The sequence below is a fragment of the Metabacillus sp. KH_069 genome, from assembly GCF_057838075.1.
Window position 1 is genome coordinate 57,672 of record NZ_JBYQOB010000002.1, and the last position, 57,671, is coordinate 115,342.

The window sequence follows — 57,671 nt, forward strand, 5'->3', positions numbered from 1 at the left end:
ATACTTGCCATGGTACGGAAGAAAAAACGACCCATTGCATTTGATGTATCAATGTTGTCTCTTATAGAAACAAAATTCACTTTTCTTTCCTCAAAGGTTTCTGCTAGTTCAATTAAGTGCTTAGTAGATCTTGAGATACGATCTAGTTTATAGACAACCACTGTATCTCCTTCACTTATTGCTTTTAAGAGTTGCTCTAATTCTGAACGCTCTTTTTTTGTTCCGGTTATTTTTTCTTTGTAGATGACAGCTGCCCCTGCCTTTTGTAATGCATCCATTTGTAATTCTAAATTTTGATCTTGAGTAGAAACTCGGGCATATCCAAAAATTTTCCCCATTCTATTCCCCTCCTAAAAGTAATTATTCCCTAATACGGGAGTGCCGTCAATTTTAGGGAAAAAGTTAAAGGGAATAGTTTAGGGAACGGTAAACATTCAAAAACTATGTAAATATAAGCACACGAAAAAACTCCCTAAAACGTTCGTTTTAGGGAAAAGGTTATTTATTGAACTTTATCCTAAACGTGGAAAATGGTTGAGCTATTCCTTTATATAGGGGGACACCTAAGTTCAATATTACATAAATATATATACTATGTGTGGTTATTTTATGGAGGTGAGTGTATGCACCAATGCCGTTGTTGTCACGGTGGAGGACGTTGTCGTTATTGTGATGGGGCTGGTATGTGCTGTTGTTGTAGTGGGCGTGGATGTCACCATTGTCAGGGAAGTGGATGTTGCCCTTGTTGTCACGGCGGAAAAAGATGTAGTTGTTGTGGTGGATCAGGTGTTCAACCAATGTAAAGCTTACAAATTCTATTAAGACGAGAGCTTGTTATCTAAGCTCTCGTTTTTTATGTTTATAGTGTTAAAAATCTAGTGAGTGTTAAGTTAGCGCAGTGTAGTATAATATCATTGGACACATCAATCATTTTTACATAAGGGGGAAAAGGGATGAGAAAAGTAATATTTTCTTTAGCATTTTTAGTAGTGATGGCATTTAGTGGTTCTGTTTATGCAGCACAATCGGAAGAGATGGATTGTTGTCAATCAAAAAAAGAATGTATGGAAATGTGTGAGGAAATGAACTGTCAAATGGATTGTTGTGAAATGACGAAAAATGGAAAAATGAAAATGAAAGATTGTAAGAAAATGATGAAAAAGTCAAATATAGATTGCTGTTAATTTAGTATAATGGATCTTCCAGTCGAAACCACCCATTGATTTTACTACATTTTAAACATGGTACACTCAGAATAAACACAAAAAATAAAAAACCCTAATTTGGATTAGGGTCTTAGGCTGTCGACAAAGTCGGCAGCCATTTTCTTTATCTTGATAATGTTCAATATATAGTATGTTGATCTAAGTTTTTTTCAAGAGTAATTAGGGAAAAGTTACAAAGAATAAAAACATCACTAATGAAAATGGAGATGAATGATATGGCAGATACAAATCAAATGCCTTGGGAAGAGGGCATAGATCATAGCTTAAGCCTTATGAGAGAAGGATACATGTACATTTTGAACAGACGTAAAAGTTTTAATTCTAATGTTTTTGAGACCCGATTACTTGGAAAGAAAGCGATCTGCATGGTAGGAAAGGAAGCTGCGAAAGTTTTTTATGACACTGAGAAATTCAAAAGGAAAGATGCAGCACCGAACCGGGCGGTTCAAACATTGTTCGGGAAGAATGGTGTGCAGGCATTGGATGGACAAGATCACAAACATCGGAAAGAAATGTTTATGTCCATCATGTCTCCTAAAGGACTTCAAAACTTAACAAACATTACAAAAATACAGTGGAAGAAAGCACTAGATAAATGGGAACAGATGGATGAAGTTATTCTTTATGAAGAAGTAAAAGAAGTCCTATGCAGAACAGCCTGCCAGTGGGCAGGTGTCCCGTTGGAAGAAGACGATGTTAAGGAAATGACAAAAGACTTGGCGGCGATGTTCGAGTCTGCAGCTGCAGTTGGTCCAAACCATTGGCTAGGGAGAAATGCAAGGAATAAAGTAGAAAATTGGATTGGTGAGTTGGTTGATAAGGTGCGTAATGGGGAAATTAATCCTCCAGAAGATACTGCTTTACATAGATTTGCTTGGCATCGAGATTTAGAAGGAAATCTTCTGGTTACCGAGACTGCTGCTGTGGAAGTGATCAATATCTTGAGACCTATTGTGGCAATCGCTATATTCATCAATTTCACTGCGCTGGCATTGTATCATTATCCGGAAGAAAGGGAGAAACTTGAATCCCGTGATGAAAAATATGCTCAAATGTTTGTACAGGAAGTTCGCCGTTTTTATCCGTTTTTTCCGTTTGTCGTAGCATTGGTAAAAAAAGATTTCACCTGGAACGGCTATAAATTTGAAGAAGGCACATTAACTTTACTGGATCTTTATGGCACAAATCATGACCCTGAAATTTGGGGGAATCCAGATATGTTCAGTCCTGATCGGTTTACTAAATGGGAGGGAAGCCCATTTGGCTTCATTCCGCAGGGTGGTGGTGATTACTTTATGGGTCATCGCTGTGCTGGAGAGTGGGTCACCGTTGAAGTCATGAAAGTAAGTCTTGATTATCTAGCCAACCAAATGGAATATGAAGTTCCTAACCAGGATTTAAGTTACAGCATGGTGAGCATGCCAAGTATTCCTCATAGCAAAGTAGTGCTAAAGAATGTTAAACGAAAGTTATAATTACAGATAATTAGCTTATTAAGTTCGCTTTTAGCTGAACAAGATAAATTGACAATGTTAATTCCTTAATCACGGAAGTAGGTTTTATAAGTAGATCCCCTAATATTAATGGAGAGTCGAAAAAGCAAAGCCCGTTTTTCTCTAACAAAGAGAGAAATCGGGCTTTTTATAGTGAAAAACTCTTTGTTTTAAAACTGCATCCTGACGATATTCCCCCTAGTGTATCCAACATAAAAAGGAAATTAAATTCAGTTATAAGAATAATTAATTACTGTAAACTAAAGAAAACCTGCTTTTTATGTAAGTTATATTCAAACATATATTTGACTATTTGTTTTTGTTAAATTATAATAATATTCAAATGAATATTTGATTGATATGAGGTGGAAAATTTGCAAAATGATGCATGTGAAGTTACGTGTATAGATGAAGAAAAAGTCAAAAGAGGTAAAAATGAACTACTCCAACAAAATCCTTTGGAAGTAGCCAAAATTTTTAAAGCTTTATCGGATGATACTAGGATTAAGATTGCGTATGCTCTCTCTTTAGAAGATGAATTGTGTGTATGTGATGTAGCGAATATTGTGGGTGCTACAACTGCCACAACATCTCATCATTTGAGGTTACTAAAAAATCTTGGATTAGCTAAATATCGAAAAGAAGGTAAGTTAGTTTACTATTCATTAGATGATGATCATGTAAAGCAACTAATACAGGTTGCATTTGCACACCAGAAGGAGGTTGTTAAAATTGTCTGAAGCAAAAGCATTAGAGGCTGAAAAAAATGTTTACCGCGTTCAGGGATTTACATGTGCAAATTGTGCTGGGAAGTTTGAAAATAATGTTAAAAAACTCCCAGGAGTTCAGGATGCAAAAGTAAATTTTGGTGCATCTAAGATATCTGTTTATGGTGATGCAACGGTTGAAGAACTAGAAAAAGCCGGTGCATTCGAGAATCTTAAAGTGGCTCCTGAAAAACCAAGGCGGGAAGCTAAACAAAAGGTTGAAGAGGACAAAAACGTATACCGTGTTGAAGGATTTACATGCGCAAACTGTGCAGGGAAATTTGAAACTAACGTAAAACAGATCCCAGGAGTTCAGGATGCAAAAGTAAATTTTGGCGCATCTAAAATTGCTGTTTACGGCAATGCAACAATTGAAGAACTAGAAAAAGCCGGTGCATTCGAGAATCTTAAAGTGACTCCTGAAAAATCTGCTCGCCAAGTTTCACAAGAGGGAAAAGAAGATATGAAAGAAGATAAAGTGCCGTTTTATAAAAAGCATAGTACGCTACTTTATGCTTCCTTATTGATCGCCTTCGGTTACCTTTCCTCGTCTGTGAATGGAGAAGAGAACATTGTTACTACCTTATTGTTTTTAGCGTCCATGTTAATCGGAGGATTATCACTTTTTAAAGTCGGTTTGAAAAACTTACTACGCTTTGAGTTTGACATGAAAACCCTTATGACAGTAGCTGTTATAGGTGGTGCTATTATTGGAGAATGGGCAGAAGTTGCCATTGTTGTTATTCTCTTTGCGATTAGTGAAGCACTTGAGCGATTCTCTATGGACAGAGCAAGACAATCGATTCGTTCATTAATGGATATCGCTCCTAAAGAGGCACTCGTTAGACGTAATGGACAAGAAATAATGATTCATGTCGATGATATTGCTGTTGGGGATATTATGATTGTAAAACCAGGTCAAAAGATTGCGATGGATGGTGTAGTCGTAAGTGGCTACTCTGCAGTCAACCAAGCAGCTATTACCGGTGAATCAGTCCCCGTTGAGAAAACAGTTGATGATGAAGTATTTGCAGGTACATTAAATGAAGAAGGATTACTTGAAGTAAAAATAACGAAACTTGTAGAAGATACAACGATTTCTAAAATTATTCATCTTGTAGAGGAAGCACAAGGAGAACGTGCTCCTTCGCAAGCATTTGTCGATAAATTTGCAAAATATTACACACCGATCATTATGATCATTGCAGCATTAGTTGCTATAGTCCCTCCTTTATTATTTAATGGCAGTTGGGAAACATGGGTTTATCAAGGATTAGCTGTTCTTGTTGTTGGTTGTCCCTGTGCGTTGGTCATATCGACTCCGATTTCAATTGTTTCAGCGATTGGGAATGCTGCGAAAAAAGGTGTTCTTGTAAAAGGCGGAGTGTATTTAGAAGAAATGGGTGCCTTAAAGGCTATAGCATTTGATAAAACAGGTACCTTAACAAAAGGGGTCCCAGCTGTAACTGATTATAATGTGTTGAATAAACAGATGAATGAAAAAGAATTATTATCCATCATTACTGCATTAGAGTATCGTTCTCAGCATCCACTTGCATCTGCGATTATGAAAAAAGCAGAAGAGGAGAACATTACTTATTCTGACGTACAGGTAGAGGACTTCTCTTCTATTACAGGTAAGGGTATAAAAGGTATTGTAAACGGGACGACTTATTATATCGGTAGCCCGAAACTCTTTAAGGAATTATTGACTACTGATTTCGATAAAGAATTAGAACAAAATGTTACTACTCTTCAAAATCAAGGTAAAACAGCCATGATTATTGGAACCGAAAAAGAAATACTTGCAGTTATTGCAGTTGCTGACGAAGTTCGTGAATCAAGTAAGGAAATTATTCAAAAGTTACATCAACTTGGAATCAAAAAAACAATTATGCTTACAGGTGATAACAAAGGTACTGCGAATGCAATAGGTGGCCATGTCGGAGTATCAGATATTCAAGCTGAACTTATGCCACAGGACAAATTAGACTTTATTAAACAGTTGAAATCTGAGTATGGCAACGTAGCTATGGTAGGAGATGGTGTCAATGATGCACCTGCATTGGCGGCCTCAACAGTTGGTATTGCAATGGGTGGAGCTGGTACAGATACAGCCCTGGAAACGGCAGACGTCGCTCTAATGGGTGACGATCTAAGAAAACTTCCATTCACTGTAAAACTTAGCCGAAAAACTCTAAATATAATCAAAGCTAACATTACTTTTGCAATTGCTATTAAATTAATTGCCTTACTATTGGTTATCCCAGGCTGGTTAACGCTCTGGATTGCCATACTTTCAGATATGGGTGCAACCCTTCTGGTAGCATTAAATAGTTTACGACTTATGAAAGTGAAAGAATAAAGGGAAAAGGGCTTTCCAGATAGATTGGAAAGCCCTTTTCTAAAAATGATTACCATTTTGTGTAAATTCTAAATATTCTATCTAATTAATAATGAAAAGAATTGGGTATAAGTAAAACATCAGATTTTATATTACATATAAGTCTCCAAATGGAACAATAACAATTTTAATCATAATCATAATCAAAAATGAATAATTCTCTTCATTCAATATGAAATCATCGAAGGAGGAATCTGAAATGTCTGTAGAAGTAAAAAAGGATGTTGATTTATTAGTTATAGGCGCAGGATCAGGAGGTTATGTGGCGGCCATACGTGCTGCACAGTTGGGAAAAAAAGTGGTTTTGGTGGATAAAGCGGAATTAGGTGGGGTTTGCCTTAACCGTGGTTGTATTCCGTCAAAGGCCCTTATTAGTGCATCTGAACGAGTAAAACATATTAAACATGCAAACTCAATGGGAATCAAGGTTTCTGGTGAAGTTGAAGTAGAGATGCCAGAAGTAGTGAAGTGGAAGGACGGTATAGTAAATAAACTAACGAATGGAGTTCGGACTTTGCTGAAAGGCAATGGAGTGGAAGTCATTAGTGGGGAAGCTTTTCTTACTGAACCCTATGTTGCCAAAATCAAAATTGGTAACGAAGAACAACTCTTTTCATACAAAGATTTAATCCTTGCGATAGGATCATTACCTACTGAGTTAAAAAGTATGCCATTTGATAGAAAAAGAATCATCTCTTCAACTGAAGCATTGATGCTTCAAGAAGTACCAAAACATTTAGTTGTAGTAGGTGGTGGTTATATTGGTTTGGAGCTAGGCACTGCTTATGCCAAGTTTGGGGCAAAAGTGACGATTCTAGAGGGTTCCGATACGATTCTACCTGGTACAGACTCCATGCTAACAAATGTGGTCAAAAAGCATTTAAAAGAGCTTGGTATGACAGTCATAACAAATGCTTTGGTCCAAGGGGGAGAAAATACCGGTGATGAAGTAAATGTCCGGGTTGAAGTGAATGGCAATGAAGAAACCGTAAAAGGTGATTACTGTTTAGTATCCATAGGAAGAAAGCCTAATACCGGGCGAATTGGACTGGATAATATCGGAGTTGAAATAGACGAACGAGGATTTATTAAGATCAATGATAAATGTCAAACAAACGTTGATCATGTATATGCAATCGGAGACTGTGCTGGTGGTTACCTACTTGCTCATAAAGCGAGTTACGAAGGGAAGATAGCTGCAGAAGTGATTGGTGGACTAAACAGCGTAATTGATTTTCAGGCCATGCCGTTTGTTATTTTCAGCGATCCTGAAGTAGCCTATACAGGTTTAACAGAGAAGGAAGCAAAAGAACAAGGATACGAAATAGTTTCTAGTCGTTTTCCATTCCAAGCCAACGGCAGAGCATTATCTGTATCGGATGCCGATGGTTTTGTACAAGTTGTAGCGGATAAGGAGTCAAATCGGTTGTTAGGTGTTCAAATGGTAGGGCCAGATGTATCTTCGCTCATTGCTGAAGCTGTTTTTGCAATAGAGGCTGGAGCAACAGCAGAGGATCTTAGTCTTACGATCCATGCCCATCCAACTCTACCTGAGCCTCTAATGGAAGCAGCTGAAGGTGTTATGGGACATGCGATTCATATGTTGAATAAAAAGTAATTCGTACAGTTTATATCACATGAATTTTAGATTGACCTGCATCGAACATTTGTGCAGGTCAATTTATTTTATGCATAGCTTTAAATGATTTAATACCTGATGTAAATTGTTGAATTAAGTATATAGGAAAAGATGTGAATGGTTTTTTGAAGAATTCATTTCTTAATTAGAAAATTAAGTAGAAACAAAAAAGAAAGAGCTGGAACTTTTGTCCATGCTCTTTCTTTTTTGTTTTCATTATTCCATTAACAATCGTCATACATAGAATGGTTTTGGTTCTGGTGGTTATTCATGGGACTTTGCGTACTATCATTTGAATCTGTCTGTTCTGTATTTAAATTCTTTGATGTTGAGTTTTCATTTGGGATATTGTTTTGATGATTATTCATAAAAGAATTCATCATTTCAGAACAATAATCCATCATCTGTTGCCAATTTCCATTCCCTTGACTAGGAACGCTGTTTGAATGTGCAAGAGCAGCAGTGCTAATACCAAGAAACAAAGCTACAGCTACCATAGATGTAAGTAATTTTTTCAATACTTTCACCCTCCTTTGTCCTCATTATACCCATATATTTGAAATAAAAAAACAGGGAAGATTGAAATTTATAAAAATTCAAAAATGATAAAAGCTTTCTTTTAAGTAAAGAAACTTTATTGAACAAACACTTAGTTTTATCTAAATACATACTTTTGGATTGAGCGCTCTTATGAAAGGAAGAGTAAAATGTATTATTATCCTAATCAATGGTATCAATATCCATATGTTTATCGATCAGAAGAAAATAACGGAAAAGAGGAACAAGAATGGGAAATTGAAAAGAAATTTATGGATGACATGAGAAAAATGATGTATCAGCATTCCCTTATTCAAATGCAAATTTTAGAAAAGGTTCATCATATTGATCGGAGATTATTCGAATTAGAAAGAAAGTTAACAACGGGTAATAGTACGATGAATAATTGAATTAGTTATTAATTTTATATCGAAAGTAGCGAGTTACATATTTTAACTCGCTACTTTTATTAGTAGTACATTAATCGGAATGGGCGGATTAGAGGAAAGAGAAATTTTCAACTGAAACCTTTCCTTAAGATTGAAATCTCTCTACTTTTGAATCTTTATATGTACTAATAAGAAATAAGATACCTCCACTAACTAAAAATACATCTGCTGTATTAAAAATTGGATAATCAATAAATGTTACTTCGAACATATCTGTTACTTCCCCAAAAATTAAACGGTCTACAACGTTTCCCATTGCACCTCCTATAAAAAGGCCAAAGGCTATACGTGTTAGCTTATCAGTTACTTTTCGAGAATAAATAAGACCAATGACTATAACAATAATTGCAATGCTAATTAAGAATATTTTTTGTCCTGAAAAAATTCCCCAAGCAGCACCTGTATTTCGATGAGATGTTAATTGGAAAAAGCCATTGATAATTGGAATGGATTGCCCGTAGTCCATAAAATTTCTAACTAAATATTTAAAAAGTTGATCAATACTTAGTGTGAGTATAATGATCCAATACAAAGTCGTCACCTCAGGATTTTATTTTCTATAAAGATTTGTACTCAATACTTTAAAAATAAAGGGGGTTTAACAATAAAGTTATCGTAAACCATTGCATAATATCTAATTAACCGAAGAGAGACCATAGGTTAGAAAGTGTATTATTTTCTAGCATAATATATATTCCTAACCCTATAAACACAATTGGAATAACCCATCGGCCGTATTTCTCAAGTGTTTCAGAAACATATTTGAATCTTGCTAGACGATAGCCGATTAAACACCAGACCGCAACCATTATAAAGAAAGTAACAACTGTAATGACCAGTTGGTTGTTATTTAAAGTAGAAAAGAACGGAACATAAATTCCAATATTGTCCCCACCATTGGCAAATGTGATAAAGGCTATACTCATAAAGAGTTTGTTAAATCTTCCTGAATTTAAACTAGAAAGAATAGCCCCTTCATCTTCATCTTCACCCTTTATAAACAGTTTAACCCCTAAATAGATCGGAATTAATCCCAGTAAACCTACCCACTGATCAGGAATGAGTGTTACTCCAAATGTTGCTAAGAGACTGATTAAAACTAAAAGTGCAAAACCAAGATATTGGCCAATGACTATATCTCTGGGGTAAATGCGGTTTCCCTTTTGCTGCATGCTAACCACTCCGTCGTTACTCGCTTTAGCTTGTGAACTTGCCTGAGAGAACAACAACATTAAGACAAAAATATCATCGATATTGGTTACTATAAAAGACCCTAAAGCAGAGAGAATGGTTAAAATTAAATTCATAAAAAATCTCCTTTTTAAAATACTCCATATACGGAATAAAAGATATTTAGTTGTGTTAGTTTGTTACACCTTATATTATTTCCCCTTCATGTAATGATTTAGAATTTCACTTTGTACAATCCTAAAATTAATAAATAGTATTTTAAGTGAAAATAGTGGAAGTTATTATTCAAATATTTGTTTGAATATATTGTGCTTTTAGATTAAAATTATTAACGTAAAATGTCAACATTAAAATGTTGGTTTGAATAAAAATAAAAAGGGAGAGTAAAATGAAAAACAAAAGAACCAGATCTATTGTACGTATTTGTCTTCTGCTTCTTATGGGTTTAGCAGTAGCCTATACTCTTTATCAAAACTTTTTTACTGAAAAATTACGGGTTCAGGCAGGGGACCAAGCACCTGATTTTGTTCTTGAAGATATGAACGGTAAAAACGTTCAACTTTCTGAATTAAAAGGAAAAGGAGTTTTTCTAAACTTTTGGGGTACTTGGTGTAAGCCTTGTGAAAAGGAAATGCCTTATATGGAAAGACAGTATAGTCATTTTGAAAATCTTGGTGTAGAGATATTAGCTGTTAATATCGGCGAAAGTGATATTGCTATTGAATCGTTCGTAAATAGGCATGGGCTTACATTCCCTATACTTAAAGATAAAGATAGAGCTGTGACGGAGGCTTATGACATAACACCGATTCCTACAACATTTTTGATTGATAAGAACGGAAAAGTATTAAAAGTGATTACAGGAAGTATGACCGAAAGGGATATAGCAAACTACATGGAACTCATTAAGCCATAGAATAAATAAACAGTTAGGTGGTATCTTTTTGGAACAACTAAGTTTACTTCTTGCATTTGGAGCAGGTCTTTTATCATTTATTTCGCCTTGTTCACTTCCTTTGTATCCAGCTTTTCTTTCATATATTACAGGAGTGTCTATAAATGACCTAAAGGAAGGAAAAGGTATTTTAAGAAGGAAAGCTTTTATACACACTATCTTGTTTTTGGTAGGATTTTCAATTATCTTTTTAGCTTTGGGACTTTCTACTTCTTTTATCGGTACATTTTTTATGGATTATCAAGATTTGCTAAGACAACTGGGAGCTATTGTGATGGTGTTTTTTGGTTTAGTTCTAACAGGGGTTCTTAAATTTGATTTCCTACTTTCTGATAAGAAAATTCATTTTCAAAAGAGACCTTCAGGTTATTTAGGATCAATTTTGATTGGAATTGGTTTTGCTGCTGGATGGACTCCTTGTACAGGTCCGATCCTTGCTGGGGTCATTGCATTAGGTGTTTCAGACCCAGGAAAAGGACTATTATACATGATTTTCTATGTCTTAGGTTTTTCTATTCCATTTCTATTAATGTCTTTATTTATCGATAAGATGACTTTTCTAAAGAAACACAGTGCAATCTTTATGTCTATAGGAGGCATTTTGATGATTGTGATGGGAGTATTATTGTACTTAAATATGATGACAAAAATTATTGCAGTATTAACAAGTTTGTTCGGAGGATTTACTGGATTTTAAGGGGGGTTTCAGAATCATTCTTTTTAATAGATTAAAAAGCAAATCTGAAAAATTTAAATAAATGTATTTAAATGATTAAATCGTAAGGAGTTATTAGAATGGAACATGTCAAATGCGAATGTGGTTACTCCATTCCACATGGAACGGTTCTTTGTGAGTCTTGTGGACGAACTATTGGTAAAAGTAAGGATGAAATTTCAGAAGAATTGTTGGATATGAGGTACGATGGAAGCGCAAGACGCTCACAAACGTATAAAAATACACTTATCGATAAGATTTGGAACTTTTTCTCATCCGTTAAAGTGGGGGTTTGGATAATCGTTCTTCTTTTAATTGCTTCTGCGATTGGAACGATCTTTCCTCAGGAGATGTATATTCCTTCAACCGTTGTACCGCAAGAGTTTTATAAGGATGAATATGGATTTCTTGGACAAATGTATTATGAATTAGGTTTTCACAATCTCTATGGTTCATGGTGGTATTTTTTATTACTAGCAGCTCTAGGTATATCACTTGTTATTGCGAGTTTAGACCGGTTTATTCCACTGTATCGCGCTTTGAAAAAACAAGGGATTACACGCCATGAAAGTTTCATGCGCAGACAACGCCTTTTTAGTGAAACAAATATGACAGAGAACATCGATGAACAACTGACTTTGATAAAATCCAGATTAAAGAAAAAAGGTTATCATTTACGTGAAGAAAACGGCAATCTTTTAGCTGAGAAAAATCGATTTTCAAGATGGGGCCCTTATGTTAACCATGTAGGACTTATTATCTTCCTTATTGGTGGGATGCTACGATTTTTACCAGGGATGTACGTAGACGAAATGCTTTGGATTCGTGACGGTGAAACAAGTGTTATCCCAGGAACCGAAGGAAAATACTATTTAAGCAGCGATAAGTTCATTATGGATACCTATCAAAAAGATCAAGAGGATGAAGTTTTTGCAAATACTCTTTCACGAGTCGGAGATGGAAATGTCGTCAAAAACTTTCAAACAAATGTGACTTTGTATGAACGAAAAGGTGAAATCGTTCATGGAGTGAAGCCCGAACTTAAAAAGGTGAAAGATGAACAAATTAGAGTTAATTATCCCTTGAAACACGATTCATATGCTCTTTACCAGACTTCTTATAAATTAAATGAACTAAATAAGTTTATTTTTAGTTTAGTAGACAAAGAGACAGAAGAAAGTTTTGGCAAGATTACAGTTGATTTGCTGGAGCCAAAGAAGGAGTATGATTTAGGCAATGGGTATAAAGTAGAAATTGTTACTTATTTTCCAAACTTCTATTTCAACAATGAAGGTGTACCTGATACCAAAAGCCGAGTTCCTGACAATCCAGCATTTGTATTTAACATGATATCTCCTGAAAAACCAGATGGTGAAAAAAGCTTTGTTGCCATTCAACAAACGCTTGACCCAGAGGAAGATAATCAATTAAAAATGAAATTTGAAGGCGTTGAAACGAAAAACCTGTCAGCCCTTACAGTTCGGAAAGATCATACGTTATGGTTTCTTGGTGTAGGCGGTGCTATTTTCATGATTGGAGTCATTCAAGGATTGTATTGGAATCATAGACGTATATGGATTAGACGCGATGGTGACAGCGTATTAATTGCAGGACATACAAATAAAAATTGGTATGGTATTCGAAATGAAATGAACCGTATTTTAAAAGAAACCAGCATTCAAGAACTAACCGATAAAACAAACGATAAAAGTCAAAATTCGTAGAGGAGGAAAAGATGTGGTAGCTCTTAGCAGTAACTTACTATACGCAGCATTCTTACTATATCTAGTTGCAACATTTTTATTTGGAGGAGCCATTCGAGATAAGAGAAAGCAATACGAAAAACCAAGTAAATGGGCAAAAGTCGCAATAACTGTCACTATTTTAGCTTTTGCTTCTCACTTAGGTTATTTTATTACTCGATGGGTCGCTTCTGGACAAGCACCTGTTAGTAATATGTTCGAGTTTATAACAGCCTTTAGCATGATGATGGTCCTGGCTTTCATTATTCTTTATTTTATATATAAGGTAGCTGTATTGGGTTTGTTTACTTTACCAATAACATTACTGATCATTGCTTATGGAAGTATGTTCCCGACAGACATTTCTCCATTGATACCAGCACTCCAAAGTGATTGGCTTGCTATCCACGTAACAACAACGGCACTAGGTTCAGCTATTTTAGCCAGTAGTTTTATTGCAGGTGTCATTTATTTACTTCGTTCTGTTGATCAGACGAAACGCTCAAAGGAAACTTTTTGGCTTGAGGTTGTCATGTACACGATTGTGGCGACCCTTGCTTTTGTAGTGATAACAAGTGTTTTCAGAGGAATGGAGTATGAAGCTGTCTACAAATGGGTTGATAAAAATGATCAAGAGGTTGAAATGACATATAATCTACCTTCGATTGTAGGTCCACATCAAGGTGAATTACTTACAAAAGGTAAAATGGAAGCCTTTGTTGAAGTACCAGCGATTATCGCGGCAGGAAAATTAAACACAGTCATCTGGTCTATTGTTACTGGTTTATTTTTATACGGGATTCTAAGACTGATTTTAAGAAAAAGAATTGCTGCAGCGCTTAAGCCATTAACAAAGAATATCAAACTTGATTTGGTTGATGAAATTGGATACAGATCGGTTGCAATAGGTTTTCCGGTATTCACTTTGGGTGCTCTCATTTTTGCGATGATTTGGGCTCAAATTGCGTGGACGCGTTTCTGGGGATGGGATCCTAAGGAGGTATGGGCCTTAATTACATGGTTATTTTATGCTGCATATTTACATTTGCGGCTTTCTAAGGGCTGGCATGGTGAGAAATCAGCATGGCTCGGAGTAATAGGTTTTGGAATTATTATTTTCAACCTAATTTTCGTTAATCTAATTATTGCTGGTCTACACTCTTATGCATAAAGAAATAAATTCTTTTAAAGCTAACTAAAAGTTTATGTGATAAATCTAAATTCATTTTTATCTATGTTATTAGAGGGGGGGATAATCTTGTAGATCCCCTCCACTTATGTAAATTGACAGTATTTTTGAAAATGCGTTTTAAACATAAAGCATATCCGAATTTCTATTCTTATTCATCTTTCCTTATGATGAAAAGAGAGTAGAACCATCGACTTAAAAATTTCATCATCGATATAGTAAAATGCTAATTTACCTTCCTTTCTATAGTTAGCTACACCTGACCGTTTTAAAAACCGCAAATGATACGAAGCTGTGGCTATAGAGGAATGAATAATATTAGCCACATCACATACACAAAGTTCCCCTTCTATAGCTAATGAAAGAATAATCTTTAATCGTGTCTCATCAGCAAGGAGTTTAAATTTTTTTGATAGATGAAGTGTACTTTTAGTACTTAACAAATCTTGTAACCTTGATACTTTTATAGGGTCATAACTATAGATCTCACATTCATCTTTTAGAGTATCTTTTCTATTTTTATCAACTAATGACAAATCTCCCACCTCATTAAAAATATGTGATTAGCTTATAATGAGCAAGCTTTAATGTCAACATTCAAATATTTACTTGAATAAAGAAGTGAAGCATTTCATATTCTTTTATGTCACAAATCATAAGTATCTAATTCATATGTTACTTAGCTCTAAGTAAAAAAACAAAAATCATAAGTCATTTATTATGAATGAAGGGATGCATGTTTAATGGATAAAAACAAGAAAGGTGAATATATCCCTGCACTGAAATACCATTGGATGACTCGATTTTATGATCCTTTAATTCAATGGGGAATGCAAGAAAAAAAGTTTAAAACCCATTTAATTAAGCAAGCAACTCTCCAACCAAATGAAACGATAATGGATTTAGCTTGCGGTACAGGTACACTTGCACTTTTAATACAGCAATCACAACCTGGTGTGCAAGTAATTGGAGTCGATGCTGATCATGAAATATTATCGATTGCTAAGGATAAAATTAAAGAAACTCAAGTTAATAATATTACCTTTGAGGAAGGGTTTTCTGATAAACTTCCCTTTTCCAATAATGTATTTCATCATATATTTACAAGTTTATTTATTCATCATTTAACTCTGGAGATGAAAAAGAAAACATTTGAAGAAGTCCATCGGAAACTCAGATCTGGTGGCCAATTCCATATCATTGATTTTGAGAAGCCACAAAATTGGTTGATGCGAGTTGCATTTTTCTCTATTCAATTTTTAGATGGGTTTGAAACAACTTCAAATCATGTAAAAGGGATTATTCCTAATCTATTAAAAGAAACTGGATTTGTCTCAATTGAAGAAACTGGTCAATTTTCCACTATTACGGGCACACTAAGGGCATATAAAGCTTTTAAGCCATAAGCTGTTTGATGTTTTATTAGACTTCTTTGATTTTTAGTACATGTAATTTTTAAATGGCCATAGTACTGACAATAAAATTTTTAAAACAGAGAGATGGGAATGACATACATGGAGAATATCTCACCTTTAAAAGCAGTTATGGAAATCTGGAAGGTTAAACGAGGCAAACCAGAAGACATTCTCTCTCGGCAACAATCTCGTTTAGCTGACCTTATTAATTTTGCAAGATCAAACTCTCAATATTACGCACAAAAATACAGCGAGTTGCCTGAACGGATTACAAGCTTACAGCAAATTCCTCCAGTCACCAAATCAGAACTCATGGACCATTTTAATGATTGGGTAACTGATCCAGAAATCACCATAGAAGGTGTGAAGGAATTCGTGTCAAATATGTCATTAGTTGGATATCTTTATTTAGGGCGCTATATGGTTTCGACCACTTCAGGGTCAACTGGAGTACCTGGAATCTTTATTCAGGATAAAGATTCAGATACTATCATGAAAACATTGATGGCTATTCGCGGAACAACAAAATTAAAATGGAGTGACATATTGAAAGTAGCAGCCAAAGGTGGACGAAATGCAGCGGTATGCTCTACAGCTGGACATTTTACAGCATTCTCCACTGCTGAACGCCTACGCTTAAAACGACCATCAAACGGAAAAATAAGAGCTTTTTCTATCCAATCCCCCCTTTCCACGCTCGTCAAAGAATTGAATGAATATCAACCAGCTTTAATTGGGGGGTATGCAACAGCGATGGAAATTCTAGCAGAAGAACAAAAAGCAGGTCGGTTAAATATTCAGCCTGTAGCGATCCTTTTGGGGGGAGAAAAATTATATCCAAATGTTCGTGAGAAACTAGGATCCGTTTTCCAAGCTCGCGTTCTAGATCTTTACGGCGGTACAGAAGCAACAGCCATGACTTTCGAATGTGAAGAAGGTCAGTTTCATGTAAATACAGATTGGATTATATTTGAACCAGTAGATGAATATTACCAACCTGTGCCACCAGGGAAGCAATCTCATTCGGTTCTAATTACAAATCTGGCCAACAGAATACAGCCTCTTATTCGTTATGAACTAACTGACCGTGTCATCATGTCCCCAGAACCATGCAAATGCGGGAGACCATTCCCGGTCGTTCAAGTCGAAGGGAGAACGGATGACATTTTAAAATTCTCTACCAACGGTCAAATCGTTCATATTCTGCCCTTGGCTCTCAAAACCATTGTGGAGGAAATACCAGGCGTAAGGCGTTTTCAACTAATTCAAACGGCACCAGATCAATTAACAGTACGTTTAGAAGTGGACGAGGGTAATCTTAGAGATCAAGTTTGGGAAAATGTTAGAGAAGCCCTATTAGATTACTTTGCAACGCAGGGACTAACTAACCTGTTAATAGAAAAATCGGATGAGTTGCCACAAAGGAACCCTAAAAGTGGAAAGTACCAGCATGTTTGGGTTGATTATCATGAATAACCAAATGGTAATGTATCTGGATTTATACAGAATGAAACGACTAGAATAATGACTTAAAAACCGATGATTCCTTAGCGTAGGAAATAGACTAACCTAAATTAATGAGACACAATAAAACACCTTCGAAATGGTACACTTAAACAAAGTACTAATTCGGAGGTGTTTTTGCATGGGCAAAAACGTATATTCAAAAGAAGTTAAATGGGCAGTAGTTAAAGATAAAATGAGTGGTCAGTTGACAAACCAAGAAATCATGGAGAAGTATGGGATTAAAAATGTTTCTCAAATCAAAACGTGGATGAAATGGTATCGTGAAAATCAAGTCCATCGATTTGACCAACCGATTGGAAAACAATATTCGTATGGACATGGGCCTGATAGTTCAAGTGAAGAAGAGAAAAAAGAACATCAAATGAATCACTTAAGACAGGAGAATGAAATCTTAAAAAAGTATTTGGAGATCGAAAAGGAGCTGAAAAAGAAATCGTCCTCCAACTAGTACAGACATTACGAAAAAAATATACAGTATCAGCTATTTTAGCTGCTTTAAATGTACCCAGATCTACTTATTATCGCTGGGCATCTTTACAACCAATAGAGTTGTCTAGGGAAGAACAATCCATTATCCTCCTCTGTAAAAAAACAAAGTACCGATATGGCCACCGTAAAATCAAAGAGCTGTTAAAGCGTAAATATCATATCAAATTAAACCGTAATACTGTTCAACGGATTATGCAGAAATATCATCTTCAATGTAGAGTAAAGGCAAAGAGAAAGTGGAAGTCTCAAGGGGAATCCGTTATTGTCGCTCCTAACTTATTAATGAGGGATTTTACTGCGAGCCAACCTAACCAAAAATGGGTGACGGATATTACCTACATCCAATATGGTCCAGACACCTTATATTTATCAACTATCATGGATTTATTTAATAATGAAATCGTTGCTTACAAGCTTTATACTCACCAACAAGTCCCTTTAGTCATTGATACCTTGAGTGAAGGGCTCGAAAAACGAGGAAACCCTAAAGGAGTGATCATCCACTCGGATCAAGGCAGCGTGTATTCTTCTTATGCATATCAAAATCGGATAAAAGAAAAGAATCTAGTCAGTAGTATGTCACGCAGGGGTAATTGTTGGGATAACGCGGTCATTGAATCTTTTCATTCTAACCTGAAATCAGAGGAGTTTCAGTATGTTAAATTCAATTCTCTATCCCAAGAAGAAGTAAGGGAACGTGTAGATCAATTCATGAAGTATTATAATGAAGAGCGTATACAAGAAAAATTAGGCTACCACACACCAATAGAGTTTGGTGGCATGGCAGCCTAAGAAGGTGTTTTATTACTGTCTCATACGACTAGGGCAGTCTAGAAAAATCGGCTTTTTTTATGTCGAATATTGCTTAGCGTGGGTTTTATGTCAAAATGTTGGTGGTACCCCTTAAAGTAATAACGTACAGATAGGTTTAATAGCTTTTTGAACGTTCCAGTCTAAGTCTATCTTCTTCTCTTGTTTTGTTTTTTTCGCTTCGCGTCCATTGAAAAAATATAATGGCTAACACGATGCCGTAGATAACTTCCTGCATCACTTTCATAACAATACCGCCAGACTGCTGATCATCAAGCAGGGATATCCCATACAATCTAGGCACTTCAAGGTATGTGTCATACAAAATTTCTTTTGAAAAGATGATTAGGGCACAAGCTGGGGTAAGTAACATCCCCATTCCAAAGATATAAGCCACTTTATACAATGGTTTTAACTCATTTATCCTTGTTGGCGATAAAACGGGCCACCACATAAGCATGGCTGCAGGAAACAGGATCAAGATAGAGAGATTCATCCAAACCATATTAGACATAATGGCATCAAAAATAAAAGGAATATGGTAAAAGGAAAACAAGGCATTAAACAAGATAATCGCGATCAAAGGCTTGGCCAAAAGAGTAAAACTTTTACTTATCCACCTGGGCAGTTTTAGTTCGATTGCTTTCACCATTCCTAGTGACAATCCACCTAATATCAATGGGGGCACCGCCATATATAAAATAGACTGCTGCAGCATATGTATAAGAAATAATGAATGACCCATTTGATTTAAAGGGCTTCCTTTTGCAATAAATAAGAGAAGTACACCCAACAAAAAAGAGATTTTTTTTAATCGGCTAACAGAAAAGGTTTCATTTCTCTTTAATTTTCCAAATCCTGTTGTATATAAATAAAAACCAGCCAACAATAAGGTAAGCAGAAGTAAAAAAGGATCCCAACCTGACATGAAGCTTCCTTTTTCCATGTGGTGCATACTTTCCATTCGGATCATACAGCTCCTCTCATAAATGAAAAAGCTAGAAAGATGTTCTTTTTAATGAATAACTTATCTATTTCTTTTGCTTGTTAAGTAATAGAATTCTCCAAGTTAACATGAATATGGAAAGCATAATGATCATCAAAATTAATAAGCTATTCGTGATTTTCAAAAACATAAAAACTTGAATAACGCCTATTATTACAGCAGCAGTCCATAATAGACAAAATCGTTTGATAGAAACTGAAGTAACTCCATAGCTTGAAGCCATAGTAGCGATGGACCAAATAATTAACAAAAGGGATGCTAGGGTAAGAATTTCTTGTACATGAGGACCACCTTGATAAATGAGGGAAAGCAAAAATGAACTTACCGTAAATATTATGAAATCCCCAAAATATAAGGTGAGAACTATACTTCTTGTTCGGAACCTTTTCTTAAATTTAATCATGAATTTCCTCGCTTTCATTTAACTTACTCTAATGGATTATAATATGTGAAAATGTATTCATGTAATAAAATTTATCACGGCCATTAGGTAATACTCAATCTACTATTTTGTGAACAATTCTATTTGTTTCATGCATGAACATTAAATGCGCTCAGAGTATCTAAGGAAGCATTTTTAATAGATGGATAATTGATGTTTTTTTAGAGTAAATACTAACTCATTTGGAGGTTAAGTTAATAAGGATCGAAGTAAAAAACAAAATTAATTGATAAGCCATTTTATCTTTTACGTTTGGGATTTTATCCATGTTTATACCATTTATCGGTTTTATATTTGGAATTCTAGGAATCATGAATGCCAGAAAAAGTGTCATTGAAATTAAAAATAAAAACGAAACCGGCAAAAGCCTTGTCTAAGCAGAATGATTTGTAGTATTACCGGAATAGTCGCCCAATTTCTTTATATATTACTGGCGGTAATAGGTTTTGTGTCCTTTGGAGAGATGATCACAAAGTAAAACAAAAAAAGAGCGAATTACGCTCTTTTTACTTTTTGCTATCTAAAATGTGTTTAAAAATATACTCAGCGTCCGCACCTACGCCTTGAATTAATGCAGAACCACGGCTTGATTGCCAAGGCAAACCTAGAAAGTATAATCCTTTTCTGAGAGCAACACCTCTTGTTTGGAGAGGTTCACCTCTGTCATTTAAAACATTAGGAAGTTTCACCCAATCATAGTTGGATCTGTAACCGGTAGACCATACTACGTTATCAACTTTTAAGCTGGTTCCATCTTCAAATAAAAAAGTATCCTCCCGAATGGAAGTTGTCCTTGGCTTCAATGCAACTGTTCCGTTTTTAATAAGGGTTTTCAGCTCAAAGCCAAAGATAGGATCTGGTTGTTTTCTTAAATATCTCCCTGCAAAGGAATTTAAATTGGCACGATAGATCCCCAACTTGTCAAAATACCAAAAGATGCTTTTATCTCCAATGTTAAGCGGCAGGAATTTCATTCGATGTCCAACTGATAAATGGACACTTCTTGTTTCAGAAAGTTCACTTGCAATTTGTGCTCCAGAATTCCCTCCGCCAACTACTAAAACCGAACCGTCTTTCAACTGGTTGGAATTTATGTATTCTGAAGAATGTATTTGTTGAACTTGATCAGAAAGTTCTTCCGAAAACATGGGAACTTGCGGTTGTTGAAAAGGCCCTGTTGCTATGACAACGTTCTTTGAACTAAATTTCCCGTTGTCAGTTACTATCTTGTAGCAATGTTCATATTCATTCAGTGTCAGTTCTAAAACATTTGTATTGAACAACAATGGCAAAGAATTCATGTCGGCATATTCCCGTAAATAATCAGCAATTTCATCCTTAGAAGGGTATCCGTTTTGGTTCCCTTTTAATTTCATACCAGGAAGAGAGCTGTATGAACGTGGCGTGAAAAGTGTCAGTGAATCATATCGTTTTCTCCAAGTTTCGCCTAACTCTTTTGATCCATCAAGAATTAAAAAAGAATGGTTGCTCTTCTTTAAATAATAACCTATTGCAAGTCCAGCTTGCCCAGCTCCAATAATGATTACATCGTAATTCACAATCATCACATCCAATCATAGCAAACCATTTATATAACCTATAATTAGTTTCCATGAACTTTATTTATGATCTTTATTATTTGTTATTTTTATAGATCTTTCTAGTTCTTCTGCTTTTAATTGTTCTTTCATAGACACTTTTTTAATAAGAAAAAACACAGCTACAGCAGCTAGAAAGAAAATGAACATCGTGATTCCTGCCGGAAGGTACTCCGATTTATCTTCAGGAAAATAGAGAAATAGTCCAAATATGTATACGTTTAGCAAAAAATCCCTCCCTTTTCTAAATAAAACTATATCAATTTTCAATAGGTGCTTAAAGCCCTAACATGAAAATTATGGTTTTTGGTCTTATTGTTCTTCCTTGAACTTTTTATTTAGAATTTGAGGACAATTACTTTAAATAGTCGTCAAAACTTAACAGCCAGGCTAATCTAGGGGGAGTGGAAGAGCAATAGAAGGGGAAGTTTCTATAGATATAATACTGATGAAAAACAAAGATTTTTGGTAAAAAATAGAGGGATTCTTCTTAGAAGACCCCTCTATCATCTTAAATTTAAGTGCATCTTGCTGCCTCAGCAAATTAACTGACTCTCTGGGCTTGGACCTCAGCCTCATTTTCTCTAAAATTGAGGCTGCTGCGAGATGCTAACAGCATTAAATAACTGAGTACGCCAAAAAGTAAAGTAATAATTAATGAATGTGCAAGGGCTATATACAAGTCCATTTTTGTTGCAACAATCAGAATTCCACTTGTTATTTGCATAAGCAGCAAACTTACCACAACTATAAAGCTGTACTTAATAATTCGGTAATTACTATACTCTTTGAAGGCTAAATAAACTACATACCCAATCCATATGGCAAGGATTAACGCGAGAGAACGGTGCCCCAGCTGCACAAATTCCTGAATGGTCTGAGGGAAAATAAACTTTCCATTGCTAAAAGGAGTAACGGGCAGTGCGAGACTGGCTCTTTCGTGCCGGACCAGTGCTCCCGAATAGACGACGAAGTATGTGTAAAAAGATAGCAGATAGATATGAACCCGCATTTTTTTCCCTATTACTAAATTACGTGCATCAAACTTCTTATCTACTTCAAAAACTAATAAAGCAAGCAGCAAGACTGAAGCGTATGAAACTAAGGAAATTCCAAAGTGTAAAGCCATAATATATGGATTTTGTCCCCATATGACAGATGCAGCTCCCATTAATGCCTGTATGATGAGGAATAAAACTGCTATTAGTGCAAGAGGCTTTGTTTCCCTTCTTCCTTTAATATAAATTACAGACAAAACAGCTAACGCTACAACAAAGATTGATCCTACCATCGTTGTTGCTCTATGAGTAAATTCAATCACTTTTTCGGGTGTTACATCAGAAAGCTGAACAAGCTGACCTTCACAAAGCGGCCAAGATCGTCCACAGCCGTCTGCTGATCCGGTTTTAGTTACAAGGGCTCCCCCAATAACCACAAAAGTCATAGATATAACGGCTAAAACAGCAATGATCTTTATTAATTTTATCAAGTGAAATCTCTCCTTAAGTGTTGATTTTCAGGAAGAAGAACTGGGATTGTTTTTCTATGTTTCATCTCTTTTGTAACACTATTCTTCTATTATGATAAAATACAATGTGAATTAGTTCACATTAAAGAAAAATACACATTTTTGTCATAAAGCTTTGAATGTTTAGAAACAGAATTCAGATAATTCAATGAAATGCGATGTTAAATCTTTTAATCGAGAAGTATTTTAACTCGTTTTATCAAAGACCATTTTGTTCATCTTTTGCTTTGTACAGATGAAAACATTTATAATCTTTCTGTTTTTACAAATAATATGATCAAATTCAAGTTAACAGGAGTGTGCCAACTAATGAATGAGAGTGATTTGGAGTTTTATGCAGCAAAATTAAAAGACAGTAATATAAAATTAACTCCGCAGCGCCTTGCCATTATAAAGGAATTATTGGCTGAAGAGTCACCAGTAACATCGGATTATCTTCATAGAAAAATACTAGTTGATTTCCCGACGATAACCCAAGCTACCATTGATAACAATATGAAGATCTTTGAAAAGTGTAATGTTGTAAAAAAAGTGAAAACAAACAGTCAAACCTTAAAATATGTAATGACCCAATTACCCTTTTATAAATGCGAAGTGAGTTGTATCCGATGTGGTATTAATCTTGATTTTAGTGATAAAGGCAAAGATTTGACCAATTACTTTGATGACATTCTTACAGGCTTTAACCCTCTCAATTTAAATTTAAAAATTCAGGGTTTATGTGCTGAATGCGAAGAGAAGAAAATTATATAGGTGAGGCTAATCAAAAACTGTGGTATCCCTTATAAGAGGAAATTTAAGTAAAAAGCTATTATTTAAGTTAAGTTTATCGAATAATTGTATTCACTTTTCTAGCTATTCTTGTAAACCCTAAAAATTCTCAAAATAACGCTTAATATACCAATATATAAAAATTCTCCCTATTTTGTTACCAAATTGTGAAATAAATACGTCTAATTTTTGAAATTACGTGAAATGAGCCAAAAAATGACTTTTCAAACGCCCAGTTGTTTATTAGTTTTGTTAGTATATGTAGGTAGATTTCATATTTAGATTCTACCTTGATCTCTTTCATTGAATAATGATTGATCTTTTAGAAAGGAAGGTGAACAACGATGTTCAAAAAATTCAAACCATTGATGGTCATTATGACCCTATTTTCATTAGTTTTTGTATTAAGCGGCTGTAGTGAACTTGTGATTTTAGATCCGAAAGGACCGGTAGCTGCCATTCAACGTGATCTTATCATGTTATCAATCTACTATATGCTATTTATTATTGCTGTGGTTTACATCCTGTTTACCTGGGTGGTTGTAAAATACCGCGATCGACCTGGATTTAAGGAAAAAGATTACAAACCTGATATGCATGGGAACACGAAGCTAGAGATTATCTGGACTGTAATCCCGATGATCATTGTTACAGCGTTATCGATTCCTACTGTACAGGCACTTTACGAGCTGGAACAACCGCCAAAGGATACACGTGATAAAGAACCAATCGTTATTCATGCTACTTCAGTAGATTGGAAGTGGATATTCAGTTATCCAGAGGAAAATATTGAAACGGTTAACTATATTAACATACCAGAAGACCGTCCAATCCTTTTCAAAATAACATCTGCAGATTCAATGTCTTCATTGTGGATTCCGCAATTGGGAGGACAGAAGTATGGAATGGCCGGGATGGAGAATAAATTATATCTTCAGGCAGATGAGCCGGGAGAATATGATGGAAGAAACTCCAACTTTACAGGCGATGGTTTTGGAGAACAAACGTTTAAAGTTTTAGCACAAAAAGAAACAGACTATAAAAAATGGGTACAGGAAACTCAAGAAAATGCACCCAAGTTGACTGAAAAGCAATATGAGAAGTTAATGTTCCCTGAACCATCTGAGAAAATGACATTTTCATCAACGCATCTTAGTATCGTAAATCATGCGAACAATTCTGAATATGCATTAGAAGTTCGTCAAAAATATGGCGTTCTGCAAAACCCAGAAATGAAATTAGATAAAAAAGATAAAGAAGAAGACGAGTCAGAATCCAATTCACATCATGGATCACACTCTAACTAAGAGAGGAGGAGCCTCAATGATTGATTTTATTAAAGACAATTTAATCCTGGATGATCCGCTTATCCTTGGAGCTAATATTTCAATAGTAATGACCGTAATTGGCGTTTTATTTGTACTTACGTATTTTAAAAAGTGGAAATGGCTTTGGACGGAGTGGCTGACCTCTGTCGATCACAAGAAAATTGGGATCATGTATATTCTAGCAGCTATTCTCATGTTATTCCGCGGCGGTGTCGATGCCTTATTAATGAGAGCACAATTAACATTGCCCGGGTCTGAGTTCCTTACACCGGAAAAATACAATGAAATATTCACTACACACGGAACAATCATGATTATCTTTATGGCAATGCCATTTTTAATTGGATTAATGAACGTTGTTGTTCCACTGCAAATTGGAGCTCGCGACGTTGCATTTCCGTACTTGAATGCACTTAGTTTCTGGACATTCTTTTTTGGAGCGATGTTATTTAACATTTCATTCGTATTCGGTGGATCACCGGATGCTGGATGGACGAACTATGCTCCATTAGCAAGTGAAGGGAGTCCCGGACCAGGAACAAACTATTATTTGCTTGGTCTCCAGTTATCTGGAATAGGTACTCTATTAACAGGTATTAACTTTATCGTAACAATCTTAAAAATGCGTGCACCAGGAATGACATTAATGCGTATGCCGATGTTCACATGGACATCACTAATTACTGCATTTATTATCACATTTGCGTTTCCTGTCTTAACTATCACTCTTGCATTGATGACATTTGACAGACTTTTTGGAACCCATTTCTTTACCCTTGCTGATGGCGGTATGCCAATGCTTTGGGCTAACTTATTCTGGATTTGGGGACATCCTGAAGTTTATATTGTTGTATTACCTGCATTTGGGATATTCTCTGAGGTTATCTCAACTTTTGCAAAGAAAACACTGTTTGGCTATAAAGCTATGATTATCTCAATCGTTGCTATCTCTGGACTAAGCTTCCTTGTTTGGGTCCATCATTTCTTTACAATGGGCTCAGGCGCAGGAGTTAACTCAATATTCTCGATTTCGACGATGGCAATCGCCATACCAACGGGGATAAAAATCTTTAACTGGCTGGTTACCTTGTACAAAGGGAAAATTGAAATCAACACACCTATGCTTTGGTCTCTAGCATTTATTCCGGTCTTCACTATAGGCGGAGTAACTGGAGTTATGCTTGGAATGGCTGCTGCTGACTATCAGTACCATAATACGTACTTCCTTGTAGCTCACTTCCATTATACTTTAATTGCCGGAACCGTATTTGCCTGCTTCTCAGGTCTTGTATTCTGGTATCCGAAAATGTTTGGACATAAGTTGAACGAAACGATTGGAAGATGGAGTTTCTGGTTCTTTACTATCGGCTTTAATGTCTGCTTTATGCCTTTATTCTTCGTAGGACTCGATGGCATGCCTAGACGAGTTAGCTCATACGGCGCAGCAGATGGCTGGACAGGATTAAACGTTGTTTCTACAGTAGGTGCAATAGGAATGGGGATCGGCTTTGTTATCCTTGTATACAACATCTACTACAGCTTCCGTTATTCGAAGAGAGAAACAACTGGAGATGCTTGGAATGGACGTACTCTTGAATGGGCAACAACATCTGCAATTGCACCGCACTATAACTTTGCTCATATTCCAGAAGTGAAAGGGCTAGATGCCTTCTGGTTAATGAAAGAAGAGCAGAAGAATGGTAAAAAAGAAGAAATTGAATATAAAGAAATTCATATGCCAAGTAATTCAGGCCGTCCGTTTATCATGTCAGCATGCTTTGCGGTCTCAGGGTTTGGACTAGTATTTTCAATATGGTGGCTTGCAATATTAGGCGTCATTGGCGTATTCGCATGTATGATTCTTCGTTCTCTTCTATCTGACGAGGAAGATGAAGGATATCATGTTAGTGTAGAAGAAATAAAAAATACCGAACAAAAAGTTTCATTATAAGGAGGCGTGAAATATGGCACATGAAACTCATTCACCTGGCACGCCCTTAGAATATCAGTCGGAAATAGGCCGATTAAATATATTTGGATTTTGGGTTTTCTTGGGTGCAGAGGTTATCTTATTTGCTACCTTGTTTGCTTCGTACTTTACACTTACAGGGAGCACAGGCGGAGGACCGCTACCAAGTGAGCTTTTCGAATTAAAAGGCGTTCTGATCATGACATTCCTGCTGTTAACAAGTAGTTTTACTTGCGGCCTGGCAATTCATGAAATGAGAAGAAACAATTTTAAATCTATGATCATTTGGATGATCATTACTATGCTGTTTGGCGTTGGATTTTTGTATATGGAGATTAGTGAGTTCATTCTGTATGTTCATGAAGGAGCTTCAATTGGAACCAATGCATTTTGGTCAGCTTTCTTCGTATTGACTGCAACTCACGGTCTTCACGTAACAATAGGTATCGGCTGGATGTTCTTAATTCTAATTCAGTTATTTAAAAAAGGTTTAACACCAGGTACAGCTAAAAAGGTCTTTATCTCTAGTTTATATTGGCACTTTTTAGACTTTGTATGGATTTTCATCTTTACAGGTGTTTACCTATTAGGGATGGTGGGCAAATAATGGCTAGCAATTCAGCTAAAAATCATTTTCCTTGGTCTCACGTATTTGGCTTTGCTCTTTCAATTGTTTTAACCCTTGTAGCTCTATGGGTAGGATTATATACGGATCTGTCTTATACTGTGATAGTGACTGTTATATTTATCCTTGCATTCATTCAAGCGGCTATTCAGCTGTTTATGTTTATGCATATGACAGAAGGCGAAGGTTGGTTATGGCAGTCCAGCAACATGCTGTTTGCTGCTTTTACAGCAATTGTTATTGTAGCAGGCACAGTGTGGGTAATGACTGAGATGCACTAGAAATAATAAAATAAAATGCCTTAGCTTTAATGCAATAAAAGGCATTTGTACTAAAAGGTTAACCAGTTTACTGGTTAACCTTTTTTAATAGAATCTATGGAGAATTTTGCAGTTGAGGGAGACCTTATAGGGAAATTTTTTAATTGAATTATAAATTACACATAACTTCAGTTCAACGTAATTTATATGAGCGCTAAATTGAAAAGCAAACACATGTGCTATATAATGGTCATAGGATCTTTTTTTAAAGATTACATTGTATGCTGATTATGTTGAATTTTGTATTGTATGTTCAATTAGTCGAACCATTGGAGGTTATTAAATGGATACTCAAATTCATCTGATTGAACAGCGGCTTGAAAAATTGCCTTGGTATGTTACAGAATTTGTCGAATATAAGGCCCGTAAAAATTCTGAAGAAACCCTTTTATCTTATTGCAGAGACTATGAGATATTTTTTGATTGGCTAGTGGCTGAAGCATTTTGTCCGGGTCCAGCAAAAGAAGTCCCTCTCGAAATCCTGGAAGGCTTACGTGCAAAAAACATCATTGGCTTTGAAACTTTCTGCAGCAAGCAGCTGGGCAATGCTAAAGATACAATAGCCCGTAAAATATCGTCACTTAAATCCCTCTTTCATTATTTATCACAGATAGCGGAAGATGATGATATGTATCCCTATTTAAAAAGAAACATCATGGCTAAAATTGAAACGGTCAGGGAAAAACATTCTGAAGAAGAAAAAGCTGAGCATATAGCAAGCAGAATCTTGTTGGATGAGGAAATCGTTCAATTTAGAGAGTTTGTTGCTCACGGATATGGTGAGTTGTTTAAAGATCAATCGCGTAAATATCAAGCATATCTAAGAAACCGCACCCGTGACTTGGCTATTATTAGTCTTATTCTTGGATCAGGGTTAAGGGTAAATGAAGTCATTACATTAGATATTGATAAAATAGATTGGACTAAGAAACATCTACTTTCGAAACGTAAAGGTGATAAGCATGAAAAAATTGCTTTTAGTGATGTGGCTTACTTAGATTTGATGGAATATAAAGAGATTCGTGACTATCAGTACAGACCTGATAAATCAGAAAAGGCATTTTTCCTCTCTTCCCCTACCCGTACTGGGAAATCACAGAGAATGTCCAAGAGTACAGCTCAAAAATTAGTTGATAAATATGCGGTTGCTTTCGGAAAAGGCATGCTCTCAGTTCACAAGCTACGGCATACATTTGCTACAAATCATTATAAAGAAAACAAAGACATAGCTTCTCTCAAGCGTCAGCTTGGACATAGCAATATTAACACCACAATGATTTACACACACGTATTTGATGATACATTGCAAAAAAGTGTTAATAAAGCAGATAAATAAAAAAGCCTCAATGTAATTTAAACACGATAATGGCTCAGAGTAATTAACTCTGAGCCATTTATTAGTATGGGAGTTATTCCATTATAGCCCCCGATTGTTGAATAAGGGAAACAACTTTTGCAGACTAATTAATTATTGAGTAATTTCTATTAATAATAGTCTTGCTTTTTCAAAACTCATAAGTTCTTTATAGAATTGTGGATATTTACTTACCGAATCAGTTAAAAAGAAGTATTGCGGGTAGAGTGAAAAAAAGTTTTTATCAAGATATTGCCTTTGATGATTAGGTATTTTCTCTTTGCTAATTACATAAGTAGAACTACCTGCGATAATCATACAAAATTCATTAAAATCCCCTGTGAGAAAATGTTCTTACGAGAGTTCTCCATCGAAATCCTTTTCAATCTGTTCAATATCTTCAAAGGGAAATGCATTTTTTAATTCTGTTTCATAAAGGATTTTAAGATTGTTTATTAAATCATTTTTCATTATTTTACCTCTCTGTAATTTAGTTGCTTTCAAAATAAAGAAAAACGATTACCTTGTGCAGCAATCGCCCCCGTTAGTTGAATAATTTGATTAACATTTAAATAATCAGTCAGGAACTATACTTCCTATTGGACTCCTGCAAATCCCCATTGGAATTCTCTTGTGATTTATAATTTTTTTCAGATTCACAATAGGGTTTCCTTGATAAACTTGTTCCATAATATTTTCTATTTTTTCGCTTTCTTGTTCACTTACGTATTGCTTTATAAGCATTTTTTGAAACCATTGACTAATTTCTATCGGGGAAATATTGCCTGCAATGGAAGAAAGACGATTGTATCCTTGTAATAATACTTTTTCTTCTAAATTTACTTCTCCGCCAGCATAAAAATATAATTTGTCTCTATGCGTAGCGTTTTTTATTAGTCCAACTTTTTCTTTATTTCCAGCATCTTTTATTCCAATTACTAAATCTATCTCACTTAATTGAATAATACTTTTTTCTGATAAATCAAATCCAGTTCTTTTAGGATTGTTATATAATATTGTTGGTTTATTACAAAGCTGAATAATCCGCTTTGTATAAACTAATGCTTCCTCTTGTGATGGAATTACATATGGTGAATAACCAAGCAAGATACCTGATATCTTTGTGTGACGAATCTTTTCAGCTAATTCCTCTGCCTCTTTCTGTCTAACTGAAGCTACGCCAAATATGATTTCCATATTACTAATGAGTTCTTCTTCCTGTTCTAAAGCGTTTAATATTTCAATTTTTTCTCGGAGGTATAGACTATGCTGTTCTCCAGTTGAACCTGAGACAAGAACAGACTTTACTCCTTGTTTATACAGTTCCATTATATGGCTTATTGTCCCTTGAATATTTAAAGATTCATCATTAAAAAAAGCTGTGGGCACGGCAATATGAACTGTTTCTTTTAACATAAATATTTCTCTCCTTTATCTTTTTCTTCTTCTTCAACTAAACTGCCAGTTTGTTGAGTAAGAACCACTTATATTTTACCATAAAATACAAGTGGTTAGTTTTTTACCCAGAGAGCAACAATCATTTAGAAAACAGCCCAAATAACCAATAATATTAGATTTTTACATCAACCTTGGCATCTTTCTTAAGTTCATCTACCTTTTCAGCAATCATTTCCTGTCTTTTTTGCTGCTCAAGCTGCAGCTTGATTTGTTGTTTGACTTCTTCAAGTTTAGGGTTCTCCTGACCACTGCTTTTTCCTTGAGCAGCATTTTGATCATAATACTTCCGAATCTCTTCATCAGTTACTTCTTCTGTCGTGATTTCTTTATTGAGGTACTTTGCGTATTTAATATTTTCAGCAATTTTTGTTTCTAGTTGCTTCATATCCATGCCAGCTTTTTTTAATGCAGCTTCCAGTTCTTTATCACTTTTAAATTGTTTTTTTGTTTCATCTAATTGTTTTTTCACTTCGTCATCAGTTGCTTTATATCCTTTTTTGTCTGCCTCTTGAAGAAGTAGGGTTTGTCCCACCAGGCTGTCTATTGTTTGCTGTTTAATTTGCTTTGCTGCTTCCTTTGTAGTTGGATCTTGTCCCAATTGCTGAAACTGCTGTTGGGAAGAGAATAATACGCCATTATACTCACTGCCCAAAATTTTCTTTTCATTAACGATTGCAACCGTTTTATTTGCGTCTACTTTTTGCTCATCTAGTTTCTTCTGCATCTCTTCCACTTGCTTTTCTTGATCATTTTGTTGATCTGTTTGGGATGTTTTTGAGTTGACATTGTCATTTGTTTTTTTGGTTTCATCATTGGATCCGCATGCTGTTAGAACAATAGCCATAAACCCAATAGCAAAAGAGTACGTAAGTTTTTTCATGATTTATCACCTTTCCTTACTAGGGAATTAATTTTAAAATTGATAAAATTATCTCGTCCGCATTATATATGATATTGAAAAAAAAAAAACCATTATTGCAGACTTTCAGAGGTTAAGCAGAAAGACCTGAGCCCTGCGGCTAATGGTTATATATAGTAAACACAAAAAAACAGGCGTTTTAGGTCAAACACCTGTTTTTACTATTGCTTATAATAGTCAATTATAATAAGCCAAAGAACCGTACAGCTTGAGCAATGATAAAAGTGACTCCAAACGCGATGACAGTTGGAATAAAGAATGCAAGAAACGTCCATTTCTTACTTTTCGTCTCTTTATAGATATTTACAAGCGTCGTACCACAAGGGAAATGCAATAGTGAAAATAGCATCATGTTCAGTGCAGTCAGCCAAGTCCAGCCCTGATCAAGGAAAATTTGCTTTAAATCCACCATACTGTCTACTTCTGTTAATGAACCTGTAGATAAATAGCCCATTAACAATATTGGAAGGACAATTTCATTCGCAGGAAGACCTATGATAAACGCCATCATAATGTACCCATCAAGTCCGAGTAGCTGACCAAGAGGGTCTAGGAAGTTCACAATATGCATGAGGATACTTAAATCTCCAACTGTGATATTTGCTAAAACCCATGTCATGATCGCTGCTGGTGCGGCCACTTTGACTGCTCTTCTTAATACCGAATACGATTTAGTCAAAGATGATCTTAAAACAGTATCAAGAATTTTTGGACGCCGATATGGAGGAAGCTCTAACGTGTAATGAGTAGGAACCCCTTTTAAAGCGGTTTTGGATAAGATCCATGATACGGCAAACGTCACAATAATTCCAAATAGTACAATCCCTACTATAACTCCTGTTGTCACAAGAGATTTCATTCCCCCAGTAAATCCTGCTGCCATAAATAGGGACGCCATAACAATAAGTGTACCCCATCGTCCGTTACAAGGGACAAAATTGTTCGTCAAAATGGCGAGCATGCGCTCACGAGGTGACTCAATAATTCGGGTTGACATCATAGCCGCAGCGTTGCACCCAAAACCCATCGCCATCGTTAGTGACATTTTTCCATGTGCACCAACTTGTTTGAACAATCGGTCCATATTAAAGGCTACACGAGGTAAATACCCATAGTTCTCAAGCAAAGCAAAAGTTGGGAAGAAAATCGCCATCGGCGGAAGCATAACACTGATCACCCATGTGGTTCCCCGATATAACCCGAGCACTAACATTCCATGCAGCCAATCAGGTGCTCCAACTGTTTGAAAGAATAAAGTAATATAATTTTCTATCCTGCTAAAAAAATCAGCTAGCATAGATGAAGGAATATTCGCTCCTGCAATTGTTAAATAAAATACTGTCCCTAACATGATCAGCATAATTGGGAATCCAAAGATGGGAGATGTTAATATCGCATCAATCTTCTCCGTACGATGATCATGCTTGGTTTTTGTAAAAGTAACTCCTTCATTTGAAAGCTTCTTGCTTTGCTTATAGATATTTTGGACAATATCATCCCGAATTGTCGTAGTTGTCAGCTGCTGTGCCTGCTGAAAAAGATCTTGAAAAGAAGATTTCATTTTGGGTTGTTCAAGTTCCATGTTCTATACCTCCTTTCGCACTGCCAATCTGCTCTCGATTTCTTTTAATAAAGCAGTGTCTCCATCTAACAATCGTAAGGCTACCCATCTGGTCGGAAACTGGGTCCCTACTACGTCTTTTACTTTCGGCTCCAATTGACTAATTCTTTGTTCCGTTTCATTGTCATACATCATTTGAAAAGGATTGAGTTCAATTTCTCCAGTGACAATTCGATCTATGGTATCTAAAAGAATCGGCAGACCTGTCTTATTTCGAGCAGAAATTTTCACGACAGGAACACCAAGTCGTCTCATAAGAATTTTTTCATTCACCTTGATTCCCTGTTTTTCGGCTTCATCAATTAAGTTGATACAGATTACTACTTTTTTAGTAATCTCTAACACTTGTAAAGCCAAGTTTAAATTACGTTCCAATGAAGTTGCGTCTACGATGACAATCGTTAAGTCCGGTTTTTCAAACAGAATGTAATTACGGGCAATTTCCTCGTCTGTTGAATTGGAATACAACGAATACGTACCAGGCAAATCAATCATCTGATACTGTTTGTTTTTGAAATCGAAGTCACCTTGTGCCAGGCCTACCGTTTTACCAGCCCAGTTTCCTGTATGTTGTCTAAGTCCGGTTAAAGTATTAAACAATGTACTTTTCCCGGTATTGGGATTTCCGGCTAACGCAATTCGATATGTTTCATTCATGACGAATCAGTTCTCCCTCTATTTTTAAACTTTCCTCTTTACGAAGAGCAATGGTTGTTTGACTCACTCGAAAAGCAATCGGGTCCCCTAAAGGACTTTTCCTTACAATTTCAATAATAGCTCCAGGTACAAATCCCAGGTCCAGCACTCTTCTTCTCATCACGCCTTCTAAAGATAAGGACGTTAAACGAATAACGTCTCCTTTTTTCCCATCATATAAACGGATAATATTTGTTTGGTACATGTCTTTTTCCCCTCGTCTAATATTTTTACCTAGAGCAACTTTTAATTACATACTATGAGTATACTCTTAATATGTCAAATACAGTGCAATATTTAAAATAAAAAAAGCGACATCAATTTTGACATCGCCGAATCTATGATCAGGTTTATTAAACTCGAAACCTACCTGTACTAAGAAAAAACCAACACCATCATATGAGTAAGAAATAAAGTTTAATGGCAAAAAAACCAAGAAAAGTTACAAAAATTGTATGTAGAGAAAACTTCTTTAATTCTTTAAATAAGATTTCATAAAAAGAAACATAAGCAAGTGTACCCACCGCAGTTCCCAAAACCAATGTATCAATCTTAATTGATTTTATCTGGAAGGTCAGACCTAAAAATGTATTCGCAGCAAATATGCCCGCGAGCAGTAAACTGATGAAAAGAAAGATGTTGAAAGATAGTTGAGATGACAAAGCAGCCGCCATCAAAGCTGCACCTTCTGGAACCTGATGAATCAGAACGGCCAAAAGAAGTGAAGATGAATTCCCATTGTCAAAGCTTAATCCTAATGCAATTCCTGTAGGTATGCTATGAATAATGAGGGCCAGAGAAATAAAAAAGAACGTTTCATTTCCTATTTTGGAATGGGCAGGAAAATTATGACGATGCAAAAAATAGTCTGCGATAATCATGATAAGAATACCTAGGAAAAAACCTGCAGATATCCCAATAGCATTATAATTTCCCAATGTTTCAGGTATAAGGTCAAAGATCAATAATCCGCCTAAAAGTCCTCCGCAAAATAAATTCAAATAGACTGCATTCTTTCTCAATAATCCAGAAGTTACTTTTAAGATCATTCCGCCAATCATGCTTCCAGAAATAATAAAGAGAAAAACAAAGAAACTCATCATTGCATCATAAGACATGTTCGCCCTCCAATATGAAGTTTTGTACATGTATATTCGTCTTACGAGGAACAATGTCACACGAGTTCTTTAAAAAAGTAATAATACAAGACGGGTGCATCAATCCAGCTGCTTAACCTCCAAATATAAGCTGCAGCTGTTTCACCTGCTCTTCCATTACATTCATACGATTTGAAAAAATGGTCTGACCAACAACTACGAAAGTATTCATCATGACGTGAGCAAGTATCGGAACTAGTATTTGCTGGGTTTTCACGTATAGAAATGCAAAGACAAGCCCCATGGAAGTGTAAATTAACATGTGTTCGAAATCCATATGAAGCGCACCAAATATAAACGAACTGATGACAGCCGCAAAGAAAAATCCAAGGTTTGGAGCAAGTGACCCAAAAATGATTTTCCTGAAAATAATTTCTTCTAATATAGGAGCAATAATAATGATCACTATAATGAGCAATGGGGTTGTTTTAAACAAATCTAATAGGAATTCTGTATTTTCTGAACCAGGTTCGATTCCCAATAAATTAGTTTCAATCATTCCTGCAAGAGTCTGTGCAGCCAAAGAAAGAATCACCCCCAAAATTGACCAAATAGCAATAAAGGAGAACCTATTGGTTTGCCGCATATTCATTTCTTCTCTAAGGAAAAATAAAATAATTAAGAATGCCACTGCAAAACTAGAAACCGTCCAATAGCTTGTTGCCATCTGGGTTGCGACCTCTTTTGTCTCACCTGTGCCAACACCTAATGAAAGAAGAAGCCCGACCCCTAGAATTCCTGAAAACTGCGTCAACGCATATGTGAAAATAATAAGCCAATATTGTTTCCTCATTTTTATTGCCTCCATTTCTATGTAAGTTTAAGTAAATGTCTTGCTGCTGAAGATAAGAATGCACCACCATCATGAAATAACGCCTGCCTAAAAATTAACAAAGTGCAAGCGTATATTTCTCTACCGAGAGCCAGACACTGATGCTAATCATAAATAACCCTTAAAGAACGAAAACAGCCACCAGAATTTCAGGCGGCTGTTTTGTAAAACTGTAAAGTACAGAAGAAAGTCACGATTTCTATGGGACAGGCAAAGTTATGACTGCTTTTCAAAATCCTAAAACTAAAAAGATCTCACCCACTTTTTTTAGACCCGTTATTGTGTAGGAGGGATAGGATTTTTTGGTTTCTCGAGTGCATCTTTCAAATCTTCGTTATTAATACTGATATCAGCCTCTTTTTCAAGCGTGGCAATGACCTCATCAAATGGTTTTGCTTTTTGTAATTTTAATTCTTTTTCTATTACAGATTTCTTATCTTCTAATTTGTTTGTTTTCTTATCTGTTACTTCAATAATGTGATAACCAAACTGTGATTTTACTGGATCACTTATTTTTCCTGTTTCCATTGAATATGCGACCTGTTCATATTCAGGAACCATTTTTCCTTTTAAGGAGTAGCCCAGGTCCCCGCCTTTATTTTTTGTTACGGTATCTTTTGAATATTCTTTAGCGAGTGTTGCAAAATCTTCACCTTTATCAAGCTTAGCCTTTACTTCTTTAGCTGTTTTTTCGTCTTCTACAAGTATGTGTCTTGTTTTAATTTCATTTTTATATGTAGTATCGAATGCCTTCTTAATTTCATCTTCGCTGACCTTTACCCCATCTGTTGTAGCTTTTTCTGCCAGCAATCCTTCTTTAACAATCTTTTTAAAATCTTTTTCACTTTTAATTCCGTTTTGTTCCATCGCTTGCTTTAATCCATCTTTACCACCTAATTGCTTTTCATATTCTTTAATTTTTGCAGCAATCTCTTTATCTGTTACATTATATTTTTTTTCAAGCAGCATTGTATCAACCATTTGCTTTAATACGTCTTTACCAGCTTGAGTTTTTAATTCTGCGTAAAATTCTTCGTTGGTAATTTCACCTGATTTGGATTCAACGATTGCCTCTTTATTAATATCGCCAGAGTTACATGCAGAAAGAGTAAGAACTCCACCCGCCAGTCCAAGAGAAACGATCCATTTTTTCATCATAAAACACTCCTACTATTATCAATATTTTTTATGAAAAATCACTTACATATTTACTTATTACCAGCATCCTCCTAAAGCAGGCTTATATTTTAGTGCGCTTCAAAGGTATTCACTTATCCTGACTCCAAAGTAAAACCTACAGCTTATTGAAATTAAACCATACTCAGACAAGTCTATAGAGGAAATTTGAAGAAAGTATGAATTTGAAAAAATAATCATAAAAAATGAGCTTTTTTTTATTAAATCTTTCCATATTTAAACAATTACTTTTCACAGAAGCTAACGCTTGCTCAGATAACCTCGTTAATTAATCTGCAGCTTAAACAATATTTAGTTTCTTAAAACAAGAAAGCTAATTATTAACCAAAAAAAATGTGTTGACAATGAGTTTGCCCAAGGAATAAAGTATAGCTAAGAATCATATTTTTGCACAAAGGAAACTTTTTTGAGGGAGGGTTAAACATGTCTGATGAGGATAAAGTATCTAGACGGGATATTATCAAAATAGGTTCAGTTGGTGCCATCGGTGTAGCAGGCAGTTATTTTCTGAATAAATTATCGCCTTTTACTCAAACTGTTAAAGCGGAATCTCACGGGAACAATAAACACGCTAAAATGAACCATACTACTATGAAGGATTCTTCAAAAACCGACGGGTATAAAATGGCTGAACGATTGCTGACCGAATTTGATTACGGAAAAGTTAGTACATTGCCAAATGGACAAACGCTTCGTGAGTATAAAGTGATTGCTGTAGATAAAGAAATTGAAATAGCAAAAGGCATCAAATTTCCAGGATGGACGTATAACGGAACCATTCCAGGTCCCACGTTTCGTTGTACAGAAGGAGACATGCTTCGCTTTCACTTTATAAATAAAGGAAGCCATCCTCACTCTATTCATTTTCATGGCATCCATCCACCTGAAATGGATGGGCTTACTTCAATTTACCCGGGCCAAGAATTTACTTATGAGTTTGAAGCAAAACCTTACGGAATGCAGGTATATCATTGTCATGTATTACCTCTTGCCCGGCATATTCATAAAGGTTTGTACGGTAACTTCATTATTGATCCAAAAAAACCAAGAGAAAAAGCACTGGAATTAAACATGGTAATGAACGGGTATGACTTGGATTTAGACGGAGAAAATGAGTTTTACACGGTTAATGGATATGCCTTCGCATTTATGAATCATCCAATTAAAGTAAAAAAGGACCAGCTGGTCCGCATTTACCTTAGTAACTTAACAGAATTTGATTTAATTAACTCATTCCATCTCCATGCCAATTATTTTACGTACTATCCTACAGGAAGAATGGATAATCCCTCACAATTTACAGATACGATTATGCAGTGTCAGGGTGAACGCGGAATTCTTGAAATGCGCTTTCCATACAAAGGAGCATATATGTTTCATGCCCATGTCAGTGAATTTGCTGAACTGGGATGGATGGGATTTTTTGAGGTTGAGTAAAGGAGGGGTGAAAAATGAAGGCTAAGTGGATTATTTCAGGTTTAATTCCTTTGGTGATGTTGATAGGAGTATTAGCTTGGGTTCTGTTAAACGGCGCAGGAATAGAAAAAGATCCTGCTGCACCTATTGAAGTATTAAATATTGAACGGATTAAAGTAACAAAATCAGGTTTTGACCTTTCAGTAAGCAACACAGGTCCAAAATCACTTACCATTTCACAGGTCATAGTAGATGATTCCATTTGGAATTTCAGTGTGACTCCAGATACTTCGCTCGAACGGTTTGAAGATGGAACAGTATCCATCCCCTATCCTTGGGTTGAAGGAGATCCTCATGTGATAAAAATTGTCACTGAAAATGGCATTGTAACGGAGGGAGAAATAGCTGCTGCAACTCTGACTCCCCAAGCTAGCTGGAGCAACTTTTTGAATTACGGATTTATCGGTTTTTACGTCGGAATTGTTCCTATTACATTGGGGTTATTGTGGTATCCATTTATGAAACGCTTTAAGCGAAAGTGGATAAATGCTATTCTGGCTCTTACTGTTGGACTCTTATTATTCCTTTTTGTGGGAACGCTTGCTGACGGGTTTGAAGTTGGTGCAGAGGCTCCTTCTGTATTCCAAGGCAATATGGTCGTCATAATCGGAGCTGCTCTTACCTTTTTATTATTGATTGGATTTGACCAATATCAGCGCAGAAGGCAAGAATCCAAAGGTTATTCACCTTTCGCGCTTGCTCTATTAATGGCAACTGGAATTGGTTTGCACAATTTCGGAGAAGGTCTCGCTATTGGTTCTTCATTTGCTCTTGGAGAAGCAGCTTTAGGTACATTTTTAATCATTGGATTTACCCTGCATAACATTACAGAAGGGATTGGTATAGCTGCCCCGTTGCTTAAGGCTAAACCAAAGGTTAGAGACTTTATCCTTCTTGGGGCAATTGCAGGCGGTCCTGCAATTCTTGGAACCTGGTTCGGCGGTTTTGTCTTCTCACCAATATGGGGTTCTTTGTTTTTAGGAATTGGTGCAGGTGCCATTTTACAAGTAATCTATGTTATTGCCAAAATGCTTATTGAAGACCATCGTACGCATAGAGAACCATCTGTGTCATGGTTAAATCTTTCAGGATTCACCATTGGACTGTTAATCATGTACTTTACTGCATTTTTTGTGAAATTTTAATCATAGAAATAAATGGGATCTGTAAGTATTCCCTCTAAAAAGGGTTGGGAAAATAACTTTGCTTAACTGAATAAAAAAAAACGTGATTGATAAATTTAAATGGGTCTTTTAAAGAGGAAAATAATCTTATAAAAGAAACTATTGTACAGACACTTTTGATCACTATACTTTGGACCATACTGCTCAAAATAATAGAAAGGGAGATTCATTCGTGATGAACCTTAATAAGAAAAGAAGTAATTTTGGTAGATGGGTAGATAAACAGCTCGACTTAAAACGATCTGAATTAGAAAAAGCATCATGTCTAAGTCCAAGCACGGTCTTAAAAATATGCACGAATCAGAATTATCGTCCAAGATTTGCAACTGTAACTAAAATGAATCAAGGATTAAAAAAACTCGGTAAGGATATCGATTTAAATGATTTTTATAGCTGAGTTATTCTAGCCATCTACAAAACCGAAATTTTTTTAAAAAAATGATAAAACCAGGAGGATGTTATGATTCAAAATATCGGAATACCAGGTCTGATACTCATATTGGTCATTGCCCTTATTGTTTTTGGCCCCTCTAAGTTACCGGAAATCGGCAGATCGTTCGGTTTAACATTAAGGGAGTTTAAAAGGTCTGCAAAGGATCTTATAAAAGAGGAACCTGATGCTGAAACATCTACAAGTCAAGAAAAAGTAAAGTAACAAATTAGAAGGAGATGTAAGGCTTGTCTTACATCTCCCTTTTATTGGAGTGATTATATTGGAAAATCAAAACATGCGGGTCATTCAGCATCTTGAAGAGTTTCGAAAACGCATCATCATCACTCTAGTCGCCTTTTTGCTATTTTTTGTATCGTCATTCATATTTGTTCAGGATATATATCACATAATCGTTAAGGATTTGCCATTTAAGCTTGCTCTTTTAGGGCCGAGTGATATCTTACTTGTATATTTAATGATTGCAAGCGTCGTTGCTGTTGCAGCCACTATTCCAGTTGCTGCGCACCAGGCATGGCTGTTTGTGCGTCCTGCTTTAACACCAAAAGAACGTAAAATTACACTTGCCTATGTTCCCGTAATGTTTATTCTGTTTATTGCAGGAATTAGTTTTGGATACTTTGTTCTGTTTCCTCTTGTCCTGAGTTTTTTAACGTCTCTATCGGATGACATGTTTATCGCTTTTTATACGACGGAGAAATTTTTCCGGTTTTTATTTCATATGACTTTGCCATTTGGGTTTTTGTTTGAACTGCCTGTTGTGATTATGTTTTTAACAAGCCTGGGAATTATAAATCCCTATCAACTGCAGAGAATCAGAAAATATGCTTACTTCATCCTAATTGTCGTATCCATATTGATTACTCCACCCGATCTCTTATCGGATATTCTAGTGATCATACCGTTATTGCTCTTATATGAGAGCAGTATTAGCTTATCGAAATTCATATACAACCGCCGGGAAAAATCTAAAAATAAAAAAGAAGAGCGAGATTATTCCACGGTGGGATCCCGGTAGCAAAACGCGGAAAACTACCGGTATCCCAAGTATAGAGAGCAGACGATATAGATCCTAAGTAGAATATAAACTTCATTTTAAATAATCTGACGGATTACAGCAGTAACAATGTGACTAGGCCATTAAGATTTCATTTTCTTAATCGGATGTAATCGGCAATATAAAAAGGATCTTCCAGTCGAAGATCCTTTTGTGTTGCTTATTGAATTAAAACTACCCTTTAGTTCAAAATTTTCTATTGTTCATGTTTCCAACTTGTAGATTGTCCTGAAGATGGACAACTAGGAAACTTTTGTCCTGCCTTTAATTCAATATGATCCCCATCTGCATCAATATAATGACCTGTTTCCATTACTTCTTCACCTGTTTTATGAGAGTGATGATGTTCTTGATTATGAGCCATAAATATCCTCCTATTCAAATTGTTTGAATGAAAACTCAACAATCATATAGTGCCCTCAAAGTAGATCATTATTCAATTTTTAAGAGAGTCATTATTTGAACCTTTATATCAAGGCTTTCAGCCTTAATGTACAATTTTTTTCAGTATAAAGATTGTATATATCTTGATTTATTAGTAACTGGAGCTAGCAGGCTATTGATCAAATGAAGTTTGAAATTGCTCAGGAGTTTGGTGTTAACTAATGTGCAGAGACATCCTCACGCGCTAATGGTTCAGTAAGCGGAGAAATTACGAAGAGATTAGTAATTCGCTCAGCAAGGCATTGCCGGAAGATTCTAAAACAAGTTTAGCTGCTGATACAACAAAAAAGAGCGTGATCACTAAATGATCAAAGCTCTTTTATTTTCGTTTATTGCTAATTTTGCTTAGCTCATCCTCTTAGGTCAGGTGCAGATCAGTTAATAAAAAGGATAAGTAAAATGAGCGCCCCTTAAAGGCACTCACTTAAATTTTCATCTGACTTCTCTTTCGATTTCCTTAACTTTTTGTAAGGATAAACCGGTATGTTTAGCAACATCTTGAACGGACATACTAGGTATTTCAAACAGGCTTTTAGCAATCACAATGGCTTTTTCATGCATCCCTTCGTTTTTACCCTCGTTCCTGGCGCCCTCAATCTGAGTTTTCTGATCAGCAATAAACTTTTCTCGGAGCTGATACATCCTGATGGTTTCCTCGTCAGCACTTAAACGGCGTAGTTTATCTTCTGCTTTTGCTACTAACTGATCCAAGATAAACACCTCCTCTAAATTAGGCTGCTTAACCGAATCCCCTCTTAGAAATAATAACCATCTATGAAGGGGATTATGCAAATCAACATCGATTTCATTGAATTTTGGCATTTCAATAAAATGAATTTCAAGCAAATCAGTAAGAAGCTGTTTGGAATGATCCTCATAAATTTTATAGCTTGAGTGATAGGACTCAATGTCAGTCAGGTAATTAAATCCAAGTATATTAATTGTAATGGTTTTATTTAAATCCGAATATTTTTCAGCTGCTTTAAAATTTTCAGTAAATAGCTTTGACCAATAAAAAAGGGTTCGTTCTTTCATATTGTATTCATTTGCTAGTTGGACCTCTATATTAATTTTTTCCCCTGTATAACAAATAGCCTTTATATCGAGGATTCCTTGTTTATCATCAATTTTTTCTTTATTCAGCTTTTCTTCTACAATGTACAAATCTTCAACATCATTTTCTAAGACAGCATTTAAGAATCCGATTAGTAAGTCTTTATCTTGATTCTCTCCAAATAGCTTCTTAAAAATAAGATCATTTAAGGGTTTTAGTCGTGTCATAATCAAACTCCTTCTACTCTTATTATACAATGAAATTCGGTTCATTCAAAGAAGATGATGATTACTCATTTTAGAGAATATGGGATAGTAGATTAATCATATTAATGGGATGTTAATTGAAAGAACTCTTTGAACCAAAAAATCCTTCTGAAGAAGGATTTTGAATTGAAAAATTTGATAAATTGCGTTGTAAAAAAACTAAAGTGTAATCTTTTTGCTATCATCCCTCCTTCTTTCTAACGATCAAAGACTCACTTTTTATTTTCCATTTTAATTCAAATAATAATTGTCTAAAAGTTGTAACTTCTAGACACTTATGTTTTTTATTTATTATTTATATATATTTAAGTAGAAATCACTCTAAAAGATAGTCTGTAATTTGAAGTATAAAAGATTATTGATTTCAAGACAAAAGGAGCTTAATAATATAAATTGGTTATGCTTCTTTGCCGAGTTTCTACTATTAAATAGTGAACTTTTTAAATCCTTTTTCATGTTCATTAACCAACTTATAAAAAGTAGTCTTTTTTACACCTAATTCTTCCATAGCTTTTACAGCTGTCATCTCTCCAGCCTTCCACCTGATATAAATTTCATTAAAGTCTTCTGTAGCCTGTATTTTTGGCCGTCCAAACGTTACACCATTCTTTAAAGCAACATCTATTCCTTCACGCTGCCGTTTTCGAATGCGATCTCGTTCTTCCTGAGCCATCCAGGAAAGTATCTGTAAAACCAAGTCAGCAATAAATGTTCCAAGGCTATCTTTATATTGAGTAGTATCAAGCAACGGCATATCCATCACAACAATATCTGCTTGAATATTTTTTGTAATGTCATTCCATTCCTGAAGTATCTCTTCTTTATTCCGGCCAAAACGATCCAGCGAATGAATGTAAAGAATATCTCCTTTTCGGATCATCCGTTTTAGCAGCTGATATTGTTCTCGATTGAAATTTTTCCCACTTTGTTTATCCAAAAAGATATCTCGTTCGTTGAGACCATTTTCCAGCATGGCTTGAAGTTGACGTCCTTCATTTTGATCTTTGCTGCTTACTCTTATGTATCCAAATTTTCTAACATCCATTTTTTTACTCCTTTTCCCTTTTCTTTCTCTAATTCTATCAAATCCGTTCGAAAAAGTGTATGTAAAAAGGAGAACGTTCGAATAATATTTTTATACTTAAACGAACGGAAAAAAGAAATGAAATAATAAAAAAATAACCCGTTCGAAAAAGTGTACTTTTTCGAACGGGATAATATATTTATATATATGTTTTTTCGGCATTTAGTTGATTATAACAACCAATAATATTAGACATGATTACAAGGTCATTATTTTGTTACATATAAGAAAATAGCTACAAAATAAATTGATATGTGCAAAATGAAATATATTCTTCCAAAAACAAAAGTATTGCCTTTATCTTTGCAAATAATACCAAATAACCAATTCAAACAATCGTTAGTATAATATACACCGGTTAAACAGCAAGTAGTGAAAGGTCCATAGTGTAACTCCCTGTGTGTAAATAATTATATTTTAACCTTTATGATTTAAGTAATATACTAGTCTTTAAACTAAAAAAATATTTAAGATATTGTATTATGCATACTTTCTAAATAATGGTACATGCCATCTTCCGATATATCACTGCACATTGCTGACAATGAGCATAATTATGTTTTTTTACATAAATTTCAGCAAGCTGCACAAAGCTCGAAAAACTGCTGGACAAATGGGCTACTATTTGCCAATGGTTCTGCAGTATAAACATTGTTATAGAAATTTTATAGCAAATAAGCAGAAGCAAGCATGGCTTGTGATGGATATACTTTTTTAGTCTTTATGTATATGAGTCCCTCAAAATAACCCCACTTAAAAAGAGCTTATCCCATTTAGGGGATAAGCTCTTTTTATGAGTTAGGAATATATTCATTTTGTTACCATCATTTATCAGCTGGTGATAATTCATTTTCTGATACCCATTTATGATTTAAACTTCTTCTCCGCCGGTAGTAAGAGTGAAATCAACTATAAGCGGTCGTACCATCCCTTTAAAATCTATATAGAGGTTTCTTGATAAATTAGTTGGGAGAATGGGTCGGTCAATCCCCTTAGGATTTTGACCGACTATGCTTTTAATAACTTTGCGTTTATAGCAACTATTATCGTGCTAAGTGACATAAGAATGGCACCGACCGCTGGACTTAGTACAAAACCTGTTTGATATAGTATTCCAGAGGCCAACGGGATGGCAATTATATTGTATCCTGCACCCCACCATAGATTTTGAATCATCTTTCTGTATGTCTTTCTGGATAATTCGATGATTTCAACAACATCCTGCGGATTGCTGTTGACTAGGATGACATCTGCTGTCTCAATTGCAACATCAGTACCTGCTCCTATGGCAATCCCTAAGTCGGCATTCGCTAGGGCCGGTGCATCATTTACACCATCTCCGGTCATAGCCACTTTCTTATTTCCCTGCTTGATTTCTTTTATTTTTTTTGCTTTTTCATGAGGCAGCACTTCAGCGTAAACTTCATCTAAGCCAACCTGCTTTCCTACATAATTCGCGACCTGCTTGTTATCACCCGTTAACATGATGGATTCGATATTCATTTCCTTTAAATTTTGTATGGCTTCTTTGGCACTTTCTCTAATTTGATCAGCAAGTGCAATCATACCCGCAAATTTGCCGTCAATTATCGCGAAAATCACCGTTTTGCCTTCCGTTGATAGTTCCTTATATTTTTCCTCAGGATAAGGTAAGTTTTGTTCCCTCATATAACCTGGACTAACCGCAAGTACTTCTTTGCCATCCACTCTTCCCTTGAGCCCTTTACCTTGCATATATTCAAATTCTTCAGGATCGGGTACTTTCATCTCTTTTTCTTTTACACTGTTTAAAACTCCTCTGGCTATTGGATGTTCAGATTGCCCCTCTAAAGAGGCTACCATTTTCAATACTGCATTATCGGTATAGCCGTCTGCTACAATTAGGTCTGTAATTCCAAATTCACCCTTCGTCAAGGTGCCTGTCTTGTCGAACACAACTGCATTAATTCTTCTTGCTTCTTCGAACTGTGTACGATTGCGGATGAGCAAGCCTTTTTTCGCTGATATAGCTGTTGAGGTTGCTATAACCAAGGGGACAGCCAAACCAAGTGCATGAGGACATGCAATAATCATGACTGTTACCATGCGTTCTAAAGCATAATTAAAGGAAAAACCGGCAATAAGCCACCCGACTAAAGTTAAAATCCCAGCTCCTAGGGCTATATAAAATAGCCATTTGGCGGCTCTATTGGAAAGATCTTGCGTTCTTGACTTTGATTCTTGGGCTTCCTGAACCATTTTAACGACTTGGGAAAGATAGCTTTCTTCCCCTGTATTTTTCACTTCTATCGTTAGTGCACCATCACCGTTAACGGAACCTCCTGTCACTTCATGGTCTTGTGACTTTTCAACTGGTACCGACTCGCCAGTTAACATTGATTCATCTATCGTGGAGCGTCCTTTTTTTATGATGCCATCCACTGGGACTCTCTCTCCTGGCTTGACCAGCACCTTGTCTCCAGGTGACAGGTCGGATACAGGTACATCAGCAGTCCCCTCATCTGTGATTTTATGTGCCTCGGATGGCATTAATTTGACAAGCTGTTCTAAAGCGTTCGATGCACCCATCACAGACTTCATCTCAAGCCAGTGTCCTAGAAGCATGATATCAATTAACGTGACAAGCTCCCAATAATAATCCATTCCCTCTAATCCGAATACAGTCAATGTACTGTATACATAAGCAACAACTATCGCTAAAGCAATAAGGGTCATCATTCCTGGATTCTTTTGCCTTATCTCATCAATGGCTCCTTTTAAAAATGGATATCCCCCATAGAAGAATACAAAAGATGAAAGTAAAAATAGAACTATAGAATCGTATGGAAAAGTAAATTCAAAGCCGAGTAGTGATTGTATCATGTGAGATAGGAAAAAGACCGGCAAGGAAACAATAAGGGAAATATAAAAGCGCTTCTTGAAATCCTCTACCATATGACCATGGTGATTTCTATGTCCTCCATGTCCGCCCCCATGTTCATGACTCCCGTTATCATGTTGATGTTTATGGCGATTTCCCTTTTTTTCATGTTCTCCATCCATTACATGGTTGTGGTGGCTATGGTCATGATGACTCGCGTGGTCTTCGTGATTGATGTTATGGTCTCTGTGAATATGAGGCACATATTCATCATTCTTAGTGCTACTATTTTTTGGGTTTTGATTATGGCTTCGATGTTCTGACATTATTTCCTCTCCTCCTATATTTATGATTTCCAATTATTTTCCCTAATCAAAGTAAGTTTAATACCAATTATGCATTAGAATAAAGCCTGACTTTTTTTTGGTCAACTCTTGGAAAGCTTGAGGAGACAAAGATTGATGTGAACCTGTTAAAGAACTGACAATACAAAAAAACAAATAATAGCATTTTTTTCTTTTTGCAGGTGAATGATTTGCATTAGCGTATGGTGTTTTACCAGATATTCAAGGGGGTTTTTAAAAGCACATAGCTGATTTCCAAACCCAACTAGTTTTTTTTATTGGTTATCGTTGCTCATTAGCCAAGAATCAGTTTTTATTACACCGAAAATTCAGAATTTTAATAGTGTGGTCCCTCAATAAAATGGTATACTTTCGGTCCAACTTATTGCTTTATTTTTCTTGTGGTATTTTTCCTTCAATAGATAGTCGAAACGCTTTTACAATAATTCCGTCATCCGCAGGTTGAAAGTCAAATTGTGGAATTCGCACAAAGCCTATACGTTCATAAAGCCGCATAGCAGGTTTCATAAAATCTGCCGTGTGTAAGCCTATGTACTCTGAACCTTTTGCTTTTGTTAGATGAATACATTCTTTTATTAATGCCTCACCAACACCTTTGCGTCGTGACTGCGGAGTGACTGCAAGCATTCTTATTTCGGGATAATCCAACATATCCGCAAGCCCTTTGTAGGCATCTGATTTTGCAGGAAATAAAGCAACACTGCCTACCACTTCCCCATCTAATTCAGCAACCAGAAGTTCAACTCCATTTTGTTCATCTGCATCTGACGATATGGCTTTCCTAAGAGCCTCCCAATGCCCTTCAGGAATGCTTTGCGTGTGTTCTTTATACGCCATTACTCTTTGTTTTCGAATCATTTCGACTTCATAACTTAACGCCTTACGAACTTTCACCATCCTATCCACCCTTTCCCTTACTACAATTTGCTTTCATTGTAACTCTATATGTCTATTAATCCAACCAATGAACCTCCCCGGCCTTGAATAAATATAATCCTAAAAAACCGTAAAAACAGAATGCAACACTTACCAATATATGTTAATATTAATATAAAGCTAAAACGAAAGTTACGTGATGGAATGATGAAGCAAACAGCCTGCTTTAAAGATGACGATCAACTTACTAAGCTAATAAATACATATAGTATTAGTCTGAAAAAACTGGCTTGGAGATATATAAAGGATCATCATCTTGCTGAAGATATTGTTCAAGAAGTATTTATTGCATATATCACTCATCTTGACCATCTTAGAGAAGAACGCTCAATTAAAGCTTGGTTATACAAAGTAACAGAAAACAAATGTAAAGATTATCTTAGAACCGCGTATCATCGATATGTTGTTCCTTCCAATGACTTCCCTATCTCTTATCACTTGACCCCCGAGTTGGAAATGATGGGTCAGCAGACAATACAAGAGCTCCTTCATCATATTTACACCCTTCCAAAAATGTATCAGGAAATTCTCTATCTTTTTTATGTAAAAGATCTAAAACTAAAGGAAATAGAACAACAATTAAATATGAACCTCTCAACCGTTAAAACGAGACTTCTTAGAGGAAAGTGTTTATTGAAAATCTCAATGAAAGGTGAAAAATGAAAAAACATTGTAAGAAAAGGAAGCCAGGAAAGCGAGTATCATTAATTAACTGGACATAAAATGTTCAGTTTTTTTGGTCCTTAACTAATGCTGTCCTAGGGATTTAAAATAAAAATGGGTCCTGCACTTAACAGGACCCGGTAAACCAGCAGGAGCAAATTAATCGACCTTACGAACGGCTGTTAATTATCATGCTGTTCCATCTTGGTATGATCGGCTTCATCTGCAGGTTCCCCGGCAATAGAAGTATAGGCATAATACGAACCCACAACCACAAGAAGATAGGCAATTGCTGAAAGCACCCATTTTTTCATTTGATTCTCCCCTTTATAATTTTACTCTTTGCAGACGTAGTGCATTGAGTACGACAGAAACCGAACTGAATGCCATTGCTGCTCCTGCTAGCCATGGAGCAAGTAATCCTATTGCGGCAACAGGAATACCAAGTGCATTATAGGCCAATGCCCAGAACAGATTTTGTTTGATATTGCGGATCGTCATTTTACTCATTAGAATAGCATCTGCAATACTATTTAGATCCCCTCTCATGAGCGTTATATCCGCAGCTTCCATGGCAACATCCGTACCGGTTCCAATTGCCATTCCAATGTCGGCCACTGCCAGTGCCGGTGCATCATTAATTCCATCTCCAACCATCGCGACCTGTTTTCCCTGGGCTTGTAGTTTTTTCACTTCATCTGCTTTTCCTTCGGGAAGTACTTCGGCAATCGCCATGTCAATTCCAACTTCATTTGCAATTGATTGAGCCGTTCGCTTGTTGTCTCCTGTAATCATAATTACTTCTATTCCTGCATCTTTCAACCGTTTAATCGCTTCTTTTGACGTTTCCTTTACTGTATCAGCCACTGCTACGATTCCCATAAACTCTCCGTCAACCGCAACAAGCATGGCTGTTTTTCCGTTATCCTCAAGATCTTCCATTCTCTTAAGGATAAAATCAATAGAAATGTTATATTTCTGCATCAGCCTTCTTGTACCAATTAATAATTCATGATCATTCACAATTGCCTTTATTCCGTGTCCTGGAATCGCTTCAAATTGTTGTGGATCATGTAAAGAGATTTTTCTGTCTTTAACGCCCTGTACAATGGCTTCCGCCAATGGATGTTCAGATTGTCTTTCCGCTGATCCAACAAGTGTAAGGAACGTTTCTTCATCCATATTTCCTTCAATGATAACATCAGTTAATACTGGCTTTCCGTTCGTTACTGTACCTGTTTTATCCAAAATCACCGTGGTGATTCGGTGGGTTCCTTCAAGATGTTCTCCACCTTTAAATAAGACTCCATATTCTGCTGCACGGCCCGATCCTGCCATGATGGATGTCGGTGTTGCAAGTCCGAGCGCACACGGACAAGCAATGACGAGAACAGCAATGAGTTTTTCAAGAGCTTCGGCAAATTCTCCGGGGCTTATCCATAGATACCAAACTAAGAAAGTAACGATAGCAATTCCTACAACGATTGGTACGAATATACCTGAAATTTTATCCGCTACTCGCTGAATAGGTGCTTTTGAACCTTGAGCTTCTTCTACTACTTTTATTATTTGAGCTAAGGCTGTATCTCTTCCTACCTTTGTTGCTTTCACTTTTAGGAAACCATTTTTATTGAGTGTTGCACCAATAACTGAATCTCCGATTGATTTACTGACAGGGATACTTTCACCCGTTATCATCGACTCATCCATGCTTGAGCGTCCTTCTACAATCTCACCATCAACAGGTACTTTCTCACCCGGTTTGACGTATACGATATCCCCAACGACAACTTCTTCTAAGGGGATTTCAATCTCAGTGCCATCCCGTAAAACAATGGCTGTTTTTGCTTGAAGACCCATTAATTTTTTAATTGCTTCTGAAGAACGGCCTTTGGCACGAGCTTCAAATAATTTCCCTAAAATGATTAAGGTGATTAAAATGGCACTTGTTTCATAATATAGCTCCACCATATGAGCATTAGATCCTATTGATAGGATAGATTGATATAAGCTGTAGAAAAAGGCTGCTGATGTTCCTAACGCTACTAACACATCCATATTGGCACTTTTATTCCGCAGGGCTTTATATGCTCCAACATAAAACTGCTTACCTATAATAAATTGCACAGGTGCGGCAAGAGCCAGCTGTATCCATGGGTTCATAAACATTTCAGGTACATAAATAAAAGACGTGAATTCAAAATGCCCAACCATCGACCATAATAAAGGAAGTGATAACATCAATGAAAAAATAAATTTCCCTTTTTGTTTTTCTACTTCCAATGCCCGAGAATCGGCTGTCTCCTTACTATCCTGCTTTAGTTTTGCCTCATATCCAATCTTTTCAACTTTCTTGATCATGTCTTGAATACTGACTTCTGTTGGATTATATTCGACTGTTCCAGATTCAAGCGCTAAATTTACTGATGCACTTTTAACTCCCTCAAGTTTGTTTAACCCTTTTTCTATACGGGTTGCACATGCAGCACATGTCATGCCGATCAGGTCGAGCTCAACTTTTTCTTTAACCACATCATATCCAAGGTCACTAACCTTTTTTTCAAAATCTTCAACGTTTGTTACCTCAGGGTTATACAAGACCGATGCCTTTTCTAAAGCTAAATTAACATTTGCATTTTCAACGCCCTCTATTTTACTTAAGCCCTTTTCGATGCGGGTTGCACATGCGGCACATGTCATCCCGGAAATGGGTAACTGAACTTCTTTTAATGCGGCTGCTTCACTGCTCATTATTATCACTCCCTTATTTAATTTAAAAACAAACTGTATATTGAGCAATATAAAATGGGAAAATGTTCTTCTGTTTTTATACTATACCCCTCTACCCTATATGTCAATCACTTTTTCGCCAAGTTTTATTTATTATTTCTTATATTTTTTTATGTAGAAGAAATTTCATTCTAATAATAAATGTTTTGTGGGTAATACAATAAAACAGAACGCGCTCATTAGGCACGTTCTGTTTTATGAATAATGACCTTATCAAAAAATACTATTTAACATCATAACCTTGATCGTCAATGGCTTCCTTAATTTTCTCTAAAGACACCTCTGCAGCACTGTACTCAACATCCACACTGCCATTATCAAGATGTACGTTAACCTTTGAAACGCCTGCTAACTCCCCAACACTTCCTTCAATTGCTTTCACACAATGTCCACAAGACATGCCTTCTACATTTAAAGTTACTTTTTCCATGTTCAACATCCCCTTATTTTTTCATTAATTTTTGAATCGTAATGAGAACTTCGTCTAAAACTTCCTTATCTCCTTCTTGAAGGCGATCAACGACACAGCCCTTTAAATGACCTTCTAAAAGAATTTTAGCTACACTGTTTAATGCAGATTGAGTAGCAGAAATTTGCGTTATAACATCGTCACAATACGTATCTCTTTCGATTAAGCCCTTTATTCCGCGGATTTGTCCTTCTATACGATTTAATCTTGTAACGAGGTTATTTTTCACTTTATCGGAATGATGACTTTTTCTGTCACTTTCGCTAGCACAGCAGTTTTCTTCTTCTGGTAAGAATGCATTGTTATTTAGTTCAGTTACCATATGGTTCCCCTCCTTGCAATCATATTATATTATACCCCCGTACAGTATGTAAAGAGGGAAGTACTCAAATTTTGATGAATATGAAATTTCTGTAGATGTATCATAAAAACACGAATTTATGCTGGATTTTTATGTTCTCAAGTATGACCTCTTGTCCGATCTTTTTTACAAATTTATGAAATGCCTTATTTTTCTTATTTATTGGTCCATTTCTATAAATTATAGTTTTGCACCAAAATCAAAGCCTCTATTCACAAGCACTTTTTCTTCTTTTATTATCCATACCTAACCTTCTGTCCCTTAAGATGTCTTTTCCAATAAATGAGTATGGCAATGGCAGGATACAGAATGACCATTGTTCACTTCTTCCAGTTCGGGAATATGCGTTTGGCAAACACTCTCTTTATGTGGACACCTCGATACAAAAGGACAACCCTTTTCATTCTTTGTAGAATCGACTTCCCCATCAAGAATCAACTTTTCTCTATTCTGGATAAAGTAATTCAGGTCCTTTACAACGGCAACAAGTGCTTTTGTATAAGGGTGAGAAGGATGCTGGATTATTTTTTTCGTTGGACCTATTTCGACAATTTTCCCTTGATACATAACGGCAATCCGATCACACATGTAACTGGCTGTTGATAAATCATGTGTAATAAACATCATCGTAAGGCCCATTTTTTTTCTCAAATCCAATAAAAGATTTAAAATACCAGCTCTTACAGATACATCAAGCATGGATGTAGGTTCATCTGCAGCTATAAAGGACGGTTTTAGTATGATGGCTCTTGCAATAGCAATTCTCTGCCTTTGTCCCCCGCTTAGCTGATGAGGGTATCTGTAAATAAAGTCTTCGGCAGGTTTTAACTCAATTGCTTCAATGGCTTCAATTACTCTTTTGAATTTTTGTTCATATGGCAAGTCTTTTTCATGAGCATCAATTGGTTCCAATAATATATCAAGAATTCTCATCCCTGGATTTAGGGTGTCATAAGGATCCTGGAATATCATCTGCATTTTTCTTCTGAATTGATTCGTTTCCGAATCTTTTAGATTGCAAAGATTAACTCCATCAAAGCTAATTTCTCCACTTGTTTCTTTCATCAAACGCATGACCATTCTTGCAGTTGTCGTTTTACCGCAGCCACTTTCACCGATTATCCCTAAAATTTCGCCTCGTTTTATTTCGAGATTTACGTTATTGACAGCATAAACGTCAATTTTTTTTCTTTTTAAAAAGGTTCCTGATTTTTTAATAAAAGTTTTTTGCAAATTATTCACTTTTAAAAGAATGGAATTATCCATTATGTCCTTCCTCCTCTAAAAAGCAGGCTGTAAAATGACCGGGCTTTACCTCTTTAAGCTCTGGGTTTTCTTTTCGGCATTTTTCAAAAGCGTAAGGGCACCTTGTATGGAAACGGCAGGAATTTGGAAAGTTCACCAGATTCGGAACGCTGCCTGGTATAGACACCACTTCTTTCTCCGGTTCACTTAAATCTGGTGTGGCATTTAAAAGTGCCTGGGAGTATGGATGTCTTGCATTTTTCAAAATATCTTTTGTTGTCGCCCATTCCACAATTCTACCAGCATACATAATAGCAATTTTATCGCAGATGGCTGTTACCATTGGCAAATCATGAGATATAAGAATAACTGAAAGATTCATTTTCTTTTGGAGGTCTTTGATAAGGGCAATAACCTGTGCTTGTGTTAAAACATCCAAGCCGGTGGTTGACTCATCTGAAATAACCAATTTCGGATTACATGCTAATGCCATTGCAATGGCCACTCTCTGTTTCATTCCTCCGCTGAATTCGTGAGGATAACTCTTCCATCGTTCACCATCAATACCCACTAATTCAAGAAGAGTCTTTGTTCGATCAAGTGCTTCCCTTCTATTGACATCCTCATGAAGTAAGATAGATTCCATTATTTGATCCCCAACTGTAAAAATAGGATTCAAAGCATTCATCGCACTCTGCGGAATAACAGAGATCTCTTTCCATCTTAGGTAATAAAGTTCACTCTCTGTAGCTCTCAAAAGATCTTTCCCATTTAAGAGAACACTTCCGGAAATCACTTTTCCGGGATACTCTATTAATCGTAAGATGGATTGGGCAACTGTTGTTTTTCCACAGCCTGATTCTCCAATTAATCCGAGCATCTCCCCCTCATCTATCGTAAAAGACACATTCTCTACTGCCTTAGCAATGCCTTTATCCGTTTTAAAGTAGGTAGAAAGGTTTTCTACTGATAACACGGTACTCATGATTTAACGCTCCTTTCGTAAACGAGGATTCAATATCTCTTCAAGCGAATAGCCTGTAAACGCAAAACCAATGACCAATGTAGTAATCAATACTCCTGGCGGCAATACCCACCATATCCATGCATCTGTTAAAAAAGCTCCTCTGGCTTGCGCATAATATAAAATGGTTCCCCAGCTTTTTGTAAAAGGATCACCAAGACCAAGAAAACTCAGGGAAGCTTCGGTTAATATTGAGTTGCTTGCAGCGAGTACAAATTGCGAAAGCGCAATAGGTATAACACCCGGTAAAATATGACGGATGAGAATGACTTTAATATTTGTACCAATAGATTTTGCAGCCTCAACGTATCCTTTTGTTTTTAATGTTAATACCTGTGATCTGATTACCCTGGCCGGACTTGCCCAGGTAAGTAAACTAATAACAAGTACAATATTCCAAAAGCTTGGACCAATGAATGCAGCTAATAAAATCATAAGCGGTAAAAATGGAATCACAAGCACTAAATCTACCAGTCTCATAAAAAATGCATCGATCTTCCCGCCAAAGTAACCTGAAATAACCCCAACAATACAGCCAAGGAGAATGGATATAAAAGCAGCAATGACGCCTATTAATAATGAAATCCTTGTTCCATATAAAAGTTCACTTAATATGTCCTGTCCTACATCATTTGTCCCCAATAAGAATTGACCGTTTGGTTTGGAAAAAGGAGGTCCTACTCGTTCAGTTGGATCGAATGGGGCAATGATTGGTGCAAGGAGAGCAATTAGCAAAAAGATAATTAATAGCCATAAACCAAACAGGCCAAGACTGTTTGAGGTAAGTACTTGCCAATATTTCTTCCATTTTTGATTAACCATTGCCGCTTCCCACCTTCGGATCAATTAAAGGATAAATTAAATCAGCTAGAAAATTAGCAATAACTACACTGAATGTAATAATTAAAAATGTTGCTTGAATAAGTGGATAGTCTCTGCTCAAGACAGATTCAAACATTAATCGCCCGACACCTGGATAGGCAAATACCGTTTCAATTACTGTTGCACCGCCCAATGTAAACCCTAAGCTCAACATAAATACTGTTGCAACAGGAAGGAGTGCATTTCTCATCGCGTGTTTATATTTAATAACCTTCTCTTTTACGCCCTTTGCCTTTGCCATCATAATATAATCTTCGCCAATGACATTCAGCATAGAATAGCGCATGATCATAAAAGTACTTGTAACGGATATCAAAATGAGTGTGGCTAAAGGGAGGATGAGATGCTTACCGATATCAATCAATCTCTCGATGCCCGAGAGGTTAGACCAAGCACTTTCTGCTCCGAAAACCGGCAGCCATCCTAATTGAGATGCAAAAATAGACACTAAGATCATTCCTACCCAGAAAGAAGGCATTGCACTTAAAAACATGAAAATTGTAAGAAGGTTAGCATCTGTTCTAGATCCCCTGCGCCACGCAGAAATGGCCCCAAACATAACGCCAATAATAGTGGACAGCACAAGCCCGAGCCCTGTAAGCAGCATCGTCCATGGTAGACGTTCCATTAAAAGTTCAGAGATAGGTCTTTTTTGTTGATAGGAATATCCGAAATCACCAGTGAAAATATTTTTAATATATGTTCCATATTGTTTCAAAATAGAGTCGTTAAGTCCATGTTTGTCTAATATTGCCTCTTTTTCAGCACTTGACATAAACCCTACATCTTCACCTGCTAAAAAAACTAATGGATTTCCTGGCATAAGTCGGGGTAATAAGAAATTTAAAGACAGCATTAAAAATATCACGATTAAGTATTGCAATAGCTTATTAGCAATAAATTTTCCCAACTTGTTCACCTCCCATATGTCATTCCTTGAAAAAGTTTTCCCGTAAAAGCACTCCTCTTTTACGGGAAAATACTCTAATTAAAAACCAAAATCATCATTATACTTGTCTTTCTTCTTTTTTCTAAAAAGGAAAAAAGCAATGACACCGACTAACAGTATTGCTCCAAAGACATATAACGAAGTGTTATTGCCATTTCCCGAGGTGCTCGTATTTTCTGTATCAGTTCCTGATTTAACATTTTCCTCTTCTTGATTCTCTGTTTGTGAAAGAGGAGATTTTTCTCCTGAGACAAAAGACAATTTATTGATTATTCCTTTGCCAACCTGAAAGACATATTGATCATATTTTGACGGATCGAAGGCATTCACGATTTCCTGGTAGTAAAGGGTAACAAATGGTGCATCGTCAGCAACAAATGCCTGCATTTCTTTTATTAGATTTAGTCTCTCAGTCTCATCGTATGTTCCCCTTAGTTTTTCACCTAATTGATCGAACTCTTTATTCTTATAGCCGCCAATATTAACGGTCCCAATTGACGGATCGGAATTAAATAGATCATTCATTCTATCCGGAAACAGCTGCATCGTATTGGACCAGCTCCATACACCAAGGTCATAATCTCTTCCTTTACTTACATCGAAATCAGGCCACATTAATGAGTCTACTGTCGTTGAATCCATGGCTTTCACTGTGTTTTTGATTCCAACCTTATTTAATGCTTCTGAAACTAATTCTGCTGTTCTGATTCTAATTGGATTGCCCGAATAAACGAGTGTGGTT

At 36.0% G+C, this 57,671-nt stretch carries 57 protein-coding genes and 2 pseudogenes (2 of these 59 cut by a window edge); 27 read left to right on the top strand and 32 right to left on the bottom strand.

Annotated elements, in window-relative coordinates:
• On the bottom strand, positions 1–338 hold the 5' portion of the coding sequence (locus AC3ISE_RS22460; RefSeq protein ID WP_489224529.1) for a recombinase family protein. It extends 217 nt beyond the left edge of the window; the window shows 338 of its 555 coding nt (coding positions 1–338); the start codon lies at positions 336–338; its stop codon lies off the left edge, out of view.
• Between the two features lie 271 nt (positions 339–609).
• Here AC3ISE_RS22460 and AC3ISE_RS22465 point away from each other — a divergent pair, with 271 nt between their 5' ends.
• From AC3ISE_RS22465 to lpdA, 6 genes are all read left to right on the top strand, one after another.
• Positions 610–822 carry a hypothetical protein gene (locus AC3ISE_RS22465; RefSeq protein ID WP_489224530.1) on the top strand — a complete coding sequence of 71 codons (213 nt, stop codon included), beginning with the start codon at positions 610–612 and terminating at the stop codon, positions 820–822.
• Positions 823–953: 131 nt separating this feature from the next.
• Positions 954–1,184, top strand: coding sequence for a hypothetical protein (locus tag AC3ISE_RS22470; protein ID WP_243356618.1), 231 nt, complete (start codon positions 954–956; stop codon positions 1,182–1,184).
• A gap of 257 nt (positions 1,185–1,441) precedes the next feature.
• A complete protein-coding gene (gene cypC / locus AC3ISE_RS22475; protein ID WP_489224531.1) occupies positions 1,442–2,701 on the top strand; it encodes a CYP152 family fatty-acid peroxygenase CypC in 1,260 nt (419 codons plus the stop codon).
• Between the two features lie 392 nt (positions 2,702–3,093).
• Positions 3,094–3,459 carry an ArsR/SmtB family transcription factor gene (locus tag AC3ISE_RS22480; protein WP_061786333.1) on the top strand — a complete coding sequence of 122 codons (366 nt, stop codon included), beginning with the start codon at positions 3,094–3,096 and terminating at the stop codon, positions 3,457–3,459.
• On the top strand, positions 3,452–5,851 hold the full coding sequence (locus AC3ISE_RS22485; RefSeq protein ID WP_489224532.1) for a heavy metal translocating P-type ATPase: 2,400 nt from the start codon (positions 3,452–3,454) through the stop codon (positions 5,849–5,851). Before AC3ISE_RS22480 ends, AC3ISE_RS22485 begins: the two co-directional genes overlap by 8 nt.
• Before the next feature lie 238 nt (positions 5,852–6,089).
• Positions 6,090–7,508, top strand: a complete 1,419-nt coding sequence (gene lpdA, locus AC3ISE_RS22490; protein WP_489224533.1) for a dihydrolipoyl dehydrogenase — start codon at positions 6,090–6,092, stop codon at positions 7,506–7,508.
• Positions 7,509–7,753: 245 nt separating this feature from the next.
• Here lpdA and AC3ISE_RS22495 read toward each other — a convergent pair whose 3' ends face one another.
• Positions 7,754–8,056, bottom strand: coding sequence for a hypothetical protein (locus tag AC3ISE_RS22495; RefSeq protein WP_489224534.1), 303 nt, complete (start codon positions 8,054–8,056; stop codon positions 7,754–7,756).
• 180 nt (positions 8,057–8,236) lie between these two features.
• On the opposite strand from AC3ISE_RS22495, the gene AC3ISE_RS22500 reads away from it, so the two are divergent.
• Entirely contained in the window at positions 8,237–8,476 is a 240-nt protein-coding gene (locus tag AC3ISE_RS22500) for a hypothetical protein (RefSeq protein WP_489224535.1), read from the top strand.
• Between the two features lie 124 nt (positions 8,477–8,600).
• Here AC3ISE_RS22500 and lspA read toward each other — a convergent pair whose 3' ends face one another.
• Together lspA and AC3ISE_RS22510 are read right to left on the bottom strand one after the other, a co-directional pair.
• Entirely contained in the window at positions 8,601–9,047 is a 447-nt protein-coding gene (gene lspA, locus AC3ISE_RS22505; protein ID WP_489224536.1) for a signal peptidase II, read from the bottom strand.
• Between the two features lie 106 nt (positions 9,048–9,153).
• A complete protein-coding gene (locus AC3ISE_RS22510; protein WP_489224537.1) occupies positions 9,154–9,822 on the bottom strand; it encodes a CadD family cadmium resistance transporter in 669 nt (222 codons plus the stop codon).
• A gap of 272 nt (positions 9,823–10,094) precedes the next feature.
• On the opposite strand from AC3ISE_RS22510, the gene resA reads away from it, so the two are divergent.
• The 4 genes from resA to ccsB all read left to right on the top strand — a co-directional run bounded on the left by resA (position 10,095) and on the right by ccsB (position 14,289).
• A complete protein-coding gene (gene resA / locus AC3ISE_RS22515; protein ID WP_386850332.1) occupies positions 10,095–10,622 on the top strand; it encodes a thiol-disulfide oxidoreductase ResA in 528 nt (175 codons plus the stop codon).
• A 28-nt stretch (positions 10,623–10,650) separates the two neighbouring features.
• The gene (locus AC3ISE_RS22520; protein WP_489224538.1) at positions 10,651–11,358 is read left to right on the top strand and encodes a cytochrome c biogenesis CcdA family protein; all 708 of its coding nucleotides are present in this window, start codon (positions 10,651–10,653) and stop codon (positions 11,356–11,358) included.
• Positions 11,359–11,456: 98 nt separating this feature from the next.
• A complete protein-coding gene (gene resB / locus AC3ISE_RS22525; RefSeq protein ID WP_489224539.1) occupies positions 11,457–13,100 on the top strand; it encodes a cytochrome c biogenesis protein ResB in 1,644 nt (547 codons plus the stop codon).
• 13 nt (positions 13,101–13,113) lie between these two features.
• Positions 13,114–14,289, top strand: a complete 1,176-nt coding sequence (ccsB, locus tag AC3ISE_RS22530; RefSeq protein ID WP_489224540.1) for a c-type cytochrome biogenesis protein CcsB — start codon at positions 13,114–13,116, stop codon at positions 14,287–14,289.
• 173 nt (positions 14,290–14,462) lie between these two features.
• On the opposite strand, the gene AC3ISE_RS22535 is transcribed toward ccsB, so the two are convergent.
• Complete coding sequence (locus AC3ISE_RS22535) at positions 14,463–14,843, bottom strand: ArsR/SmtB family transcription factor (protein ID WP_386850335.1); 381 nt, start codon at positions 14,841–14,843, stop codon at positions 14,463–14,465.
• A gap of 207 nt (positions 14,844–15,050) precedes the next feature.
• Between AC3ISE_RS22535 and AC3ISE_RS22540 the strand changes: the two genes are divergently transcribed.
• The 3 genes from AC3ISE_RS22540 (at position 15,051) to AC3ISE_RS22550 (ending at position 18,530) form a co-directional block, all read left to right on the top strand.
• Positions 15,051–15,713 carry a class I SAM-dependent methyltransferase gene (locus AC3ISE_RS22540; protein WP_489224541.1) on the top strand — a complete coding sequence of 221 codons (663 nt, stop codon included), beginning with the start codon at positions 15,051–15,053 and terminating at the stop codon, positions 15,711–15,713.
• Positions 15,714–15,821: 108 nt separating this feature from the next.
• Entirely contained in the window at positions 15,822–17,198 is a 1,377-nt protein-coding gene (locus AC3ISE_RS22545) for a phenylacetate--CoA ligase family protein (RefSeq protein ID WP_489224542.1), read from the top strand.
• Between the two features lie 169 nt (positions 17,199–17,367).
• Positions 17,368–18,530 (top strand): IS3 family transposase gene (locus AC3ISE_RS22550; protein ID WP_489224456.1). Its coding sequence is split into 2 segments (ribosomal slippage): positions 17,368–17,644 and positions 17,644–18,530, totalling 1,164 coding nucleotides; the frame shifts between segments, so codons are not numbered across the junction.
• Positions 18,531–18,666: 136 nt separating this feature from the next.
• On the opposite strand, the gene AC3ISE_RS22555 is transcribed toward AC3ISE_RS22550, so the two are convergent.
• The 4 genes from AC3ISE_RS22555 to AC3ISE_RS22570 all read right to left on the bottom strand — a co-directional run bounded on the left by AC3ISE_RS22555 (position 18,667) and on the right by AC3ISE_RS22570 (position 23,083).
• Positions 18,667–19,521 (bottom strand): cytochrome c oxidase assembly protein, encoded by an 855-nt coding sequence (locus AC3ISE_RS22555; protein WP_489224543.1) that lies wholly within the window; start codon positions 19,519–19,521, stop codon positions 18,667–18,669.
• A gap of 981 nt (positions 19,522–20,502) precedes the next feature.
• Positions 20,503–21,561: a flavin-containing monooxygenase gene (locus AC3ISE_RS22560; protein WP_489224549.1), complete on the bottom strand. Its 1,059-nt coding sequence runs from the start codon at positions 21,559–21,561 to the stop codon at positions 20,503–20,505.
• Positions 21,562–21,615: 54 nt separating this feature from the next.
• Entirely contained in the window at positions 21,616–21,822 is a 207-nt protein-coding gene (locus tag AC3ISE_RS22565) for a hypothetical protein (protein ID WP_489224415.1), read from the bottom strand.
• A 316-nt stretch (positions 21,823–22,138) separates the two neighbouring features.
• Positions 22,139–23,083 (bottom strand): COX15/CtaA family protein, encoded by a 945-nt coding sequence (locus tag AC3ISE_RS22570; protein WP_489224416.1) that lies wholly within the window; start codon positions 23,081–23,083, stop codon positions 22,139–22,141.
• Between the two features lie 348 nt (positions 23,084–23,431).
• On the opposite strand from AC3ISE_RS22570, the gene AC3ISE_RS22575 reads away from it, so the two are divergent.
• The 6 genes from AC3ISE_RS22575 to xerS all read left to right on the top strand — a co-directional run bounded on the left by AC3ISE_RS22575 (position 23,432) and on the right by xerS (position 29,471).
• Positions 23,432–23,875, top strand: a complete 444-nt coding sequence (locus AC3ISE_RS22575; RefSeq protein ID WP_489224417.1) for a Fur family transcriptional regulator — start codon at positions 23,432–23,434, stop codon at positions 23,873–23,875.
• 362 nt (positions 23,876–24,237) lie between these two features.
• Entirely contained in the window at positions 24,238–25,200 is a 963-nt protein-coding gene (gene qoxA, locus AC3ISE_RS22580; protein WP_489224418.1) for a cytochrome aa3 quinol oxidase subunit II, read from the top strand.
• Between the two features lie 16 nt (positions 25,201–25,216).
• On the top strand, positions 25,217–27,172 hold the full coding sequence (gene qoxB / locus AC3ISE_RS22585; protein ID WP_489224419.1) for a cytochrome aa3 quinol oxidase subunit I: 1,956 nt from the start codon (positions 25,217–25,219) through the stop codon (positions 27,170–27,172).
• Between the two features lie 13 nt (positions 27,173–27,185).
• Positions 27,186–27,797 carry a cytochrome aa3 quinol oxidase subunit III gene (gene qoxC, locus AC3ISE_RS22590; protein ID WP_489224420.1) on the top strand — a complete coding sequence of 204 codons (612 nt, stop codon included), beginning with the start codon at positions 27,186–27,188 and terminating at the stop codon, positions 27,795–27,797.
• A complete protein-coding gene (gene qoxD, locus AC3ISE_RS22595; protein ID WP_489224421.1) occupies positions 27,797–28,096 on the top strand; it encodes a cytochrome aa3 quinol oxidase subunit IV in 300 nt (99 codons plus the stop codon). The genes qoxC and qoxD overlap by 1 nt, the downstream gene beginning before the upstream one ends.
• A gap of 322 nt (positions 28,097–28,418) precedes the next feature.
• The gene (gene xerS / locus AC3ISE_RS22600) at positions 28,419–29,471 is read left to right on the top strand and encodes a tyrosine recombinase XerS (protein ID WP_489224422.1); all 1,053 of its coding nucleotides are present in this window, start codon (positions 28,419–28,421) and stop codon (positions 29,469–29,471) included.
• 132 nt (positions 29,472–29,603) lie between these two features.
• Here the strand turns inward: xerS and AC3ISE_RS22605 are convergent.
• The 9 genes and pseudogenes from AC3ISE_RS22605 to AC3ISE_RS22645 all read right to left on the bottom strand — a co-directional run.
• A pseudogene (locus tag AC3ISE_RS22605) lies at positions 29,604–29,828 on the bottom strand (YxiJ family protein); the annotation flags it as partial.
• A gap of 237 nt (positions 29,829–30,065) precedes the next feature.
• On the bottom strand, positions 30,066–30,905 hold the full coding sequence (locus AC3ISE_RS22610; protein WP_489224423.1) for a dihydrodipicolinate synthase family protein: 840 nt from the start codon (positions 30,903–30,905) through the stop codon (positions 30,066–30,068).
• 154 nt (positions 30,906–31,059) lie between these two features.
• Entirely contained in the window at positions 31,060–31,827 is a 768-nt protein-coding gene (locus AC3ISE_RS22615) for a SurA N-terminal domain-containing protein (protein ID WP_489224424.1), read from the bottom strand.
• Positions 31,828–32,047: 220 nt separating this feature from the next.
• Complete coding sequence (locus tag AC3ISE_RS22620) at positions 32,048–33,448, bottom strand: nucleoside recognition domain-containing protein (protein ID WP_489224425.1); 1,401 nt, start codon at positions 33,446–33,448, stop codon at positions 32,048–32,050.
• A 3-nt stretch (positions 33,449–33,451) separates the two neighbouring features.
• A complete protein-coding gene (locus tag AC3ISE_RS22625) occupies positions 33,452–34,144 on the bottom strand; it encodes a FeoB small GTPase domain-containing protein (RefSeq protein ID WP_489224426.1) in 693 nt (230 codons plus the stop codon).
• Entirely contained in the window at positions 34,137–34,388 is a 252-nt protein-coding gene (locus AC3ISE_RS22630; RefSeq protein ID WP_489224427.1) for a FeoA family protein, read from the bottom strand. Before AC3ISE_RS22630 ends, AC3ISE_RS22625 begins: the two co-directional genes overlap by 8 nt.
• 190 nt (positions 34,389–34,578) lie before the next feature.
• On the bottom strand, positions 34,579–35,232 hold the full coding sequence (locus tag AC3ISE_RS22635) for a ZIP family metal transporter (RefSeq protein WP_489224428.1): 654 nt from the start codon (positions 35,230–35,232) through the stop codon (positions 34,579–34,581).
• Positions 35,233–35,413: 181 nt separating this feature from the next.
• Positions 35,414–36,133 carry a CPBP family intramembrane glutamic endopeptidase gene (locus AC3ISE_RS22640; protein ID WP_489224429.1) on the bottom strand — a complete coding sequence of 240 codons (720 nt, stop codon included), beginning with the start codon at positions 36,131–36,133 and terminating at the stop codon, positions 35,414–35,416.
• 315 nt (positions 36,134–36,448) lie between these two features.
• Entirely contained in the window at positions 36,449–37,330 is an 882-nt protein-coding gene (locus AC3ISE_RS22645; protein WP_489224430.1) for a peptidylprolyl isomerase, read from the bottom strand.
• 462 nt (positions 37,331–37,792) lie between these two features.
• Between AC3ISE_RS22645 and AC3ISE_RS22650 the strand changes: the two genes are divergently transcribed.
• The 5 genes from AC3ISE_RS22650 to tatC all read left to right on the top strand — a co-directional run bounded on the left by AC3ISE_RS22650 (position 37,793) and on the right by tatC (position 41,498).
• Positions 37,793–38,806, top strand: a complete 1,014-nt coding sequence (locus AC3ISE_RS22650) for a multicopper oxidase domain-containing protein (protein WP_489224431.1) — start codon at positions 37,793–37,795, stop codon at positions 38,804–38,806.
• Positions 38,807–38,820: 14 nt separating this feature from the next.
• Entirely contained in the window at positions 38,821–39,990 is a 1,170-nt protein-coding gene (locus tag AC3ISE_RS22655) for a ZIP family metal transporter (protein ID WP_489224432.1), read from the top strand.
• Between the two features lie 214 nt (positions 39,991–40,204).
• Positions 40,205–40,426, top strand: coding sequence for a transcriptional regulator (locus AC3ISE_RS22660; RefSeq protein WP_070878444.1), 222 nt, complete (start codon positions 40,205–40,207; stop codon positions 40,424–40,426).
• Positions 40,427–40,489: 63 nt separating this feature from the next.
• Positions 40,490–40,684, top strand: coding sequence for a twin-arginine translocase TatA/TatE family subunit (tatA, locus tag AC3ISE_RS22665; protein WP_489224433.1), 195 nt, complete (start codon positions 40,490–40,492; stop codon positions 40,682–40,684).
• A gap of 58 nt (positions 40,685–40,742) precedes the next feature.
• On the top strand, positions 40,743–41,498 hold the full coding sequence (tatC, locus tag AC3ISE_RS22670) for a twin-arginine translocase subunit TatC (RefSeq protein ID WP_489224434.1): 756 nt from the start codon (positions 40,743–40,745) through the stop codon (positions 41,496–41,498).
• A 235-nt stretch (positions 41,499–41,733) separates the two neighbouring features.
• Here tatC and AC3ISE_RS22675 read toward each other — a convergent pair whose 3' ends face one another.
• The gene (locus AC3ISE_RS22675; protein WP_489224435.1) at positions 41,734–41,901 is read right to left on the bottom strand and encodes a hypothetical protein; all 168 of its coding nucleotides are present in this window, start codon (positions 41,899–41,901) and stop codon (positions 41,734–41,736) included.
• A 203-nt stretch (positions 41,902–42,104) separates the two neighbouring features.
• Between AC3ISE_RS22675 and AC3ISE_RS22680 the strand changes: the two are divergent.
• A pseudogene (locus tag AC3ISE_RS22680) lies at positions 42,105–42,240 on the top strand (alpha/beta-type small acid-soluble spore protein).
• Positions 42,241–42,413: 173 nt separating this feature from the next.
• On the opposite strand, the gene AC3ISE_RS22685 reads toward AC3ISE_RS22680, so the two are convergent.
• The 4 genes from AC3ISE_RS22685 to AC3ISE_RS22700 form a co-directional block, all read right to left on the bottom strand.
• Positions 42,414–43,262, bottom strand: a complete 849-nt coding sequence (locus tag AC3ISE_RS22685) for an Rpn family recombination-promoting nuclease/putative transposase (RefSeq protein ID WP_489224436.1) — start codon at positions 43,260–43,262, stop codon at positions 42,414–42,416.
• Between the two features lie 463 nt (positions 43,263–43,725).
• On the bottom strand, positions 43,726–44,346 hold the full coding sequence (locus AC3ISE_RS22690; protein ID WP_489224437.1) for a recombinase family protein: 621 nt from the start codon (positions 44,344–44,346) through the stop codon (positions 43,726–43,728).
• A 1,047-nt stretch (positions 44,347–45,393) separates the two neighbouring features.
• The gene (locus AC3ISE_RS22695) at positions 45,394–47,571 is read right to left on the bottom strand and encodes a heavy metal translocating P-type ATPase (protein WP_489224438.1); all 2,178 of its coding nucleotides are present in this window, start codon (positions 47,569–47,571) and stop codon (positions 45,394–45,396) included.
• A gap of 408 nt (positions 47,572–47,979) precedes the next feature.
• Positions 47,980–48,507, bottom strand: coding sequence for a GNAT family N-acetyltransferase (locus AC3ISE_RS22700; protein WP_489224439.1), 528 nt, complete (start codon positions 48,505–48,507; stop codon positions 47,980–47,982).
• Between the two features lie 183 nt (positions 48,508–48,690).
• On the opposite strand from AC3ISE_RS22700, the gene AC3ISE_RS22705 reads away from it, so the two are divergent.
• On the top strand, positions 48,691–49,209 hold the full coding sequence (locus AC3ISE_RS22705) for a sigma-70 family RNA polymerase sigma factor (protein ID WP_489224440.1): 519 nt from the start codon (positions 48,691–48,693) through the stop codon (positions 49,207–49,209).
• A 182-nt stretch (positions 49,210–49,391) separates the two neighbouring features.
• On the opposite strand, the gene AC3ISE_RS22710 is transcribed toward AC3ISE_RS22705, so the two are convergent.
• The 9 genes from AC3ISE_RS22710 to AC3ISE_RS22750 all read right to left on the bottom strand — a co-directional run.
• Complete coding sequence (locus AC3ISE_RS22710; protein ID WP_489224441.1) at positions 49,392–49,523, bottom strand: hypothetical protein; 132 nt, start codon at positions 49,521–49,523, stop codon at positions 49,392–49,394.
• Positions 49,524–49,536: 13 nt separating this feature from the next.
• Positions 49,537–51,960 carry a heavy metal translocating P-type ATPase gene (locus AC3ISE_RS22715; protein WP_489224442.1) on the bottom strand — a complete coding sequence of 808 codons (2,424 nt, stop codon included), beginning with the start codon at positions 51,958–51,960 and terminating at the stop codon, positions 49,537–49,539.
• 262 nt (positions 51,961–52,222) lie between these two features.
• On the bottom strand, positions 52,223–52,429 hold the full coding sequence (gene copZ, locus AC3ISE_RS22720) for a copper chaperone CopZ (RefSeq protein ID WP_070875174.1): 207 nt from the start codon (positions 52,427–52,429) through the stop codon (positions 52,223–52,225).
• Between the two features lie 13 nt (positions 52,430–52,442).
• Complete coding sequence (locus AC3ISE_RS22725; protein ID WP_070875175.1) at positions 52,443–52,790, bottom strand: metal-sensitive transcriptional regulator; 348 nt, start codon at positions 52,788–52,790, stop codon at positions 52,443–52,445.
• A gap of 300 nt (positions 52,791–53,090) precedes the next feature.
• The gene (locus tag AC3ISE_RS22730) at positions 53,091–54,095 is read right to left on the bottom strand and encodes an ABC transporter ATP-binding protein (protein WP_489224443.1); all 1,005 of its coding nucleotides are present in this window, start codon (positions 54,093–54,095) and stop codon (positions 53,091–53,093) included.
• Positions 54,088–55,059: an ABC transporter ATP-binding protein gene (locus tag AC3ISE_RS22735; RefSeq protein WP_489224444.1), complete on the bottom strand. Its 972-nt coding sequence runs from the start codon at positions 55,057–55,059 to the stop codon at positions 54,088–54,090. The genes AC3ISE_RS22730 and AC3ISE_RS22735 overlap by 8 nt, the downstream gene beginning before the upstream one ends.
• Positions 55,060–55,062: 3 nt before the next feature.
• A complete protein-coding gene (locus AC3ISE_RS22740; RefSeq protein WP_489224445.1) occupies positions 55,063–55,920 on the bottom strand; it encodes an ABC transporter permease in 858 nt (285 codons plus the stop codon).
• Positions 55,913–56,890 carry an ABC transporter permease gene (locus AC3ISE_RS22745; RefSeq protein WP_489224446.1) on the bottom strand — a complete coding sequence of 326 codons (978 nt, stop codon included), beginning with the start codon at positions 56,888–56,890 and terminating at the stop codon, positions 55,913–55,915. The genes AC3ISE_RS22740 and AC3ISE_RS22745 overlap by 8 nt, the downstream gene beginning before the upstream one ends.
• A gap of 78 nt (positions 56,891–56,968) precedes the next feature.
• On the bottom strand, positions 56,969–57,671 hold the 3' end of the coding sequence (locus AC3ISE_RS22750) for an ABC transporter substrate-binding protein (RefSeq protein WP_489224447.1). The gene runs 1,091 nt beyond the window's last position; only the last 703 of its 1,794 coding nucleotides appear in the window; the start codon falls outside the window, past its right edge — the gene reads right to left on this strand; it ends in the stop codon at positions 56,969–56,971.

Coding starts and splice junctions, on each gene's coding strand:
- AC3ISE_RS22695 (WP_489224438.1), bottom strand. CDS start 47,571: ATGTCAGAACATCGAAGCCATAATCAAAACCCAAAAAATAGTAGCACT.
- qoxC (WP_489224420.1), top strand. CDS start 27,186: ATGGCACATGAAACTCATTCACCTGGCACGCCCTTAGAATATCAGTCG.
- AC3ISE_RS22545 (WP_489224542.1), top strand. CDS start 15,822: ATGGAGAATATCTCACCTTTAAAAGCAGTTATGGAAATCTGGAAGGTT.
- AC3ISE_RS22660 (WP_070878444.1), top strand. CDS start 40,205: ATGAACCTTAATAAGAAAAGAAGTAATTTTGGTAGATGGGTAGATAAA.
- AC3ISE_RS22540 (WP_489224541.1), top strand. CDS start 15,051: ATGGATAAAAACAAGAAAGGTGAATATATCCCTGCACTGAAATACCAT.
- AC3ISE_RS22555 (WP_489224543.1), bottom strand. CDS start 19,521: ATGATCCGAATGGAAAGTATGCACCACATGGAAAAAGGAAGCTTCATG.
- tatA (WP_489224433.1), top strand. CDS start 40,490: ATGATTCAAAATATCGGAATACCAGGTCTGATACTCATATTGGTCATT.
- AC3ISE_RS22705 (WP_489224440.1), top strand. CDS start 48,691: ATGATGAAGCAAACAGCCTGCTTTAAAGATGACGATCAACTTACTAAG.
- copZ (WP_070875174.1), bottom strand. CDS start 52,429: ATGGAAAAAGTAACTTTAAATGTAGAAGGCATGTCTTGTGGACATTGT.
- AC3ISE_RS22690 (WP_489224437.1), bottom strand. CDS start 44,346: ATGGATGTTAGAAAATTTGGATACATAAGAGTAAGCAGCAAAGATCAA.
- AC3ISE_RS22620 (WP_489224425.1), bottom strand. CDS start 33,448: ATGGAACTTGAACAACCCAAAATGAAATCTTCTTTTCAAGATCTTTTT.
- AC3ISE_RS22740 (WP_489224445.1), bottom strand. CDS start 55,920: ATGGTTAATCAAAAATGGAAGAAATATTGGCAAGTACTTACCTCAAAC.
- AC3ISE_RS22685 (WP_489224436.1), bottom strand. CDS start 43,262: ATGACACGACTAAAACCCTTAAATGATCTTATTTTTAAGAAGCTATTT.
- qoxA (WP_489224418.1), top strand. CDS start 24,238: ATGTTCAAAAAATTCAAACCATTGATGGTCATTATGACCCTATTTTCA.
- AC3ISE_RS22710 (WP_489224441.1), bottom strand. CDS start 49,523: ATGAAAAAATGGGTGCTTTCAGCAATTGCCTATCTTCTTGTGGTTGTG.
- AC3ISE_RS22575 (WP_489224417.1), top strand. CDS start 23,432: ATGAATGAGAGTGATTTGGAGTTTTATGCAGCAAAATTAAAAGACAGT.
- AC3ISE_RS22640 (WP_489224429.1), bottom strand. CDS start 36,133: ATGAGGAAACAATATTGGCTTATTATTTTCACATATGCGTTGACGCAG.
- AC3ISE_RS22700 (WP_489224439.1), bottom strand. CDS start 48,507: ATGGTGAAAGTTCGTAAGGCGTTAAGTTATGAAGTCGAAATGATTCGA.
- AC3ISE_RS22735 (WP_489224444.1), bottom strand. CDS start 55,059: ATGAGTACCGTGTTATCAGTAGAAAACCTTTCTACCTACTTTAAAACG.
- AC3ISE_RS22615 (WP_489224424.1), bottom strand. CDS start 31,827: ATGAAAAAACTTACGTACTCTTTTGCTATTGGGTTTATGGCTATTGTT.
- xerS (WP_489224422.1), top strand. CDS start 28,419: ATGGATACTCAAATTCATCTGATTGAACAGCGGCTTGAAAAATTGCCT.
- AC3ISE_RS22500 (WP_489224535.1), top strand. CDS start 8,237: ATGTATTATTATCCTAATCAATGGTATCAATATCCATATGTTTATCGA.
- lpdA (WP_489224533.1), top strand. CDS start 6,090: ATGTCTGTAGAAGTAAAAAAGGATGTTGATTTATTAGTTATAGGCGCA.
- AC3ISE_RS22645 (WP_489224430.1), bottom strand. CDS start 37,330: ATGATGAAAAAATGGATCGTTTCTCTTGGACTGGCGGGTGGAGTTCTT.
- AC3ISE_RS22635 (WP_489224428.1), bottom strand. CDS start 35,232: ATGATCTTAAAAGTAACTTCTGGATTATTGAGAAAGAATGCAGTCTAT.
- AC3ISE_RS22675 (WP_489224435.1), bottom strand. CDS start 41,901: ATGGCTCATAATCAAGAACATCATCACTCTCATAAAACAGGTGAAGAA.
- AC3ISE_RS22630 (WP_489224427.1), bottom strand. CDS start 34,388: ATGTACCAAACAAATATTATCCGTTTATATGATGGGAAAAAAGGAGAC.
- AC3ISE_RS22465 (WP_489224530.1), top strand. CDS start 610: ATGGAGGTGAGTGTATGCACCAATGCCGTTGTTGTCACGGTGGAGGAC.
- AC3ISE_RS22725 (WP_070875175.1), bottom strand. CDS start 52,790: ATGGTAACTGAACTAAATAACAATGCATTCTTACCAGAAGAAGAAAAC.
- AC3ISE_RS22730 (WP_489224443.1), bottom strand. CDS start 54,095: ATGGATAATTCCATTCTTTTAAAAGTGAATAATTTGCAAAAAACTTTT.
- resA (WP_386850332.1), top strand. CDS start 10,095: ATGAAAAACAAAAGAACCAGATCTATTGTACGTATTTGTCTTCTGCTT.
- cypC (WP_489224531.1), top strand. CDS start 1,442: ATGGCAGATACAAATCAAATGCCTTGGGAAGAGGGCATAGATCATAGC.
- AC3ISE_RS22560 (WP_489224549.1), bottom strand. CDS start 21,561: ATGATTGTGAATTACGATGTAATCATTATTGGAGCTGGGCAAGCTGGA.
- AC3ISE_RS22650 (WP_489224431.1), top strand. CDS start 37,793: ATGTCTGATGAGGATAAAGTATCTAGACGGGATATTATCAAAATAGGT.
- AC3ISE_RS22610 (WP_489224423.1), bottom strand. CDS start 30,905: ATGTTAAAAGAAACAGTTCATATTGCCGTGCCCACAGCTTTTTTTAAT.
- resB (WP_489224539.1), top strand. CDS start 11,457: ATGGAACATGTCAAATGCGAATGTGGTTACTCCATTCCACATGGAACG.
- AC3ISE_RS22510 (WP_489224537.1), bottom strand. CDS start 9,822: ATGAATTTAATTTTAACCATTCTCTCTGCTTTAGGGTCTTTTATAGTA.
- AC3ISE_RS22715 (WP_489224442.1), bottom strand. CDS start 51,960: ATGAGCAGTGAAGCAGCCGCATTAAAAGAAGTTCAGTTACCCATTTCC.
- AC3ISE_RS22655 (WP_489224432.1), top strand. CDS start 38,821: ATGAAGGCTAAGTGGATTATTTCAGGTTTAATTCCTTTGGTGATGTTG.
- AC3ISE_RS22470 (WP_243356618.1), top strand. CDS start 954: ATGAGAAAAGTAATATTTTCTTTAGCATTTTTAGTAGTGATGGCATTT.
- AC3ISE_RS22625 (WP_489224426.1), bottom strand. CDS start 34,144: ATGAATGAAACATATCGAATTGCGTTAGCCGGAAATCCCAATACCGGG.
- qoxD (WP_489224421.1), top strand. CDS start 27,797: ATGGCTAGCAATTCAGCTAAAAATCATTTTCCTTGGTCTCACGTATTT.
- qoxB (WP_489224419.1), top strand. CDS start 25,217: ATGATTGATTTTATTAAAGACAATTTAATCCTGGATGATCCGCTTATC.